54 protein-coding genes (2 of these 54 running past the window's edge) are annotated in these 57,671 nt (G+C 44.2%); 18 read left to right on the top strand and 36 right to left on the bottom strand.

Annotated elements, in window-relative coordinates; translation table 11 throughout:
* The 3 genes in view from QY309_18155 to QY309_18145 are tightly spaced (at most 1 nt apart) and all read left to right on the top strand, a layout consistent with a single transcriptional unit that may run on beyond the window.
* Positions 1-874, top strand: partial view of an ATP-binding cassette domain-containing protein gene (locus tag QY309_18155; protein WKZ59770.1) — the end only. Its footprint begins 1,304 nt before the window's first position; only the last 874 of its 2,178 coding nucleotides appear in the window; its start codon lies off the left edge, out of view; it ends in the stop codon at positions 872-874.
* A 1-nt stretch (position 875) separates the two neighbouring features.
* Positions 876-2,174 carry an HlyD family efflux transporter periplasmic adaptor subunit gene (locus QY309_18150; GenBank protein ID WKZ59769.1) on the top strand — a complete coding sequence of 433 codons (1,299 nt, stop codon included), beginning with the start codon at positions 876-878 and terminating at the stop codon, positions 2,172-2,174.
* Positions 2,161-3,615, top strand: a complete 1,455-nt coding sequence (locus QY309_18145) for a TolC family protein (GenBank protein ID WKZ59768.1) — start codon at positions 2,161-2,163, stop codon at positions 3,613-3,615. The genes QY309_18150 and QY309_18145 overlap by 14 nt, the downstream gene beginning before the upstream one ends.
* Before the next feature lie 2 nt (positions 3,616-3,617).
* Here the strand turns inward: QY309_18145 and QY309_18140 are convergent, their stop codons facing one another.
* Together QY309_18140 and QY309_18135 are read right to left on the bottom strand one after the other, a co-directional pair.
* Positions 3,618-4,355 carry a VIT1/CCC1 transporter family protein gene (locus tag QY309_18140; protein WKZ59767.1) on the bottom strand — a complete coding sequence of 246 codons (738 nt, stop codon included), beginning with the start codon at positions 4,353-4,355 and terminating at the stop codon, positions 3,618-3,620.
* A gap of 38 nt (positions 4,356-4,393) precedes the next feature.
* Entirely contained in the window at positions 4,394-5,854 is a 1,461-nt protein-coding gene (locus QY309_18135; GenBank protein WKZ59766.1) for an NAD(P)/FAD-dependent oxidoreductase, read from the bottom strand.
* A gap of 67 nt (positions 5,855-5,921) precedes the next feature.
* Between QY309_18135 and QY309_18130 the strand changes: the two genes are divergently transcribed.
* The 4 genes from QY309_18130 (at position 5,922) to QY309_18115 (ending at position 10,550) form a co-directional block, all read left to right on the top strand.
* Positions 5,922-6,461 (top strand): ATP-binding protein, encoded by a 540-nt coding sequence (locus tag QY309_18130; GenBank protein WKZ59765.1) that lies wholly within the window; start codon positions 5,922-5,924, stop codon positions 6,459-6,461.
* Between the two features lie 73 nt (positions 6,462-6,534).
* Positions 6,535-7,824 carry an aminotransferase class V-fold PLP-dependent enzyme gene (locus tag QY309_18125; protein ID WKZ59764.1) on the top strand — a complete coding sequence of 430 codons (1,290 nt, stop codon included), beginning with the start codon at positions 6,535-6,537 and terminating at the stop codon, positions 7,822-7,824.
* Between the two features lie 24 nt (positions 7,825-7,848).
* Positions 7,849-10,251, top strand: coding sequence for a penicillin acylase family protein (locus QY309_18120; protein WKZ59763.1), 2,403 nt, complete (start codon positions 7,849-7,851; stop codon positions 10,249-10,251).
* Positions 10,252-10,343: 92 nt separating this feature from the next.
* Entirely contained in the window at positions 10,344-10,550 is a 207-nt protein-coding gene (locus QY309_18115; GenBank protein WKZ59762.1) for a DUF2892 domain-containing protein, read from the top strand.
* A gap of 7 nt (positions 10,551-10,557) precedes the next feature.
* Here QY309_18115 and QY309_18110 read toward each other — a convergent pair whose 3' ends face one another.
* The 10 genes from QY309_18110 to QY309_18065 form a co-directional block, all read right to left on the bottom strand.
* The gene (locus QY309_18110; protein ID WKZ59761.1) at positions 10,558-11,148 is read right to left on the bottom strand and encodes a VTT domain-containing protein; all 591 of its coding nucleotides are present in this window, start codon (positions 11,146-11,148) and stop codon (positions 10,558-10,560) included.
* A gap of 3 nt (positions 11,149-11,151) precedes the next feature.
* Positions 11,152-12,321 carry a hypothetical protein gene (locus QY309_18105; GenBank protein WKZ59760.1) on the bottom strand — a complete coding sequence of 390 codons (1,170 nt, stop codon included), beginning with the start codon at positions 12,319-12,321 and terminating at the stop codon, positions 11,152-11,154.
* Complete coding sequence (locus QY309_18100) at positions 12,311-14,131, bottom strand: PAS domain S-box protein (protein ID WKZ59759.1); 1,821 nt, start codon at positions 14,129-14,131, stop codon at positions 12,311-12,313. Before QY309_18100 ends, QY309_18105 begins: the two co-directional genes overlap by 11 nt.
* A gap of 198 nt (positions 14,132-14,329) precedes the next feature.
* The gene (atpG, locus tag QY309_18095; protein ID WKZ59758.1) at positions 14,330-15,211 is read right to left on the bottom strand and encodes an ATP synthase F1 subunit gamma; all 882 of its coding nucleotides are present in this window, start codon (positions 15,209-15,211) and stop codon (positions 14,330-14,332) included.
* Between the two features lie 8 nt (positions 15,212-15,219).
* Positions 15,220-16,794 (bottom strand): F0F1 ATP synthase subunit alpha, encoded by a 1,575-nt coding sequence (gene atpA / locus QY309_18090; GenBank protein WKZ59757.1) that lies wholly within the window; start codon positions 16,792-16,794, stop codon positions 15,220-15,222.
* A 38-nt stretch (positions 16,795-16,832) separates the two neighbouring features.
* Entirely contained in the window at positions 16,833-17,393 is a 561-nt protein-coding gene (gene atpH / locus QY309_18085) for an ATP synthase F1 subunit delta (protein WKZ59756.1), read from the bottom strand.
* Between the two features lie 3 nt (positions 17,394-17,396).
* Positions 17,397-17,891, bottom strand: a complete 495-nt coding sequence (locus QY309_18080) for a F0F1 ATP synthase subunit B (GenBank protein ID WKZ59755.1) — start codon at positions 17,889-17,891, stop codon at positions 17,397-17,399.
* Between the two features lie 98 nt (positions 17,892-17,989).
* Positions 17,990-18,235, bottom strand: a complete 246-nt coding sequence (atpE, locus tag QY309_18075; GenBank protein ID WKZ59754.1) for an ATP synthase F0 subunit C — start codon at positions 18,233-18,235, stop codon at positions 17,990-17,992.
* A 26-nt stretch (positions 18,236-18,261) separates the two neighbouring features.
* Entirely contained in the window at positions 18,262-19,272 is a 1,011-nt protein-coding gene (gene atpB / locus QY309_18070) for a F0F1 ATP synthase subunit A (protein WKZ59753.1), read from the bottom strand.
* Positions 19,273-19,362: 90 nt separating this feature from the next.
* Entirely contained in the window at positions 19,363-19,584 is a 222-nt protein-coding gene (locus QY309_18065; protein ID WKZ59752.1) for a hypothetical protein, read from the bottom strand.
* 54 nt (positions 19,585-19,638) lie between these two features.
* On the opposite strand from QY309_18065, the gene QY309_18060 reads away from it, so the two are divergent.
* Positions 19,639-21,321 carry a D-aminoacylase gene (locus QY309_18060; GenBank protein WKZ59751.1) on the top strand — a complete coding sequence of 561 codons (1,683 nt, stop codon included), beginning with the start codon at positions 19,639-19,641 and terminating at the stop codon, positions 21,319-21,321.
* Positions 21,322-21,346: 25 nt separating this feature from the next.
* Here the strand turns inward: QY309_18060 and QY309_18055 are convergent, their stop codons facing one another.
* Genes QY309_18055 through QY309_18040 form a run of 4 tightly spaced genes read right to left on the bottom strand, consistent with a single transcriptional unit; the run spans position 21,347 to position 23,203 of the window.
* Positions 21,347-21,706, bottom strand: coding sequence for a hypothetical protein (locus QY309_18055; protein WKZ59750.1), 360 nt, complete (start codon positions 21,704-21,706; stop codon positions 21,347-21,349).
* Positions 21,703-21,939, bottom strand: coding sequence for an AtpZ/AtpI family protein (locus QY309_18050; protein WKZ59749.1), 237 nt, complete (start codon positions 21,937-21,939; stop codon positions 21,703-21,705). The genes QY309_18055 and QY309_18050 overlap by 4 nt, the downstream gene beginning before the upstream one ends.
* Complete coding sequence (locus QY309_18045; GenBank protein WKZ59748.1) at positions 21,887-22,327, bottom strand: polymer-forming cytoskeletal protein; 441 nt, start codon at positions 22,325-22,327, stop codon at positions 21,887-21,889. The genes QY309_18050 and QY309_18045 overlap by 53 nt, the downstream gene beginning before the upstream one ends.
* 12 nt (positions 22,328-22,339) lie before the next feature.
* Positions 22,340-23,203, bottom strand: a complete 864-nt coding sequence (locus QY309_18040; GenBank protein ID WKZ59747.1) for a M23 family metallopeptidase — start codon at positions 23,201-23,203, stop codon at positions 22,340-22,342.
* Between the two features lie 83 nt (positions 23,204-23,286).
* Here QY309_18040 and QY309_18035 point away from each other — a divergent pair, with 83 nt between their 5' ends.
* The 3 genes from QY309_18035 to uvrC are packed head-to-tail and all read left to right on the top strand — an operon-like array spanning position 23,287 to position 29,934.
* Positions 23,287-25,863, top strand: a complete 2,577-nt coding sequence (locus QY309_18035) for a tetratricopeptide repeat protein (protein WKZ59746.1) — start codon at positions 23,287-23,289, stop codon at positions 25,861-25,863.
* A 10-nt stretch (positions 25,864-25,873) separates the two neighbouring features.
* Positions 25,874-28,141 carry a transglycosylase domain-containing protein gene (locus QY309_18030; GenBank protein WKZ59745.1) on the top strand — a complete coding sequence of 756 codons (2,268 nt, stop codon included), beginning with the start codon at positions 25,874-25,876 and terminating at the stop codon, positions 28,139-28,141.
* A 5-nt stretch (positions 28,142-28,146) separates the two neighbouring features.
* Positions 28,147-29,934, top strand: coding sequence for an excinuclease ABC subunit UvrC (uvrC, locus tag QY309_18025; GenBank protein WKZ59744.1), 1,788 nt, complete (start codon positions 28,147-28,149; stop codon positions 29,932-29,934).
* A gap of 52 nt (positions 29,935-29,986) precedes the next feature.
* Here uvrC and gldN read toward each other — a convergent pair whose 3' ends face one another.
* The 7 genes from gldN to QY309_17990 all read right to left on the bottom strand — a co-directional run bounded on the left by gldN (position 29,987) and on the right by QY309_17990 (position 37,630).
* On the bottom strand, positions 29,987-30,892 hold the full coding sequence (gldN, locus tag QY309_18020; GenBank protein ID WKZ59743.1) for a gliding motility protein GldN: 906 nt from the start codon (positions 30,890-30,892) through the stop codon (positions 29,987-29,989).
* A 17-nt stretch (positions 30,893-30,909) separates the two neighbouring features.
* The gene (gene gldM / locus QY309_18015) at positions 30,910-32,499 is read right to left on the bottom strand and encodes a gliding motility protein GldM (GenBank protein ID WKZ59742.1); all 1,590 of its coding nucleotides are present in this window, start codon (positions 32,497-32,499) and stop codon (positions 30,910-30,912) included.
* Positions 32,500-32,562: 63 nt separating this feature from the next.
* A complete protein-coding gene (gene gldL, locus QY309_18010; protein ID WKZ59741.1) occupies positions 32,563-33,384 on the bottom strand; it encodes a gliding motility protein GldL in 822 nt (273 codons plus the stop codon).
* A gap of 63 nt (positions 33,385-33,447) precedes the next feature.
* Positions 33,448-34,536, bottom strand: coding sequence for an SUMF1/EgtB/PvdO family nonheme iron enzyme (locus QY309_18005; protein WKZ59740.1), 1,089 nt, complete (start codon positions 34,534-34,536; stop codon positions 33,448-33,450).
* Between the two features lie 119 nt (positions 34,537-34,655).
* On the bottom strand, positions 34,656-35,618 hold the full coding sequence (locus tag QY309_18000) for a type IX secretion system membrane protein PorP/SprF (protein WKZ59739.1): 963 nt from the start codon (positions 35,616-35,618) through the stop codon (positions 34,656-34,658).
* Positions 35,619-35,731: 113 nt separating this feature from the next.
* Positions 35,732-36,508 carry a uroporphyrinogen-III synthase gene (locus QY309_17995; GenBank protein ID WKZ59738.1) on the bottom strand — a complete coding sequence of 259 codons (777 nt, stop codon included), beginning with the start codon at positions 36,506-36,508 and terminating at the stop codon, positions 35,732-35,734.
* Between the two features lie 21 nt (positions 36,509-36,529).
* Positions 36,530-37,630, bottom strand: a complete 1,101-nt coding sequence (locus QY309_17990; GenBank protein WKZ59737.1) for a DUF4271 domain-containing protein — start codon at positions 37,628-37,630, stop codon at positions 36,530-36,532.
* 82 nt (positions 37,631-37,712) lie between these two features.
* Between QY309_17990 and hemW the strand changes: the two genes are divergently transcribed.
* Genes hemW through QY309_17975 form a run of 3 tightly spaced genes read left to right on the top strand, consistent with a single transcriptional unit; the run spans position 37,713 to position 39,990 of the window.
* A complete protein-coding gene (gene hemW / locus QY309_17985) occupies positions 37,713-38,846 on the top strand; it encodes a radical SAM family heme chaperone HemW (protein WKZ59736.1) in 1,134 nt (377 codons plus the stop codon).
* On the top strand, positions 38,843-39,598 hold the full coding sequence (locus QY309_17980) for a cyclase family protein (protein ID WKZ59735.1): 756 nt from the start codon (positions 38,843-38,845) through the stop codon (positions 39,596-39,598). Before hemW ends, QY309_17980 begins: the two co-directional genes overlap by 4 nt.
* A gap of 23 nt (positions 39,599-39,621) precedes the next feature.
* Complete coding sequence (locus QY309_17975; GenBank protein WKZ59734.1) at positions 39,622-39,990, top strand: hypothetical protein; 369 nt, start codon at positions 39,622-39,624, stop codon at positions 39,988-39,990.
* 4 nt (positions 39,991-39,994) lie between these two features.
* Here the strand turns inward: QY309_17975 and QY309_17970 are convergent, their stop codons facing one another.
* The 7 genes from QY309_17970 to QY309_17940 all read right to left on the bottom strand — a co-directional run bounded on the left by QY309_17970 (position 39,995) and on the right by QY309_17940 (position 47,310).
* On the bottom strand, positions 39,995-40,645 hold the full coding sequence (locus QY309_17970) for a caspase family protein (protein ID WKZ61723.1): 651 nt from the start codon (positions 40,643-40,645) through the stop codon (positions 39,995-39,997).
* Positions 40,646-40,754: 109 nt separating this feature from the next.
* On the bottom strand, positions 40,755-41,480 hold the full coding sequence (locus QY309_17965) for a response regulator (protein WKZ59733.1): 726 nt from the start codon (positions 41,478-41,480) through the stop codon (positions 40,755-40,757).
* A gap of 46 nt (positions 41,481-41,526) precedes the next feature.
* On the bottom strand, positions 41,527-42,576 hold the full coding sequence (locus QY309_17960) for a histidine kinase (GenBank protein ID WKZ59732.1): 1,050 nt from the start codon (positions 42,574-42,576) through the stop codon (positions 41,527-41,529).
* 67 nt (positions 42,577-42,643) lie between these two features.
* Entirely contained in the window at positions 42,644-42,892 is a 249-nt protein-coding gene (locus QY309_17955) for a hypothetical protein (GenBank protein WKZ59731.1), read from the bottom strand.
* A 23-nt stretch (positions 42,893-42,915) separates the two neighbouring features.
* Positions 42,916-45,765 carry an excinuclease ABC subunit UvrA gene (uvrA, locus tag QY309_17950; protein WKZ59730.1) on the bottom strand — a complete coding sequence of 950 codons (2,850 nt, stop codon included), beginning with the start codon at positions 45,763-45,765 and terminating at the stop codon, positions 42,916-42,918.
* A gap of 80 nt (positions 45,766-45,845) precedes the next feature.
* Positions 45,846-46,385 (bottom strand): Uma2 family endonuclease, encoded by a 540-nt coding sequence (locus tag QY309_17945; protein WKZ59729.1) that lies wholly within the window; start codon positions 46,383-46,385, stop codon positions 45,846-45,848.
* 31 nt (positions 46,386-46,416) lie between these two features.
* Positions 46,417-47,310, bottom strand: a complete 894-nt coding sequence (locus QY309_17940; GenBank protein ID WKZ59728.1) for an aldo/keto reductase — start codon at positions 47,308-47,310, stop codon at positions 46,417-46,419.
* 100 nt (positions 47,311-47,410) lie between these two features.
* Here QY309_17940 and gdhA point away from each other — a divergent pair, with 100 nt between their 5' ends.
* Positions 47,411-48,763, top strand: coding sequence for an NADP-specific glutamate dehydrogenase (gdhA, locus tag QY309_17935; protein ID WKZ59727.1), 1,353 nt, complete (start codon positions 47,411-47,413; stop codon positions 48,761-48,763).
* A 75-nt stretch (positions 48,764-48,838) separates the two neighbouring features.
* On the top strand, positions 48,839-49,159 hold the full coding sequence (locus tag QY309_17930; GenBank protein ID WKZ59726.1) for a heavy metal-binding domain-containing protein: 321 nt from the start codon (positions 48,839-48,841) through the stop codon (positions 49,157-49,159).
* Here the strand turns inward: QY309_17930 and QY309_17925 are convergent, their stop codons facing one another.
* Positions 49,160-50,107 carry a hypothetical protein gene (locus QY309_17925; GenBank protein ID WKZ59725.1) on the bottom strand — a complete coding sequence of 316 codons (948 nt, stop codon included), beginning with the start codon at positions 50,105-50,107 and terminating at the stop codon, positions 49,160-49,162.
* Positions 50,108-50,129: 22 nt separating this feature from the next.
* Between QY309_17925 and QY309_17920 the strand changes: the two genes are divergently transcribed.
* The gene (locus QY309_17920; protein WKZ59724.1) at positions 50,130-51,164 is read left to right on the top strand and encodes an RluA family pseudouridine synthase; all 1,035 of its coding nucleotides are present in this window, start codon (positions 50,130-50,132) and stop codon (positions 51,162-51,164) included.
* A gap of 105 nt (positions 51,165-51,269) precedes the next feature.
* Here the strand turns inward: QY309_17920 and QY309_17915 are convergent, their stop codons facing one another.
* Positions 51,270-51,473, bottom strand: a complete 204-nt coding sequence (locus QY309_17915) for a hypothetical protein (protein ID WKZ59723.1) — start codon at positions 51,471-51,473, stop codon at positions 51,270-51,272.
* A gap of 163 nt (positions 51,474-51,636) precedes the next feature.
* On the opposite strand from QY309_17915, the gene QY309_17910 reads away from it, so the two are divergent.
* A complete protein-coding gene (locus QY309_17910; protein WKZ59722.1) occupies positions 51,637-53,130 on the top strand; it encodes a CotH kinase family protein in 1,494 nt (497 codons plus the stop codon).
* On the opposite strand, the gene QY309_17905 is transcribed toward QY309_17910, so the two are convergent.
* The 4 genes from QY309_17905 to QY309_17890 all read right to left on the bottom strand — a co-directional run.
* Complete coding sequence (locus tag QY309_17905; protein ID WKZ59721.1) at positions 53,131-53,508, bottom strand: TerB family tellurite resistance protein; 378 nt, start codon at positions 53,506-53,508, stop codon at positions 53,131-53,133. It lies immediately after the preceding gene.
* Positions 53,493-53,753, bottom strand: a complete 261-nt coding sequence (locus tag QY309_17900) for a hypothetical protein (protein WKZ59720.1) — start codon at positions 53,751-53,753, stop codon at positions 53,493-53,495. The genes QY309_17905 and QY309_17900 overlap by 16 nt, the downstream gene beginning before the upstream one ends.
* A gap of 197 nt (positions 53,754-53,950) precedes the next feature.
* Positions 53,951-57,625: a CHAT domain-containing protein gene (locus QY309_17895; protein ID WKZ59719.1), complete on the bottom strand. Its 3,675-nt coding sequence runs from the start codon at positions 57,623-57,625 to the stop codon at positions 53,951-53,953.
* Between the two features lie 38 nt (positions 57,626-57,663).
* Positions 57,664-57,671: the final stretch of a RidA family protein gene (locus QY309_17890; protein WKZ59718.1), read on the bottom strand. The gene runs 427 nt beyond the window's last position; 8 of the gene's 435 nt are visible here — the last part of the coding sequence; its start codon lies off the right edge, out of view; the stop codon is at positions 57,664-57,666.

Below are 57,671 nucleotides of genomic sequence, written 5' to 3'. Positions count from 1 at the left end.
AGTCATCATCATTCTCCTGCTCACGTCTGTTGAAAAAATCATCATGTACATGGATGTGATTTACGATATGCTCACAGCCGTTGACAAAGTAGCGCAGGTTACCGATTTACCGCTGGAAAAAGTTGGTGGACTTGATTTCCCTCGCAGCACACAACCCAAAGGCTATACCATTGATGTTAAAAATCTGAAGTACAAATATCCGGATCAACCGAACTTCATGATTAAAGGAATTGACCTGCACATTAAGGGCGGTGAACATGTATGTATAGCAGGCCCGGGCGGCTCAGGTAAAACAACCTTAACCAATGTAATCTCGGGTATTTACTCAGACTTTGAAGGTGCCGTTACCATTAACGATTACTCCATACGCGATCTAGACCTCACGCACTTACGTGATAAAATCGGGAAGAATATTTCGCAGGAAGACCTGTTTGACGGTACCATTCTCGACAACATTACTGTTGGCAAGCCCATGGAAAGTGTTGAGGATGCCATTCGTGCGTTGCGTATGGTTGGCCTGTCCGATGAAATCAACAGCTTGCCGGAAGGACTCAACACCCACCTGACCAGTGGCGGAAAAAATCTTTCCAATACCACCGTACACAAATTAATTCTTGCGCGTTGCCTGGCAAAAAATCCGGAGTTGATCATTCTCAACGATTTCTTCAATGGCTTGAAACGCGATGCTAAAGTTGAATTGATCAACTGCCTGGTGAACAAACAATATCACTGGACGTTGCTTGCGGTTTCTAATGATCCCTTGATTATGGAAGCCTGCGATCGGGTAATCGTATTGAATGATGGGATAATTGAGGCAGAAGGAACATTCCATGAACTCATGAAAGACAATAAAATAAATCGTTACCTCGACTAGTATGCTAAACCTATCGCGAAATCGGGTGAATAAAATCATAGAGCAGGAAAAGCTCTATTCCCTCAGGGCAATTAAAACCCCGCGAGCCGGCAGAATTCTGGCGCGTTGGCTCGTGGTACTTGGGGTTATTTTTCTAATTATCCTGTTTGTACCCTGGCAGCAGAACGTTCGGGGTACGGGCAAGGTAACAGCCTTCGATCCAATAAACCGGCCACAAACCGTGCAGTCGGCCATAGCCGGGCGTATTCAACACTGGCATGTACGCGAAGGTGAGTACGTTGAGAAGGGTGACACCATCATTACGCTTAGTGAAATCAAGGATAAATATTTTGATCCCGAATTATTAACACGTCTTCAGGAACAAATCAATGCGAAAGAACAAAGCTTAGTGGCGAAAGAACAAAAAGCGGCAGCGTTACTCCGCCAGATCAATGCGTTGCGCGAAGCCATGCAAAACAAAATCAGTCAGGCCAAAGCAAAACTGGAAGCAGAAGAGGTACGGTTTAAGAACGCTGAAAACCAATTTCAGCGAAACACAAAACTGTTCGAGGCGGGTAACATTCCCTTAACCAAATACCAGGAGATTGAATACAAGTACCAGGGTGCTCAGGCTGATTTCACCAATGCAAAAATTGAATTGGATCGTGTGGAAGCAGAATACCTGGACAAAATCAGCAAAGCTGAATCAGACCGAAGCAACACGCAAGCTGAAATTTTTGATACGGCCGCTGATTTAGCCAAGCTGCGCAATGAGTTTGCCAACATGCGCATACGAAATGAGCAATACCAAATCATCGCTCCGCAAGATGGTGTAGTGGTGCGCGCCATGCTGGCGGGTATTGGCGAAACCATAAAAGAAGGTGAAGCCGTATGCATGATTATGCCCCTTACAGAAGAAGACCTTGCCGTGGAGTTATATGTGAAAGCCATGGATGTACCCCTGATTACGCGCGGTCGAAAAGTTCGGATTGAGTTTGATGGATGGCCCGCGCTGCAATTCTCAGGTTGGCCAAGTGTTTCGGTAGGAACTTTTGGTGGAGAAGTGAAAGTAATCGACTATGTAAATTCAAAACCGGGAGAGTTCCGCTTGCTCGTTATTCCCGATCGTTCCGATGATCCATGGCCATCGCAACTGCGTGTTGGCTCAGGCATAAAAGCGTGGGTGATGCTGGATGATGTGCCGGTGTGGTACGAAATCTGGCGACAGCTTAACGGCTTCCCGCCAAGCCTGTACGAGGCACCACTTGATAGTATCATCGAAAAGAAACCAGAAGAATCCAGAAACGATGAAGAAAAATAATTTTCTTTTCATACTACTTTTTGCTGGTATGGCTTCGCTTCGGGCGCAAAGCCTGACGGATTCTATATTCATACTACCCGATACCACACGTCCGTTCACCATTGAAAACTTTTATTACCTCGTGCTATCCCATCATCCCATCGCACGACAAACCGAATTACTAACGGATGTTGCCAAACAGGAAATACGCCTGGCACGTGGAAGCTTTGATCCGAAAATTGAAATTCAATACCTCAACAAAAATTTCAATGACACCGAGTACTACCAGATTTTTGATGGTGCCGTGAAATTTCCAACCGTATTCCCGATTGATCCCAAAGTGGGCGTGGAACGAAATGAAGGACAATTTCTGAACCCTGAACGATACATTTCAGATGCCTTCAATTACCGCCAGTTTTATGCGGGCATTTCGTTGCCGCTTGGGCGCGGATTAATTACGGATGAGCGAAGAACAGCATTGCGTCAAGCTGAACTTTTCAAAGATCTTACCGAAGCAGAACAAGTAAAACTGATCAATAAACTATTGCTGGATGCTGCCAAAGATTACTGGAACTGGTACCATGCCTATTACAATTTCCGATTGCTTCAGCGTGGCGTACTTGTGGCACAGGATATTTTTGACCGGACAAAAGTAAATGCGCAACTCGGTGAAGCTGCACCTATCGATACGGTGCAAGCTAAAATTACCTTACAACAACGATTGATTGAACAACAGGAGGCGATACTGAATTTTCAAAATTCAGGTATCGTGTTGAGCACTTACCTGTGGGATAGTTTGGGAAACCCGGCCATGCTTACACCGGATAGAGTACCTGTGCTTAATCGCGATATGCTGGTACTTTCTACTCAGGAACTGGAGCAACTTACAGAACAAGCCCGCATGAACCATCCGGAGTTGCGTAAACTTGCTGTAAAACTTTTACAACTTGAAAATGAACGGAGGCTTGCTGCTGAATTTTTAAAGCCCCGCCTGGATGTTAATTACAACTTGTTAAATCAGCCGTTTGATCCAAATTGGAATACCAATTTCAATTTAGGAGATAACTACAAATTCGGATTGGATTTCAGCATGCCGGTATTTCTGCGTAAAGAACGCTCCAAGCTGGCGTTAACGCGATTGAAAATTTCCGGAACAACATATGAGCGTGATCTCGCCCAACGCCAAATTGTAAACGACATCAATGCCACCCACAACGAACTGGTAAATACCGCGGCCATCATGAGCAATCAGCTTAGCATGGTTCAGAATTACGAGCGATTGCTTGAGGCTGAAATTTTGAATTTCGAAAGCGGAGAAAGTGATTTATTCAAAATCAACATCCAACAGGAGAAGCTTATCCAATCGCAAAGCAAGCTGGTGAAGCTGATGTCGGAGTACGAAAAACAAAAAGCTTTGTTATACTGGGCTGCGGGTGTACGCAACCTAGGGTTCACCAATTAGGGCTAAAGAATGGCGCGCTCCAGCAAATCGCCCAACGCGTAAGCTGTAAGCGCAGCGATTACACCCAGGCCAACTGTTTCGGCAATGCTACGCACATAGCCGGCTTGCGTAACAAAATTCTTGGCTGCGCCTATCAGCACAAATGCGATGAAAGTAAAAAGCGATGATACAAAGAAAGGACTCGCGTCAACTTTATTAAGTAACGTGGCCACATAGGAAACAAGCGGGACCGCCCCTGCAATTACAAAGGCCATAAAGGTGAACAGTCCCGATTTGAAAGGGGACTTATCTTCTTTCATCAAGCCCAGCTCATCGTGCATCATGGTTTGCAACCACACCTGTCGGTTGGCCGTGATGCGGTTCACCACCATTTCCAGTTCAGCACCTTCAAAACCCTTGGCCCGATAGATATCCTCAACTTCTTTGCGCTCTACATCGGGCATGTTATCAATCTCCCATTCCTCAACTTTCAAATGCTTATTGTAATTATCGACCTCAGATTTCTTGGAAAGAAATGCACCGATAGACATAGAAAGACCATCAGCAAGTAAGTTAGCCACACCCAGTATCAACACAATTTGAATGCTTAAGCCTGCACCGGCTGAACCCGCAACAACTGCAAACGTAGTCACGATTCCATCAATCGAGCCATAAACCATTTCCGGCAAATACTTTTCTGCTTTCTTAAACCAGGTGGATGTGCCGTGGTAATGATTTTCTTTGGATTCGTGTGTTGACATTACCGTTTAGACTGGTAAAAAAAATGCTAACTGATTTATCAGGGCGCCAATATAGCCTCAATAACTTCCATGGCTGCGCGCTCTCCGGATTTCAAGGCTCCACTCACCGTTCCAAACTCACCTGTATCATCCGTGGCTTCACCGGCAAAGAAAAGCTTATCGCCAACCGGAGCACCTAAATCTGTACGGTCTGCATTTGTTCCGCCCGGTAATGGATAGGAAACACCACCTTTAATTAATGGATCTTTTGTCCAATCCTTTATGGTGTACACAAGCGAATTGTCGGTTGTATCTCTTCGGATATTTTCTGTTGCCTTTCCATCAAACACCGCATCCATCTCACTTAATAATTGAAGCACAACCTGATCGCCCGTCAGGCCAGAAAATTGCTCAGCTTTTTCACCGTTAATGGTAATGGAAAGTGTGCGGTTAAGTTCACTTCTTCCAATGGCGTTATTCAGATAATCGGGACTTTCAGCACCACCAAAAAGTGCTGCAACATCTTCGCCATAAAAATTTCGTTTGAATTCCAGGATCACCCGCATGGAAGCATCCATACCAATACGACTCATAGCGCCTGTTTTGGATGAAGGCAAAGCAGGTGTAAACGAAATATCTCCGGCCTTCAAAACAGAAACCGGCACGGTCACAATTACTTTATCTACAGTTTCTGTTCCGCCCGCATGCGTGATCTCCACTTTTTCACCACCATAATTCACCGACTGCACTTTTGTATTGTATTGCACCGATGAAACAGCGCGTACATAACGCGACAACAACACATCCTGCAATGGATTTGTACTGGATGTAAATTCCTTCCCATCGTGTGTAACCTGGGCTAATGCTTCTGCCAATGCATTTGCTCCGATTCGGTTAGCTGATGATCCGTAAGTATTGCCCAACCACGAATTGATAATTGCATTCATGCGTGCAGCCACACCTGCGCCTTGCGCTGCCTGAAGAACCGTAGTGTTTGCTCCTCCGGTAAAAGAAGCAAAGCCTTCGCGAAAGTTTTTTGCGTTAACAAAATCGTTATCCAACAATGCTTCAGCTTCAGCTAACACAGCATTATCAATAAAAAAGGCATCGGCACTGGCCGAACGAAAATCGACCAACGGCACTTTCATCAAATCAATGATCTCTTTCCAACGTGACTCCGATCCGATTACCCGATCAGCACCCAACTCCAACGGAAAATCCGAATAAGGGAGCGCTGCCGGAAAAACAATTAACGATTCCGTGGGCACATCACTTCTTCGTAATGAACAAACACGGCCACCCAACCGGCTGGAAGCTTCGAATATTTTAACCTTAACGCCTTTGGAAATCAGGATATCGGCTGCCAATAATCCGGCTGCTCCTGCACCGATAATTCCAACCACACCATCGTATTGAATTTCAGGGCCGGGGCCATCCTCTTTACAAGATGAAAGCCAGGGCAGCGCAAGTCCTGCTGACAATCCAAATCCAATTTGTTTAATGGCCGTTCTGCGTTTCACCGTTTACTTAGTTTTCTGAAAGATAGCGAGGATTAGAGTTTTAAGAAAATATCCCCATTTTAGGCTCATGAATACGGTCGAGGCAGAAAAAGTAAAGCGCATTGCAATTGTTGGCCCGGAATGCACGGGCAAAACGGATCTGGCTATGGCCTTAGCCAGTCATTACCAAACCGTTTGGGTGCCTGAATATGCACGGAATTACATTGACCGGTTAGAGAGACCTTATATTGAAGGTGATTTACATACCATTGCACATTGGCAGCTGTTTACCGAAGATTCGCTTGCCCTAAAAGCAAATCGGGTACTCATTTGTGATACCGACCTTACTATCATTAAAGTATGGAGTGAACATAAATATGGTCGGGTTGATCCTAAAATTATAGCGCTGATGAAGGCTCGTACGTACGATCTGCACTTACTCACGTACGTTGATATTCCGTGGGAAGATGATCCGCAACGCGAACATCCGGATAAACGCGAGTACTTTTTCAACCTATACAAGCGTGAACTTGAACAGCAAGGCATACTTCCTGTTGAAATACGGGGAACGCGAGCGGAACGCGTAGACACAGCAATAACAGCTATAGATCGCATCTTGCAACCTTGAAATACCGCTCACCAAAACGCGGTTTTTCTTTTCAGGTCAAAGTGATAACTTCCTATCCTAAACCTGAACCACCATGACATCCCGCAGATCGTTCTTCCGTAAAACAGCCGGCATTGCCACCACATTCGCGCTTACACCCATCGCACAACAAGCGCTAGCCGAAGATATTTCCGATGCGTTGTTCTCCTTAAATAAATTGTCACCGCTGGATGCTGCCGGTGACGAAGAACTGTGGGCTCGCATGGCACAAGCGTATACTGTCTCGCCTACCATTTTGAATCTCAACAATGGTGGAGTTAGTCCGCAACCCAAAGTAGTGCAAGATGCCGTTGACCGATATTCCCACTTAAGCAACGAAGCGCCAACCTACTATATGTGGCAAATTTTGGATAAAGGTCGTGAGTCGGTACGCAGAAAACTCGCTGACCTGGCCGGCACATCACCCGAAGAGCTTGCCGTAAACCGAAATGCAACGGAAGCACTCGACACAGTAACCTGGGGTTTAACGCTTACCAAAGGTGATGAGATTGTGATGACGAAGCAGGATTACCCCAACATGATCCAGGCATGGAAGCAAAAGGAAATGCGCGATGGTATAAAAATCAAATGGATCAGTTTTGATTTGCCCGCAGAGGACGATGATGCGATTGTAAAAGGTTTTATTAACGCGACAACATCCAAAACAAAAATCTGGCACATCACCCACATGATTAACTGGACCGGCCAGATCATGCCTGTAAAAAAACTTTGTGATGAAGCCCGGAAAAGAAACATCATCTCCATTGTGGATGGTGCGCACACCTTTGCACACATGGCGTTCAGCATAAAAGATTTCAATCCGGATTACTATGGAACCAGTCTGCATAAATGGCTGAGTGCACCCTTTGGTACAGGTATGTTGTACGTGAAAAAAGAAAACATTGCCGGCTTATGGCCCCTCTTCCCAAACGACAAGCCCACCGACAGCAACATCCGTAAGTTTGAAACCCTGGGTACCCGCTCCTTTGCACCTGAGCAAGCCATTGGGCAGGCCATTGATTTTCACAACGGCATTGGAAGCAAACGTAAAGAAGAACGCCTGCGGTACTTAAAGAATTATTGGTGCGAAAAGGTGGTGAAGAATCCGCGCATAAAACTTCATGTTTCCATGAAACCGGAGTACGCCTGTGCATTGGGCACTTTCTCTGTTGATGGCATGGAGCCTGCTGATGTTATGAACAAACTCTTCAACGATCATCAAATTCACACCACTTCAATTGTCTGGGAAAACATCAGTTGCGTACGGGTAACCCCACACGTGTACACCACCACTAAAGACCTTGACCGGTTTGTTGAGGCTGTACTGAAGATTGCTTCATCCTGATTTTCATTAACAAAACTTTTTCTCATGATTCGGTATGTTCTTATTATCACCTCCTTCCTCCTTTGTTACTGCTCATCCAATCAGGAAAAACTCAAACAAACGGAACTTACCGTTTCCGGGCTAAAGCAGCCGGTTGAAATCATTCGCGATGAACATGGGGTTAACCACATCTTTGCTCAAAACCAACACGACCTTTTCTTTGCACAAGGTTATGCCGCAGCCAAAGACAGACTATTTCAATTTGAAATCTGGCGGAGGCAAGCGACCGGAACCGTAGCTGAAATTTTAGGAGAACGCGAAGTGAAACGCGATATCGGTGCACGACTTTTTAAATATCGTGGCGACCTGACCCAAGAACTAAACCACTATCACCCACAGGGCGAAGAAATTATTCAGGCATTTACTGATGGTGTAAATGCTTTTATCAAAGAAACAGAAAATAACCCTCAACTTCTTCCAATCGAATTTGAATTGCTTGGGATTAAACCCGGTTACTGGACACCCGATGTTGTCATATCACGGCACCAGGGTTTGGTGGGCAATGTTACCGATGAACTTGATATTGCACGCGCGATTGTTTTGCTGGGAGAAGAAAAAGTAAAAGAGCTTCGTGTGTTTGAACCTGGCGAGCCCGACCTCACATTCGATCCAGCTATTGATACTGCTGGTCTCTTTGAAAATATTTTAGAATTATACACTACCTACCGAAGACCGGTTTCCTTCAAGCCTGAAGATCTTATTGCTTACACCAATCCCTCCTCTATCGACTACAATTTTCTGGCGCAAGCCGATGAACAAGCATTGCTTGAGCTTACTAACTCTTCACAACACGTTATTGGTAGCAACAACTGGGTTGTCTCAGGAAAAAAATCCGTATCGGGTTATCCTCTACTGGCCAATGATCCGCATCGTGCATTGGCGGCTCCCTCGCTACGCTACATGGTTCATTTGCACGCACCGGGTTGGAATGTAGTAGGCGGTGGCGAGCCGACTATTCCCGGGATTTCTATCGGACATAATGAACACGGTGCCTGGGGACTTACTGTTTTTGAAGTGGATAGTGAAGACTTGGTTGTGTATGACCTCGACCCAAAAAATCTGCTTCGGTACAAATACAACGGATCGTGGGAAGAGATGAAAATCATTCCCGACACCATTCAGGTAAAAGATGCTGCGGATGTGTACGTCAACCATCAATACACCCGACATGGACCCGTAACATTTGTTGACACGAAACGGAATAAAGCGTATGCGGTGCGGTGTGCCTGGTTGGAACCGGGAGGTGCACCATACCTGGCAAGTCTGCGCATGGATGTTGCCAAAACCTGGGAAGAGTTTCGTGAGGCTTGTACGTTCAGTCATCTTCCGGGTGAAAATATGATTTGGGCAGATCAGCAAGGAAACATCGGCTGGCAAGTGGTAGGCATTGCACCTGTGCGTAAAAACTGGACTGGCCTGTTGCCCGTACCGGGAGATGGACGTTATGAATGGGACGGATACCTTCCCATCAAACAATTGCCCAATACACTAAATCCTGAAAAAGGCTTTTGGGCAACCGCAAATGAAAACCTGGTTTTAAGCAATTACCCGCATCGGAATGCAGTGGGTTGGGAATGGGCTGATAGCAGTCGGGCGAATAGAGTAAATGAAGTACTCGCATCAAAAGAAAAATTTACGGTTGATGACATGAAGCAACTTCAGGTGGATTACTTGTCGCTACCGGCACGCAACCTTATACCTTACTTGCAACAACTTGAATTTGAAAATGCAACATATGATAGTCTGAAAAACCTGTTACTGAATTGGGATTACGTTCTTTCATCTTCATCCATTGAAGCTGCAGTATATGTCGCCTGGGAAAGAGAAATTATTCGTGAGGCTTATACGCGTTTTGTGCCTGCACATGCCAGAGATGCTATTCGTTATGTACCGTTAAGACGAATACAGGAGTGGTTAAAAAGTAACCGTACTGAATTTGGGGGCACTAATTCATTTCTCAAAAACTCTTTTCAAAAAGCTGTGGATAATCTAAAAGAAAAGTTAGGTAGTGATATTACTAATTGGCAGTATGGCCAACCTGAATATCATCACGTGTTGATCAAGCATCCGTTGAGCAATGCGGTCAATGACTCCCTTCGGGAACTGTTGAATTGCGGACCCTTGCCTCGTGGCGGAAATGGATTTACTCCCGGCATGACGGGCAATGGTGATAATCAAACCAGTGGAGCATCATTTCGAATGGTTGCGGATTTATCTAACCTGAATGAAACCTGGTTCACCAACGCCCCCGGGCAAAGTGGTGATGTACACAGTTCGTTCTACAAAAACTTATTTGAACCCTGGGCCCTTGATGAACACTTCAATGTGTTTTTTACCAAGCGCTCCATTGAAAAAGTCGCGCATGAACGCATTGTGCTTAAACCTTAAAAATCCAGTGGATGATTTTTGTCAGGTGTGACTTTAATCACAACATATTTTAAGGAAAGGCTATAGGTTTAAGTAATTAAACCTCTAATGCTATGAAAAAGAACATGGGTAAAACCGACAAATTAATTCGGGTAACACTGGGGCTGATTTTTATTGCCCTGTATTTTGCCGGAACCGTTACTGGAACATTGGGCATTGTACTGCTTATTTTAGGAGCGGTGTTCATCCTAACCAGTGCCATGAGTTTTTGTCCACTCTATACGTTGGTGGGCATAAACACGTGTGCAGTAAAGAAATAATGTTTGATTAAGCGCCAAACCAATTCGGGAAGCTCCACACCATCCAGCCATAAACAGCAAACCGAAGTATACGGGATATACAAACAAGCAAAAAGGTTTTGAAAGGAAGCCTTACCGAGCCCGCAAGCATGCACATGGCTGAAAACGGAACCGGTGTAATGGCACCTACCAAAACCAGGTACATGCCATATTTGCGCAAGCTGTATTCATATTGAACCAGATACCGTTCGCGTATTCTTTTAAAGAATGCTGTTTTGGTAAAGGTTATTCCGATGTAGTACCCAAGTACACCTGCTCCATAGGAAATTACCGCCAGAATGGAAAGGTTAATGATATATTGCGAAAGATCGCCCTGATGTTGCCAGAGGATCATAAAAAATTCCGGAGGAATAATACCGAAAACAATCTCTGAGGCTGTAAAAATTGAAAACAATAAAAGCTCCTTTCCAGCTAATGTTTTCATGTGTTGCGACAGCGTTTCTTCGATGTAGCCTTCCAGCAAAATATACGCTGTAATAATCACGGCAAACCAAAGCAACCCCTTCAGCAGGTTACGCATCAAAAATCCCGATGGCGTTTCGTTGTCTTGTTGTTCCATACCTTATCCAACTATCGGCATACGTTTAAAGGGTTTCGACTCATCAAATAACTTCCGATACGTAGCATGTCGTTTAACCACCGGTGCATTAATTTGTTCTACAACCCGTATCATTTTAGGATTGAAGTCTCCAATCCAATTCATTTCGTATTGCTGGTAAGCAAATCCCTTTGCGTGAGCCATTTTTCTGAATGTCTCAATAATGGCTCCGTCAACACCTTTTCCCTGATGTTCGGGCACAACGCCAAATAAAAGTCCAAATGCCTTTTTATTCGTTTTGCGAAACGAATGCCATACAAACTTCAATTTACCCAGCACATCCAGCTTACCATTTACGTGTTTAAATATCTGGTTTACTTCCGGTAACGATAAGAAGAACGCTATCGGCTCACCCTTATAGTATCCAAACCACAATAACTTCTCATCCATAATCGGCTTCATCTGCTTAACCAAATGACGCGCCTGTGCTTCGGTTAGTTCAGGTATTTCACCACGCTTTGCCCAGGCACGATTATACACATCTTTAATTTTTGTCGGCAATGTATCCCACTGTGATTTAGGTAAATAACTGAATGCGTAATCCGGGTTTTGTTCCACCAGCTTGGCCTTTTCATACAAGCGGTCATCCAATGGGCCTTCAATTGGGCGGCCAAAGGTTAGCTGATAGAAATAAACCTGGAAACCATAGGCTTCAAAAAACTCCTTGTAATAAGGGAAATTATAATTGCATTGATAATTGGGTTCGCGGTCATATCCTTCAATTAACAATCCCCACCACCGGTCGCGGTTGCCGAAATTAATGGGGCCATCCATAGCCTCCATGCCGCGATCCTGCAACCATTTTTTAGCTGTATCGAACAACGTAAATGCAGCTTGTTGATTTTGAATGCACTCAAAGAAACCGAATCCACCGGTAGGCTGATCGTTTCCTTTATTAACTGTTTTTTGATTGATGAAAGCTGCAATTCGCCCGATTGTTTCACCAGAATCGCTTTGTAAAATCCAACGCACGCATTCACCGTGTTGAAAAGTCTTGTTCTTCTCCCGATCAAAAACTGCCTCGACATCTTTATCCAACGGCCTGATCCAGCATGGCTCATTTTTGTAAAGCCTTACCGGCAGCATCAGAAATTCACGCTGATGTTCTATGCTTGTAACCTCACTAATTTTCATGCTTCTGGTATTCCGCTTGCTTCAATTGGGCTCGTTGATCCGGAAGTTGAATGATAAACGTTGTACCCGCTCCAGGTTTACTCACTACGTCAATTATACCATTTAATTTCTCTACTGCATTCTTAACAATATATAACCCAATACCCGATCCATCGGATTGCTCAGTGGCACGATAAAACATTTCAAATATTCTGCCGAGGTTCTCCTCACTGATTCCAATACCATTATCAGCAAAAACAATTCTCACTCCCTCACCATCGGCTGACGAAATCTCTACATGAACCTGCGGTTGGCCCGAATCCGTTTGTCTGTACTTGATCGCATTGGAAACCAGGTTTCTGAAAATCTCACCAATGCGCCAGGGATCGCTGTAAAATTCGCCTTGCTGTATGGAAATATCAAATTGAACATCTGCCGCGCCATCGAGGTAATTTAAATCGGTGATGGTGCGCGATAAAATATTTTTAAAATCAATCTGGTCAATTTTTACTTCCAGCTTTAAATTTTTGGAGTGGCTAAGCACATCGCTGATGAAGTGATCCAGGTCTGCTACTTTCTCTCCGATAATGCGAATGTATTCGTGCAGATCATCGGTATTGCCCGGAAGTTTTGAAAGATTAACGAGACCCAGGATGGATGATAAAGGCGCACGCAGGTCATGAGAAACCTTATACACGAAATTATCCAACTCCGTGTTTCTCGTCTTTAATTCTTCTTCTAATTGTTTATGACTGGTGATGTCGACATACACGCCATAAATTCCAATGGCCTGTTCATCAATCATAATGGGCATACCGTAAAGAATTACATCTACGCGATTTCCATCTTTTCGCTTGCGGAAGGTCTCCAACTGAATAACCCGCTTAGAAGCAATAAGGTTATTCAAATCAATCCCTTCTATCTGCAACTCGGATGGTACGATAAAATCATTCAGGTTTTTACCCTTGACTTCATGCATGTCGTACCCGAAAATAGATGAGAAGCCCGGGTTTATCATCTCCACGCGCCCATTCACATCCAACATGACCACGGCAATCGGAACATTGTTGAACAATTGCGTAAATAATGTTTCGTTCTTTCGGATTTCTTCCGCTACACGCTTTTGATCGGTAATGTCGCGAACAATAATCTGAACACCAGGTTGGCCTTTAAAATTAAAAGGCATGGCAGAAGTTTCTACAAAAATAATCTCACCATTTGCGCGTATAAATTTCTCTTCAGCAGCAGGAAGTGTTTCACCCGCCAGTACGCGCTTCATGCGCTCAACCACAAGGGGTTTGCTGTCGGGGTGAACAAATTCCATCACATTTCGTCCAATCAATTCACCTTGCTTCACCCGCATAAGGCTGTGCGCGTATGCATTGGCCATTACGAGCTCCCCGTTTATGTGAATGCCAATGCCCAAAGGCAAATGTTCAACGAGTGATTGAAAACGCAACTCGTGTTCTTGCTCCTGAAGTTTTCGTTCGGTGATGTCAATCATGATTCCCTTGCGCATAATGCCATCCGCAAAGGGAGCTGGATTTGAACGGGTTTCAATCCACCGGATTTTTCCATTCACCAGTATTCTACCTTCCCAATTCCACGCACCGTGGGTGTCGTGACTTTGTTGTAAAGTCTCTTCAAAACCAGAACTGTCATCAGGTAAAATTATCTTCCGGAAAACCGTAGAATCCTTAAGGAAAACATCCGCATCAATGCCTAAAATTTCTTTGCAATTTTCACTGATATACTGAAACGAACGGCTTCCATCCTTGCGGATGATGTATTCATAAACTACACCGGGCAGGTCCTGAAACAACTGCTGCATATCAGATGATAACGATAATAGGTTTGGCAGAGGGCCTTTTTAGGGTTAGTTCAGATTTTAGCGTGTGCAAGATAGATTTTAGCTGAAATTATCCAAAGGTTAACACCGTTCAGAATTGGTAAACTCTTGGTAAAACCAACAAAAAACCCATCCTCAAGGTGAAGATGGGTCTTGATAATGATGATAAATCTGGCTCGCCTAAGAAGCCTTAAGGGCCTCGGCACCGCCAACAATTTCAAGAATTTCCTTGGTGATGGCCGCCTGACGTGTTCGGTTGTAGGTCAACCGCAACTCTTTCAGTAATTCTCCGGCATTTTCAGTTGCTTTATCCATGGCTGTCATACGTGCACCATTTTCTGCTGCGTTGGAATCTAACACCGCCTTAAATAATTGCACTTTCAACGACTTTGGTATCAAACCGGTAACAATCTCTTCACGATCTGGCTGGTAGATATAATCCACTTCAGCTGTTTTTTCTTCACTTTCAGGCATCACTACAGGCAAGTACTGCTCTGTGCGCAACACTTGTGTGGCCACATTCTTAAACTCGTTGTATACAATTTCAACCTTATCGTACGTGCCCTTTTTAAATGCATCCATGATGTACTCTGATGCATCGGCCACACGATCAAAGGTAAGGGAAGCAATAACTCCTGTATAATTTTTAACGATCGGGAATTTACGCTTGCCGAAGTAGTCCTCAGCTTTCTTGCCAATCGACATTACCGTTACATTCCCCTGACGATTTTGTTGCTCGTACTTTTCGCTGATCAGGCGCAGCACACCTTTAAACACGTTGGTGTTAAATGAACCGCACAATCCGCGATCAGAACTTACCGCAACAATAAGAATCTTCTTTTCTTGACGCACCGCACTAAACCAGTTATCGGCACCATCACTTTGTGCTGAAGAAAGGTTACGAAGAATGTAGGCCAGTTTGTGTGCGAACGGACGCATCTGCAAAATCCGATCTTGCGACCTACGTAATTTTGCGGCTGCCACCATTTTCATGGCCTTGGTGATCTGCTGGGTAGAGACCACCGAAGTAATGCGATTCTTAACTTCCTTTAAACTCGGCATTGTTCTGCTTAATATTTCGAGGCTAAATCAAGAGCTACTTTTTTGATGGTTTCCACATCCGCGTCTTCGAACTTACCGGCACGTAAGTTATCCAACACCTGCTGATGAGCAGAGCGCATCAAGGCAAGAAAATCTGCCTCAAACTCACGCACCTTGTTAACCGGCACACGGTCAATAAAGCCACGGGTAGATGCGGTGATGATCGCAACCTGTTCCTCTACCGGAACCGGTGCATACTGATCCTGCTTCAATACCTCGGTGTTTCTGCGACCACGTTCAATTGTCAGTTTAGTTGCCGCATCAAGGTCGGAACCGAATTTGGCAAATGCTTCCAATTCACGGAACTGTGCCTGATCAAGTTTTAACGTACCGGCCACCTTCTTCATGGATTTGATCTGAGCTGCACCACCTACACGCGATACCGAAATACCCACGTTAATAGCCGGACGGATACCGGAGTTAAACAAGTTTGTTTCAAGGAATATCTGACCATCGGTAATGGAAATTACGTTGGTCGGGATGTAAGCCGATACGTCACCAGCCTGTGTTTCGATAATCGGAAGTGCCGTAAGTGAACCACCACCTTTAACCAAATGCTTGATGGAGTTAGGCAAGTCGTTCATGTTCTTCGCAATCTCATCGTTGTTGATGATTTTGGCCGCACGCTCCAATAAGCGAGAGTGCAGGTAGAATACGTCACCGGGATACGCTTCACGTCCGGGAGGTCTTCTCAACAGCAGGGATACTTCGCGGTAAGAAACAGCCTGCTTGGAAAGGTCATCATAAATAACCAATGCCGGACGACCCGTATCGCGGAAGAATTCACCGATAGCTGCACCGGTAAACGGAGCAAAGAACTGCATCGGAGCTGGATCAGATGCCGTTGCTGATACAATTACCGTATAGGAAAGTGCACCTGCTTTTTCCAATTCAGCGGCCACGTTGGCAACCGTTGATCCCTTCTGGCCAATCGCTACGTAAATACAATAAACTGGCTGGCCTTTTTCAAAAAATTCTCTCTGGTTGATAATCGTGTCAATCGCCACAGCAGTTTTACCTGTCTGACGATCGCCAATGATCAATTCACGCTGACCACGACCAATCGGAATCATGGAGTCAATCGCTTTGATACCGGTTTGCAATGGTTCGTTTACAGGCTGACGGTAGATAACACCCGGAGCTTTGCGCTCCAAAGGCATCTCATACAGCTCGCCACTCAACGGGCCTTTTCCATCAACAGGTTCGCCAAGTGTGTTAACCACACGACCAACCATGCCATCACCCACCATAACAGAGGCAATCTTACCGGTACGTTTTACGGTATCACCTTCGTGCACACCCTTTGAGTCGCCAAACAATACGGCACCCACGTTGTCTTCTTCCAGGTTCAATACCATGGCGCGAAGACCATTTTCAAATTCAAGCAACTCACCGGCTTGTGCCTGCGTGAGGCCATAGATGCGGGCTACCCCGTCACCTACTGACAATACGGTACCAACTTCTTCCAGTTCAACATCCGTACGGGATTGCGAAAGTTGTTCACGCAATATTGCGGATACTTCTTCAGGTCTGATTTCTGCCATGATATCTTCTTGTTTCTTTGTCGTTAATTTATTGTCGATCAAAATCCCTTCACATAAGGGTTCTGACTGAATTTAGTTTTCAATGCTTTTAATTTATTCTTGATGGAAGCATCCACCTGGCGATCGCCCACCGTCAGCACAAAACCACCAATCATGTCGGCATCTACTTTTTCCACCAACTCAATTTGCTTTTTCTTACTGATCTGCTGAACAATCCCTTCAATCTCTTTGCGCAAAGCAGCATCAACCGGGAAAGGGGTTACCAATTGTGCAGTACCAATGCCCTTGTACACATTATAGGCGTTGTGAAACTCACGTGCAATGGATGGTAACAACGGCTCACGGTTTTTACGGGTGATGATATCGAAGAAAGCCATGGTAAGTGCATGAACTTTACCCGCAAAAACTTTTTGGAGCACATCCCGCTTTTTATCATGACGGATAACCGGGCTGCGCAGCATCAAAGCAAACGCGCGGTTCTCGTTACACACCTTGGTGAATAGCAGCATGTCGTTGTGCACATGGTCTAACACCTGTTGTTCTTCGGCAAGGCCCAACAAGGATTTTACGTATCGCGATGCTACCCGTGATTCAGCCATGCTTTAGTTTACCTTTATATCTTTAATGAATTCTTCCACCAGCTCTTTCTGAGCCTTATCCGTTGAGAGGTTTTTCTTCATTAAACGCTCTGCAACCTGAAGCGAAAACATGGCTACTTGCGTGCGCACATCTTTCATGGCTGCCTGCTTCTCAATTTGAATGGCTGCACGGGCATCATCAATAATTTTGTCAGCTGCCTTTTTTGCATCCAGTTGTGCCTCCTCTTTCATACGGTTAGTTGCCTCGCGTGCTTCTTTCAGCATCTTATCGCGTTCTTCGCGTGCTTCTTTCAGCAACTTTTCATTATCGGCCTGCAGGCGCGTCATCTCAGCACGAGCTTTCTCAGCCGTATCCAACGCATTTTGGATGGATTGTTCGCGCTCCTTCAAAGAGCTCAAAATTGGCTTCCAGGCAAGCTTTGATAACAACAAAACTAAAAGCAGGAAAACTATTGCCTGCCAAACAATAAGACCTGTACCGGGTGTTAAAAGATCCATAGGATTTTATTTTAGTCCTGCCAAGCAGGTAATCATTAAATCAATTTAAAGAGCTTGTCTCAGCCAATTGCATCGACAAGCTCTTTGAGATTCAGACATTATCCCAATGTCCAGATCAGAAGACAAATAACCAGCGCAAACAAAGCAGCAACCTCGATAAGAGCCGCGATGATCAGCATGGCGCCTTGAATTTTACCGGCAGCCTCAGGCTGACGGGCCATACCTTCCATTGCAGAGCCACCGATTTTACCGATACCGATTCCAGCGCCAATTGCAGCCAGACCAGCACCAATTCCAGCGCCCATGATTGCGTAGCTGATGTCTAATAAAAGTGATAACAACATATATTTATTGATTTAAGTGAAACACGTTAATGATGATCATGATCGGCCGTAGCCATTCCAATATAAACTGAGGTAAACAAGGTGAATACGTATGCTTGTATACCTGCAACTAAAATCTCAATCAGGTTAATAAACAGAACTATCAAGCTTGAAATAAACCCTACTGTAACACTCTGAAAAATAAACGCCAGACTGATAAGGCTCAGCAATACAATGTGACCAGCCGTAATCGCCACGAACAAACGAATCATCAGGGAGAACGGCTTGGTGAATATCCCTACGATCTCAACCGGCAAAATCACAATGCGAAGCGGAAGCGGAACACCGGGTGTCCAGAAGATGTGACTCCAGTATGCCTTGTTGCCACTCACGTTGGTAATAATGAACGTGAACACCGCAAGCGTCATCGTCACAGCAATATTCCCCGTCATGTTACCGGCACCAGGCAACAAGCCCAACAGGTTACCGAAAAGAATGAAGAAGAACAGCGTTAACAGGTAAGGCAAATATTTTTCGTAGTGATGGCCGATGTTTGGCTTCACAATTTCATCGCGAACAAAAACAATGATTGGCTCAAAGAACGACTGAAGACCTTTTGGCGCCTTGCCCGCATTTTGCTTTGCCCCTTTCGCAGCGGCCAACAACAATACCATCAACAATGCAGCATTGATAAACAGCATCGCCACGTTTTTGGTGATGGAAATATCGAACACGGAATTTCCATTCAAATAGATGTGACCATGATCAAGCGTGTAGCCATTGTAGGCCACTACATTGTGGTGGTCATCATAAAAATTCTTTGAGGAAAAAATATCCAGTCCGCGTTCAGATGAGTACACGATTACCGGCAGGTAAAGGGTGCCGTAATGCCCATCCCAAAAGTGCCAGATGTGGTCGTCCATTACGTGGTGAAGAATCACCTCGCTGGCGTTAAACTCGCCCCCTTCAGAAGCATCGGCTGCAAACGAAAAAACAGAAGAAAACAGCAGCGCAAGAACGAGGGAAAACCGGGTGAGTTTGTGGTAAAAAACGCTCATTTGGGCCAGATTAGGGGTTTTAAAATCCGACCGCAAAGGTATTAATTAAACTATGAGAAAGAAATCTTTTGAATTTTTTCTTGGCCGTTTTCACCGGCTGATCTGCCGCCACAAAAAGCCTACTTCCAGTGCCGTAAACACGGCATAAACCGCTATGAAAAACACCACATTTTCTAAGGCTCCGGGGCGGTCTTCCCAAATGATTACAGCCAGGTATGACCGAATGCCAAAAGTTTTATGGCGATGGGTATTGACTATGTTAAACTTGAAGCCGCTTTGAGTTAAAGTACGACCGAAAACAATAATTAACATTGTGCTTTTGCCTGCTGATTACTAACTATACTGAGCGAGCCTAACCCTCAACCTATGAAAAAACTCTCCATCTTAGTTGCCGCTTTATTACTCCTCAATGCCTGTCAACAGCAAAAATTTGATGTTGTTATCCGTGGGGGTACCGTGTTTGATGGATCGGGAAAACCCGGTATGGTAACAGATGTAGGCATTAATGCTGATACCATCGCTGCTATTGGCGACCTGGCAAAAGCCACAGGCAAAATTGAGATCAACGCTGAAGGGCTGGCGGTTTCCCCTGGCTTCATCAATGTGTTAAGCTGGGCTACGAAATCATTGATTATTGATGGAAAATCTCAGTCGGATATTCGCCAGGGCGTTACGCTGGAAGTGTTCGGGGAAGGTTGGAGCATGGGGCCGCTGAATGACCAGATGAAAGCCAATATGCTTACCGATATGGAACATGATCCGGACTGGAAGTTTAATCTGGACTGGACCACATTAGGCGAATATCTTGAATCGCTTGAGCGAAGGGGTGTAACTCCCAACGTTGCATCATTTGTAGGGGCTACCACCATTCGCATACATGAGTTGGGTTATGCCAACCGGTTGCCCAATACAGAAGAAATGGAACGCATGAAAGCATTGGTAAAACAAGCCATGGAGGAAGGTGCGTTAGGTGTGGGGTCATCACTCATTTATGCACCCGCAAATTATTCATCAACCAAGGAGTTAGTTGAATTATGCAAAGTAGCCGGAGCGTACGGGGGCATGTACATTACCCACATGCGCAGTGAGGGTAACAACATTTTCAACGCTGTAGATGAAACCATACAAATTGCCCGTGAAGGTAAACTACCCGCAGAAATCTACCACTTGAAAATGGCCGGACAGGAAAACTGGTGGAAGCTGGATTCTGTACTCACTATGATAAATAACGCCAATAAAGAAGGTTTAAAAATAACAGCCGACATGTATACCTATACCGCTGGAGCAACCGGGCTTGATGCCTCAATGCCTCCCTGGGTGCAGGAAGGCGGAATAAAGGAATGGGTTAAACGGCTGCAAGATCCGAAAATACGCAAGCGTGTATTAGATGAAATGCGCAAACCTTCCGATGCGTGGGAAAATCTGTTGTTGATGGCCGGTGGAGCAGAACGTGTTCTGCTGTTGGGCTTTGCCAACGATTCACTCAAGCAGTTCATCGGCAAAACACTGGCCGAGGTGTCAGCTCTTTACGGGAAGAGCCCGGAAGAAACTGCCATGGACCTGGTGATTGCCGATAGCACACGTGTTAGTACAGCTTATTTTATGATGAGTGAGGAAAATGTTAAACGGCAAATTGCTTTACCATACCTCAGCTTTGGTTCTGATGCGGGCTCATTAGCGACTGAAGGGGTGTTTATTAAATCAAGCACCCATCCGCGTGCGTATGGAAACTTTGCGCGCTTGTTGGGCAAATACGTGCGCGATGAAAAAGTAATTCCGATGGAAGAAGCCATTCGTAAACTCACTTCGTTGCCGGCCTCTAACCTTAAAATAAAAAAGCGTGGCTCATTAACTCCCGGTTATTATGCCGATGTAGTCGTGTTCGATCCGCAAACCATTCAGGATCATGCCACATTTGAGCAACCACATCAATACAGCACAGGCGTGATGCATGTGTTCGTAAACGGCATACAGGTATTAAAAGACGGAGCGCACACAGGCGCAAAACCTGGGCGTGTTGTACGCGGACCCGGATGGAAAGAACAGTAATACATTCAGAATAAAATCCGAAACCTCATCTGCTGATCTGCCGCCACAAAAAGCCCACTTCGAGTGCCGTAAACACGGCATAGACCGCAATGAAAAACACAACGTTCTCCAAAGCTCCGGGGCGGTCTTCCCAAATGATTAAGGCCAGGTATGCACCGTATGCCAAAAGTTTTATGGCGATGCTGGCCAGGTAAAAATGAACGAAAAAATCGGGCCTGTCTTTGTGAATGCGCAGCAGGTAAAAATACAGTCCGATGGTACTGGCTGTAAGCAGTACCAGACTCTGAAAAAAAAATGAAGGAAGTGCAGAAAACGATTGGCTCACGCCCACGATGATCACAACCACCAACCCCATCGTAACCAAAAAACCTGTCAGGTTGCTCACGACTTATCAATAGACTTATACAACTGGTACATCATCCCTGCAAAGGCAACGAACACAAACACAATCAAAAATATGGGGTACTTTAATTTCAACCAGCCATCAAGCAAATAGCCAAACCACGCAAACAACCCAATGGTAACCAAAAGCTGCAGGGCAAGGCTACTATACTTCAGGTAGCTGTTAGATGGTTTTGGCTTCTGTTCCGGTGAGGGATCGCGATGCTCCGAAGCCATTGTTTTCACCTATCTTGATTTCCTTAATGGTGGCGCCCATTTTACAGCTTCCATTAAAGGACGCACCCGGCTCAACCACCAACTTACCGGTAACGATATCACCGTGAATCACGGCTGTTGCTTTCAATACTAACAACTCTGCAATTTCAATTTTACCCTTCACTTCACCTTCAATGTCGGCATTTTGTGCGGTGATGTTGCCTTGTACTTGTGAAGAAGAGCCCAGGGCCACTTTTGATTTTGATTTTACATGACCTGTTACTTTTCCTTCAATGCGTATGTTGCCATACGTTTCAATATTACCTTCCAGAAAGGTTCCCTTTCCAATGTTGTTGCTGGAATTGCTGATTTCTTCGGCCACTCGTTTTTCTTCTTTTGAAGTAAACATGTTTTTGTCTGGTTAAAATGTTACAAACTCTTCCGGATTAAGCGGGTTGCCGCTGTACCACAACTCAAAGTGCAGGTGTGGGCCATCCGTCATTTCTCCGCTATTGCCAACTATAGAAACGATTTCTCCGCCATTGACAAAAGTACCAACTTTTTTATAGAGTTGGGCATTGTGCTTATAGACCGAGATCAGGTTGCCTTTATGCTGAATCATCATCACATACCCGGAGTCCTGTGTCCAGGAAGCAAAAATTACTGTTCCATCTGCGATGTTCTTTACTGGTTCATTGGTTTTGGCCACAATATCCACCCCATAATGACCCTGCTGTGCGTCATAGTGACCGGAAATAAATCCCGTAAGGGGCGAAAAGAAGAACGTTTCCTGCAGTTCACGGTACTTCACACTGGCCAGGGTGATCAAGGCCAAGTCTGATTTTTCAAACTCTTTGCGGAATGATGAATCCGAGGGCGCAAGCTTAAGTTCATCTGGTTTCACAAGCGGTTGCCCTTCACTGCTTAAAATTTTAGCAGGGTCATTGAAATCACTGGTATCACCACTCAGCACCCTTTGAATACCTAAGATGAACTGATCCTTGCGGTCAACCTCCAGGTAAAGGGAGTCTACTTTTTGATCCAGTTCAATCAACTGCTTGTTCATCTGCATCTGTGCAAAGCGCGGATCGAACCACTTCGCCAATATGGTTTGTGCCAGAAAGAGGCTGATCGCGAAGATGACCGCGAAGATGATCACTGAAAAAAGGATTACCTTCGAATAGGTAAAACCCATGCTGGTTTTCTCGGCAAAGTTCTCCTCATTCCGGATTACCAGCTGGTATCGGTTGGTTAACCAGTTAGAAATGGTCTTTTTTGGCTTCAAATCGCGATTTTAACCCACAAAAGTAGATAATCTGGGCGTAATTAATATGGAATATTCGTTTTTTGCGTTTCTTAACCGTTGAAGTGTCTGCCTTGAAAATCCGGTACGTCTATATCCTTTTTGGTGCCCTCGTGGTAGCCTGCTCACCACAATCGAATACCATCACGAGTAAGGCATTCCATAACACAACGGCACATTACAACGGGTATTATTATGCGCTGGAAGAAATCACAAAAATTGAGGGCACCATCCGTAAAAATCATAAAGACGACTATAACCGGGTTTTGAAGCTTTTCCCTCCGCTTGATTCTGTATTGGCCAAGAGTTACGACAAAGAAATTCAGGAAGCCATTAAGATGGCCTCCATCGCCATACAACGGCATCCCAACAGCAAATGGGTAGATGACAGTTATGTGCTGGTAGGCAAGGGAAGGTTATACAGTTTTGATTGGGGTAATGCCATCCAGACATTCAAGTTTGTAAACACAAAAGGGAAAGAACTGCACACCCGGCATGAAGCGTTGATCTGGTTGGCAAGAACGTTTACCGAACACGGTGAATTCAATAATGCAGAAGCCACTTTTGATTTTCTGCAAAAAGAAAAACTAAACAAAACCAATCTCAAAAAACTCTATCTTGAAAAAGCACATTACTACCAGGTGCGTGGTGATGATGACAACTTTGTTAAGAACTTAACAGAAGCCGTGCCGCTTTTAAAAAAGAAAGACAGGCCAGGACGCATCTACTTTATTCTCGGGCAGGTTTATCAGCAACTTGGATTTGAAGCAGAGGCCTACAATTATTTCCGCAAATGCCTGGACACACATCCGGAATACGAGGTTGATTTTTACGCACGTTTGTACATGGCGCAGGTAGCTGAGATATCCAAAAGCCGTAGCATCGCCAATGCCCGCAAGTCGTTTAAAAAATTATTGAAGGATAGTAAGAACAAAGAGTTCAGAGACAAGATCTATTATGAAATGGGTGTGTTTGAACGCAAGCAAAAAAACATTAAAGAAGCGCTGGAAACATTTGAGCTGGCTCTACGTGAAGGAAACAACGCCCAGATTGATGGTGAAGCGTATTTACAAATGGGTGAAATCTATTACGACACGTTAAAAAATTACGAATTCGCAAAACTCTATTACGATAGTGCGGTTGCAAACCTGAGCAAAGACCACGAAGACTTTGCTGCCGTAAAAACCCGTCAGGAAATTCTTGCCGAGTTTGTTACACACTTGAATACCATAACCTGGCAAGACAGCCTGATGGTAATGGCTAAGATGGATTCGGCCTCATTAATGCAACACATTACTGCTGTACTGGAAAGCAAAAAGAAGCCGGAAGAAAAAACGCGCAAGAAAAAGAAACGTAACCGCATTGATATCGCACAGGTAAATTCAAGCCTGAACACAGCAACCGGTTTGGAAGGTACAGACTGGTATTTCGGAAATCCTTCGGCACTTGCTTTAGGTCAGCAGGAATTTAAACGAATATGGGGAGCGATACCACTGGAAGATAACTGGCGGAGATCATCGCGTGCCTTGCCTGCATCGCAGCGCACCAATACCGTGGCTGCAACAGATGGAAAGGCAAAAGATGAAGCAGCGCCAAGTGAAGAAGCTACCAAAACCGATCCGGTACTTGAGGAGTTTCAACGAATCAACAAAGAATTGCCCAAAACTCCGGAACAAGTTGCTGAAGCGCTCTCCAAAATTGAAGATGCCTATTTCCTCTTGGGTGATATCTATTATTTCAAACTGCAGGAGAAAGAAAATGCGGTTGGTACATATGAAACACTGCTCACACGTTTTCCTGAAACGGATTATCGCCCGGAGGTACTTTACAAGCTTTACCTCATGCACAAAGAATCCGATCCGGGTCGGGCAGATCGGTACGCTCAAGAGTTAAAAGCGAACTTTCCCGAAAGCACATTCGCAAAGATTTTAATCAACCCCGACTACCTGCTTGAATCCAGCCAGGTAATGGAGAAACAAAAGGCGTTGTACAAAATTGCTTATGAACAATTTGAAGTTTACCAACTGGATTCAACCCTTACCATACTGAATGAAGCCCTTGCCCTGGAGAAAACGACCTTCACCCCCAACCTGGAGTTGTTGAAAATTCTTGCCATGGGCAAAACGGAAGAAATTGCACGGTACCAATACCGACTCGAGGAATTCATAAAACAATATCCTGAAACAGAAATAACTGCCTATGCACAAAAACTGCTCAAAGCTTCACGCGACTTTGAGTTGAAGCGTGAAAAAGAAAAAGGAATCAAATACATCCCCTCCTTCGATGAGCCCCATTACTTTGTTATCATCTACCAAACCAAAGGTAAATTGGAAGACGTTGCCTCCAAGGCATTGGATGGATTTAACCAGGCGAACTTTTCCACGTCAAAACTGAAGGTAAGCAACCTGATCTTCGATGAAAACAACTCCATTACATTCGTTTCGGGGCTTAACGCCATGAATGACGCTCAGCAATACTACCGTACGTTTATCGAAAAGCAACCAACCCTGAACACCTTAAAACCGCATAAATTCGATACTTTTGTGATTACGAAAAATAACTTCGATATTTTTTACAGGACTAAAGGCTTGCATGAGTACCTCCAATTCTTTGAAAAAAACTATATCCCAAAAAATCCGTAGCCTGTTAGGCATGAACCATCCCTGGTTCAAGCGGATCGTTCGCGCCATCTGGATACTTTTCTTTTGCTTCATTATCGGTTTCCCGATTTACATCTATTCCGTGTCCATCGATTTGTTTGGCCTTTTCGGGGGAATGCCCAGTTTAAAATCAATCGAAAATCCGGAGAACGATTTGTCATCCGAGCTCATCTCTGCCGATGGTGTTTCGCTAGGCCGCTACTTTCGGTACAACCGCGCACAGGTTTCGTATGATGATCTTTCTGATGACCTGGTGAATACGTTACTCCTTTCGGAAGATCACCGATTTTATGACCACTCGGGTATGGATTTCATTGCTTACCTGCGTGTATTGAAAGGACTGCTTACCTTCAGTCCGGCTGGTGGCGGAAGTACCATCACCCAACAGTTGGCTAAAAACCTGTACACCCAAAATCCGGATATGGGCCTTGATGGTACCATCGGAAAACTGGGTCGCTACCCCAGGCGGATTGTACAGAAAACAAAAGAGTGGATCATTGCTTTCCACCTGGAAAAAAATTTCACCAAAGAAGAAATCATTGCCATGTACCTGAACACAGCCGAGTTTGGTAGCAATGCTTATGGCATTCAGGTAGCGGCTGAAACTTACTTTGGAAGAACGCCTGATAGTTTGAACGTGCAAGAGTCGGCTGTATTGGTTGGTATGTTGCAAGCCATCACACGCTTTAATCCGGTGCTCAATCCAGAAAATTCACTGGTGAAACGAAACGAAGTGTTGTACAAATTGTATAAACATGGCTACATCCCAACACGCGAAGCGTACGATTCCATTAAAGCGCTTCCCATTGTGTTGCAGTACCGCGTTCAAAATCAAAATGAAGGATTGGCCACTTATTTCAGAAGTGTTATTTCACAGGATTTGATGGCGTGGTGCAAAGAACGGAACATCGACTTATGGGAGTCTGGTTTAAAAATTTATACCACCATTGACAGTCGTTTACAACAGTATGCCGAGGAAGCAGTAGCAGAGCACATGAAATTTCTTCAGGGGGATTTTGATGTACATTGGCAAGGAAAAAATCCATGGCTGGATGAAGACGGAAAAGAGATCCGAAATTTTTTACAGATGCGGATTAAACAAACCGATGCGTACAAAAATCTGGTTGCACGCTACGGTGAAAAATCCGATTCGGTAAAAATCATGCTGAACCTGAAAAAGCCCATGCGCATTTTTACCTGGAATGGTGAACGGGATACCTTATTCAGTTCCATGGATTCACTGAACTATTATAAGCGATTCCTGCATACCGGCTTAATTGCCATAGATGCCAATACCGGTGCAATTAAAGCATGGGTGGGTGGCATTGATCACAAATACTTTAAGTTCGATCACGTACGTCAGGGCAAACGACAACCCGGTTCAACCTTTAAACCATTTGTGTATGGTGCGGCATTGGAGTTAGGTTACAATCCTTGCCTGGAGAAATTTGATATTTCACCGGTATTTAATGTACCAGGAACAACATGGTATCCTCCCAATTCAGATGGCACACGAGGCAGTGGAGAGAAAATGACACTTCGTCAAGCAATGGCAAGATCCGTCAACTCCATTACAGCACAAGTAATGAAAGAGATTAAAGAACAAACCGTTGTCAATTTTGCACACCGCGTTGGTGTCTCAAGTCAGTTGGATGCTGTGCCTTCTCTTTGTCTTGGTGTAAGCGATGTGTCGCTCTATGAAATGGCCGGTGCGTATGCCACATTTGTGAATAGTGGTATTTACACAGAGCCGTATTATATAAGTCGCATTGAAGATAAAAATGGTAACGTAATTGAAAACTTTGTGCCTAAAACACGTGAAGCCATCAGTGAACAAACGGCTTTCAAAATGATTTACATGTTACAAGGTGGTGTAGAGGAAGAAGGCGGAACTTCACGCGGGCTGAACAAAGAATTAAAAATCGATAATGAACTTGGGGGTAAAACTGGAACAACCAACAATGCCTCAGATGGATGGTATATGGGCGTTACACCCAACCTGGTAGCCGGAGTTTGGGTTGGAGGCGATGAGCGCAGCATACATTACAGAACCTGGAGTATGGGGCAAGGCACACGCACAGCCCGCCCGATTTGGGAAAAGTTTATGTTGAAGGTGTACGCAGACCAGACCGTTGAATACAAAAAGGGATTTTTCCGAAGACCCCGAACCGGGCTTGACATCACCCTGGATTGTGCCCAATACCCCGGAGCCGATTCAACCCAGGTGGTTGATGACCGCCAATGGGATGATTTCAATTAATCAGCATGTTGTTTGATGAGCTAAAAGATTATGCTCTTCTGCTTCCGGATTCACCCGGTGTTTACCGCTTTTACAATGCACAGCACGAACTCATATATGTAGGCAAGGCGAAAAGTCTGAAGAAACGGGTTAGCTCCTACTTTAATAAAAGCAGCGGACTAAACCGTAAAACACTAAAACTTGTTTCAGAAATTAACCACATCGAATACACGGTGGCCAACACTGAATTCGATGCGTTGTTGCTGGAAAATAATTTCATTAAACAGAATCAGCCGAAGTACAACATCCTGTTAAAGGATGATAAAACATTTCCATACCTCTGCATTCTCAACGAACGCTTTCCAAGAATCATATCTACGCGAAAATATTTACCTGAACAAGGTGAGTACTTTGGCCCTTATGCCAGCGTAACGGCTATGAAAAGTGTGCTAGAGTTGGTAAGGAAACTATATACCATTCGCACGTGCACGCTTGCACTTACCGCAGCTAACATTGAACAGAAAAAATTTAAAGTTTGTCTTGAATTTCATATCGGCAATTGTAAAGGCCCTTGTGAAAATTTACAAAGCGAATCCGACTACCTCGAAGATATTGACCAGGCCCGCCACATCCTGAAAGGAAACCTGAGCAAGGTAGAGCAATACTTTCAGCGCCACATGCAAGCAGCTGCCGAAAGTCTCTCATTTGAGCAAGCTCAAAAATTTAAAGACAAACTTAATCTACTCGATCGGTTCCAAAGCAAATCGCTGGTGGTGAACCGAAACCTTACCGACATTGATGTGGTGTCAATCGCCAGCAAAAATGATTATGCCTACATCAACTACATGCAGGTTAAAGAGGGAGCGATTGTGTTCTCGAAAACATTGGAAGTGAAGAAAAAACTCGATGAACCCGATGAAGAATTACTTTCCTATGCACTGGTTTCACTGCGTGAACAAACAAATTCATTGCATCGTGAGATTATCAGCAACCTTCCCATTGTACTGATCTCTGAAGAAATCATAAACACCATCCCTAAAATAGGTGACAAGAAAAAACTTCTTTCTCTCTCGCTGAAAAATGCACTGGAGATGCAAAAGGAGCGCGAATTGGTTCGGGGTGAGAAAAAATCACGACAAGCAGAGGTTATCCAAATTTTACAAAAAGATTTGCACCTTCAGCACCCGCCCATGATTATTGAATGTTTTGATAATTCAAATTTTCAAGGCAGCTACCCGGTTGCATCCATGGTACGTTTTGTGAACGGAAAGCCAGATAAAAAAAATTACCGGCACTTCAACATCAAAACCGTTACCGGGCCTAACGATTTTGAGTCGATGAAAGAGATTGTAGGCAGGCGGTACAGAAAAATTCTGGACGAAGGAAGTGAGTTGCCTGATCTTATCCTCGTGGATGGAGGAAAAGGTCAACTCAGCAGCGCGTGCGAGTCGCTGAAAGAACTAAATCTATACGGCAAATTGCCCATTGCCGGAATTGCCAAAAGGCTTGAGGAAATCTATTATCCGGAAGATCCGCTTCCCTTACACATCAATAAAAAATCACCCGGATTATTGCTGCTTCAACAAATACGGGACGAGGCCCATCGCTTCGCCATTACGTTTCATCGCAAAAAGAGAAACAAATCAACCCTGAAAACAGAGCTGGACAGCCTGGAAGGCATTGGTGAAAAGACCATTACCAAATTACTTAGGCACTTCAAATCCACAAAAAAAATAAAAGAAGCAAGCCAGGAAGAACTCGAAGAACTGGTAGGCAAAGCACGGGCAATAAAGATCAAGCAACAAGCCCGGTAAACAAAAAACCCTGAGGCTATCAGGGTTTCATGTTATGTTTCTAAGAACTCGATTAGAACTCCCACAGGTTGTGTTCCTTCTCCATGAGCATCATTTCAGCCCACTCACGTGCCCATACGCTCTCATAATAAGGACGACCGTTGTTTCTGTAGGTATCTGCAATGGTTTCGTCATCCGGGTTTTCAATCTTGTATACCGATCCCTTGAAGAAGCGAAGCAAGAAAGCATCAGCAAAGTTTTTATTCTCTGCTGTGTTTTGTCTGTTAAACCAGTATGCCTTTTCAGGGTTGTTACGGAAAACCTTTTCGATATCCTTGTACTTAAACCAACCGAGTGATTTATAGGTTGAAGTATTGATATCGAAGGCCTGCATTTCAATGGCCTGAATATCGTAATACAAGCGTGAACGTCTCTTATCAAAGATAACATCTTCCATCAGATTCAGTACATTGACATCACGCGCCAAGTATGTCAATCCTTGACCTTGTGTTGTAACGAGCCACTCTTGGTTTGGAGATTGACTTGGGTTCGTACCCGTATCCTGGTTTATTTGAAGTTCATAGTTCTTTCCGTTAAAAGAAATAATATCACCTTGAAAATACGTGCTTGCCGGATCCCAAGCAGGGAATGTTTGACCTTGCTGAGATATGAGGTTAGCCAGAAATTCGTCCTTAGTGTACTTGCTGCTTTCGTTCAATGAATCATTTTTATAAACAGAGACGATTTCCCCACTCTTTACAGCATCCATTATCAACCTGGTAATCTCCCCGCCATTGGCAAAGAAACCTTTGTTTTGTTTCTCATTTAAGTCCAAGACTCTCCACACACGCAACTTGTACAGTTGCTCATAACGCGGTATCGGATTCAACGAGTTGGGATTGTACTGGACCTCTTCCGGTTGTGCTACAACCAGTAAAGGCGAAGTCAATACCAACAGGAGAAGAAAACGTTTTAACATACTAGTCATAAGTTCTTTTATTGAATAGGGATAGTCACAAGATCCTGACTAGAAACAGTAACCTGTTCCTGGCCACCACTATAGGTCATGCGAACAATGTTCTTTGGTTCAATGATAATCCGGTCGCCAGGTCTCATCAAAGCACGCCATGCACTTAGATCAATCAATTCACTGGTAAGGGTTAGTTCCTGGACACGTGCTGTTCCACGGGCAAGAATTACCGACATGTTGCGTATTCGGAAATTGGCGTCTTTAGGAACTTCACTCTTGAAGTTCTCATCGGCATCAGCGTTTACACGCAATCCAGCTAAAGAACCAGCTTTAAATCCATTCTTCAGATCAATTGGTCTGCCGTTGTTATCTTTAGCTATTACGCGTGGACGAGGCACTGGCTTCACATCAAATACTTCAGTACCAATAAAGGTACCCGCATTGTTTACTGAAACCTCCACTCTTCTTTGGTTAGGAACGATAATTACGTTTCCAACTTTAGGTCCTTTAGTAAGCTGTGCGCCCTTAGCAGAGAAGCTAGGGTTATAGCTTGTGCCCAGAGTAGGCACTTCAATGTTTACATCGTTACCACAACCCATGTATAGGCGAGGGGCTGTACCCGTTGTAACACGAATGGTTGGTTTTACAACTTCGTATTCAATGGTAGCGGGGTATTCCTCATCATTTAATTTGATAACCGCTTCGTAAGTCTTTTTGGCTCTGCCGTTTGCATCGTAGCTACCGCCAGATGCAGTAAATTTCACCTTACCCATTTTGATGCCTGTAACCGGATCTAATTCAACGGGAATAGGATTTCCATTAAATGTCATCTCAGGGCTCAGTGCAGAAGAAGAGGCGGAGATAAACATGTCAGCTTCATAGGTTGCACCAGCAGCAACTACAGATGCCTTTGGGCGTACCATAGGAATAATGTTTTCAAAAGCAACCCGTGCAGCACCCGCTTTCTCGGCCAGTTTACGCAATGCTACTGACTCGTATTCCAACACTTCGGTTTGAATCTGAGAAACGGAAGCAAGCGCAGCAATTACAGGTGTGTTTTCAAAGGTAAAAGTCAGGAAGTCTTTGCGAACGTGATCATCATCAGCTGCAAAAATTGGAATGTCTTTAGGCGCTTTTGCTAAGGTCTCAAAATTCTCGCCTGTTAACGCATTCAGTTCCTTTACATAATTATTTAAAGTTTCTTCAAACTCCTTTCCCCACTTCTGTTTCTTATCAATCATCATGGTAGCTACTTTGGAGCTGTGATCGTTGATGATCTTCTCATTCACGGTTTCGCTACCAGAGGTTTTAAGCATTTCTTGCTTCAGTCCATCAATCCATTGTGTGGTTGAAGCCGAAAGTTCGCGGACCTTTTGAGCCTTTTGAACTGCGTCTTTGATTTCAGCCTTTTCACTTTTTCCACCTTCCTTCAAAATAGAAGCCAATTGACTCTCATTGTTCTTCTTGGTATCCTCAATCAGTTGGCCAAGTGTCTCGTTAATAATGGCAAACTTCTCAAGCACAGCATTACTCACCTGAAGGGCCAGAAGTGCGGTTAGTACCAGGTACATCATACCGATCATCTTCTGCCGCGGGGTTTCTTTTTTACCTGCCATTTTTCTTTGGTTTTATGCGTACTAAAATTTCTTAAACCTATCTACAAACGTTGTCCTGATTTATTAATTGCCTCCACCTTTCATAGCAGTGAGCATGCTGCCATATACTTTGTTGAGAGCAGTCAGGTTATCTGATAGTTTTCCAAGTTCTGTAGTGAATTTCGTAGTGTTTTCACCCACTTTGGAAAGACCTGACATAGCACCAGTAAGGCTTTCGTAGAACTTGTTCATATTTTTCACGTGGCTATCCGCATCCTTCAACTCCATTTCGTAAACTGAGTTCAGAGCAGCCAGGTTTTTGGTTACTTTTTGTACCTGTGAGTGATACTCACCTGCATCTTTTGATGCATTGGCCATAGCACCAACTGCATCAATAGCAGTTTTGTATGACGTGTTCATATCAGCTAAAGCCTTAGAAGCTGTCTTCACGTTAGTAGCATATTCGTTGGTAGCTACTGCCGCATTGGAGAGGTTATTCATTTGCTTGGCCGAATCAGCCAGGTTAGTCAGGCCTTTGCCGAGGTTATCCAGCAGGTTTTGATCAACCTTTGCTGTCTTCAGCATCTCATCAATTTTCAAAATAGGCGAATCGGAAGAACCGCCAGCTTTACGCACAGTTGGTGCAGCAATGGTTCCTTCATAGTCTTCAGCCAATTCAGGGTATACTTTTGTCCAGTCTGTTTCTTTTGCGGGTGGTTCAAACGCACTTAAAAAGAAGATGGCTGCTTCTGTAAGCAGACCAACCATAAGCATTTCGTCTGCACCGGTAAAGTGTAGGATTTTAAAAAGTGCACCAACAATAACAACCGCAGCACCAATACCATAGACTTTGGGCATTATGGTTTTAAAGAGTAGTTCAGCAAATCCGCCTTTTTTCTTGCTCATTGTAGTATGGGTTTAAGTTTTGATGAGTCTGTTTTATTAAAAATAAGTTAGAGTTTTCAATTATTAAAATTCACGACCAGACGAACGGCCCAGGTGTGTTAATGCACAACGGAAACCAATATACGCACGGGTTGAATCTTTAAATTCATAGGTACGGGTACCTGTTTCCAGGTAATAGGCTACATCTTTCCAAGAGCCACCACGAACCACTTTTTTAGGAGCAATGCGCGCATTGTAGCGTGAATCTTCGGGGTTGGTACGTGGGTCGATGTATTGTGGGTTCAAATCCCAAACGGTAGGAACTGAGGCTGGGTTGAAATCATCCAAACACCACTCGGCTACGTTACCGGCCATATCATACAGGCCGTAGTCGTTCGGGAAGTAGGCCATTATTGGTGATGTGTATGCGAATCCATCGTCATAAAAGTTACCACGGCCAGGTTTAAAGTTAGCCAGCATACAACCTTTTGAGTTACGAATATACGGGTTACCCCAAGGGTACTTAGCCAAGTCACGGCCACCGCGGGCTGCATATTCCCACTCCGCTTCAGAAGGAAGGCGGAAGTTTGGCATGGGGAAGTCACCGATACTCTTGCGGTAATCATTCAGGTAGGCTGTACGCCAATCTGAAAAGAACACGGCTGCATCCCAACTAACACCCACTACCGGGTAATCGTCATAGGCTGGGTGCCAGAAATAATAATCTTGAATCGGATCACCCATGTGGTGCGCAAAATCTCTTACCCATGCGGTTGTATCCGGATAATAGTTGTCGCGGAAAGTTTGTGCATCAATGGTTTCAAAACCTTCGATGCTGCCGTTGTCTACTAAATAAAAGTTGGTGAACTGACGGTACTCATTATTCGTGATTTCGGTATCGTCCATAAAGAAAGAACCAATCGTTACCTGCTTGTTATAGTTGATTTGAGTTGAAGCAGGGTCTTCATCGGCCTGACCCATGTGGAAAGTTCCTGCCGGAACGGGCACCATACCGTATGGAATAGTCATTATAAAGCCTTCACGGCCTGGTACTCCAACCAATTCACCTTGGTCGCCCCCGCGGCCACCACCGCCAATACCCAATAGTCCACAGGCGCTGGCAGCGATCCCTGCAACGAGCAACAAAAGTTTAGAAGACACTGACTTGTTCATATTTCAATTACTGTTTTGCCAAATGTATAAAGACCCGAAAATAGCGCTTAAAGCTATAATTTTTAAAAAACGTCTACCAAATTCTACAAAATCCGCCTAAAACCAAAATAATTTACCGTCTAATGCCTGTATCGGGGGGTTCGAACGATCTTTTTAACGCCACCCGCAATTACCGGCAATTCATACGACAGCATGACCTCGTGCGAGAAGTTCTCCTTCGCTGCTCTATCCTTCACCACAAAGTCAATTGAGTACCCCAGCCGTAGCGACTTGTCCTTTAAGAATGCATAGCCTAAGAGGAGATTAGCCGCCTCGGATGATCTAAACGCCAAACCAGCCCACATCGTATTACGCAGGGTACCGATTACAGCAAGATCTACTGAAGTTTCGTTAAAATCTGTTTTTACCAAGACAGTCGGATTAATCTGGAGGTCGAAATTCACATCGTAGAAATATCCGGCTGTGATGTTCATATGGTTTTCAAGGGCATTGCGCGCTGACCTGCCGAAGCTAAATTCAGATTGCAGCAAGTGATTAAAACCAATGCCCGCGTAAAGTTTCTCGTTACGGAACATAACGCCAACGCCAAGGTCGGGCTTGATCTGTGAATCCTTGCCTACCTGGTCTTGCAACCACGGATCATCAGGATCGATGGCCCGGTACTTATCAAAATCAATGGTTTGAGAATACATCCCCAACTTAATACCAAAGCTTAGTTTGTTACTCTCCTTTATACCCAGGTGGTAAGCATACATGGCTTGTGCCTCCAGGTTATTCTGAGGGCCAAGTCTGTCGTTGAGCACATAAACACCGAAGCCGCTCTTTAACTTATGGATGGGTGTTGAAAATGTAAGAATCTGACTGGTGGGTGCCATGCCATCATTAAATGTTGACTGATATCCCAGCCACTGGCTGCGGTGAATAACGGTAGCACGGGTTATGCCATCTTCACCAGCCGCTGCGGGCGTCAGGTAAAGCGGGTTGAACATGTACTGCGTAAACTGTGCGTCCTGTTGGGCAAATACAGTAGAGCTACTCGCAAGCAGAAGGCAAAAAATTATATATAAACCTTTCCTGAGCATCAAAGAATAAACATGCAAGGTTAAAGTAAATGCTTTTTTACGATACTGTCAACGTGCATGTAATTAAAGTGTAATAAAAATCAACGAAATGTAAATTCCAATAAATGAATCAGTTATTTAGCTCCGTTGGCCTTCTTAATATAGAGTTCAATTGCCCCGGTCATGGAGGGCGCGTTGGGTAGCGGGGCCTCAATATCCAAAATCAACCCGGCATCGCGAACCGCCTTGGCCGTTGTAGGTCCAAACGCTGCAATACGGGTATTATTTTGGATAAAATCCGGGAAGTTTACATATAAAGAGTTAATACCAGAAGGGCTGAAGAAGGCCAGGATATCGTAATACACTTCCTTCAGATCGGAAAGGTCACTGGCCACGGTGTTATAGATGATCGCTTCTGTAAAGGTGAACCCATTCTCGCTTAAAAAATCCGGGATATCACTTTTGCGGATGTCGGAGCATGGAAACAGGTACTTTTCGTTTTTGTGCTTCTTTAATATCTCCAGTAAATCCTGTGTGGTTTTAAGGCCGGTGAAAATCTTACGCTTGCGAATCACGATGTACTTCTGCAGGTAGTTGGATGTCTGCTCCGAGATGCAGAAATATTTCATATCGGCCGGCATTTCTACTTTAAGCTCGGCACAGATCTGAAAAAAATGATCAACGGCATTGCGGCTGGTAAAAATTATGGCGGTGTGATCCAGAATATCAATTTTCTGTTTCCTGAATTCTTTGGCGGGCACCGGATCAACCTGAATAAACGGACGAAAATCTATCTTCAGATTATATTTTTCTGCCAGTTTAAAATAAGGAGAATTAGAATCGGTGGGTGCCTCTTGCGTTACGAGAATGCTCTTCACTTTACGCATCCTGTCGTTCACTTTTTCACTCATATCAACTTGTACTGGATTCACCTACTCGTAAAGTACTTTTATCGTTACCAGAAAAGGTATTACTTCCGTGGCACAAAGGTAGGAAAATAAATGAAACACCGAGAAGTTTACGCGCCTAAGCAATTTCAAAAAAATGAGTATACTCCAGCCGATCAAAAACCAAAGTAATGCAGCATAAAAAACTGCTGTCCAGCTTGCACTTGCTCCCCGAATCAGGTATCCGCCCGCCACAAAAATTACAACTAAGAATCCGATCAGGAGCGTAACCCGAACGAAGGCAATAAAGTGAAAGCCTGACTGATCGCGAATATCAAACAACACAGCAAAAAATCTGATAACAAGTGCTTTGACGAATAGTGCTGTCAGTACAAATGTGGTCGTGTACAACCATCGCAACATCATCATACCAAAGTTTTCTTCTTTCAGCAACCGCAAGAGTGTGTAGGGGTCTTCCATTTGATGCGCAGTAACCATTAATCCATATGCAATCAGCATGGAGGCAAATAGATAAAATAAAATATTGGCACTACTCGCTACCCGAGTGAATTGCCCTTCATCACTTTCACGCATGGCAAAAAGTCTGGAAACAGAAAAGTAATAGAATGTTAACCTGGGGTTAAGCCGCAAGATCAACACAAAAAATGCCAGCAGCACCACACCGGCCACTACAATAAAGTTTTTAACATGCGTTTTTGCGCGCACCAGCGGAGCAATATTAGTTGCAGCCTCGGCACCTAAGCTTGTTTGCACGTGGGTAGTTAAGTTTTGGGATGAAATTCCTTGATCAGCATGCACTGCGAGCCAAATCGGACCAGGATTAGTTTTGTTTAAACTATCAACTGCAAGATTCAAAGATGTTGCTTTGTCAATCCATAACTTTCCCTGGATAAATAAACTGAATGTATTGATGGATGCTATGTTTAACGTGTCTCCTTTAAAATGATCCGGTTCAAACCGAATATAAATTGTGTGCACACCTTCATCACCAGCCGTAAATGGTCTGTATGCATTATCGTCAAACACCTGCCACTCAGACTGCAGATTTTTTTTTACAAACCGATGCTGGGCCTCAAGCCCAGTGGTTATGCCAACCACTATCAACAAAAGGAAAAAGCGACTCATGGATCGTCAAAAATATCAGAAACGATCCGCATTGCGAAACCCATTCGGCAAGCCGATGCATAACCATTAGCTTTGCACTGTAATGGCAGGCATTTACATACATATCCCCTTCTGTAAGCAGGCTTGCTACTACTGCGATTTCCATTTCTCAACCAACCAAACGCTGCGTGCCGAAATGGTCATGGCTATTGCCAGAGAAATCGGCATTCAAAAAGACTACCTTGGTCACGAACTCGTTAACACGATTTACTTTGGAGGAGGAACTCCATCTGTATTATCACCTGACGAAATTCACAGGTTGCTGCAAACCATTAATGAACTTCACCCCGTTGCACCTGATGCGGAGATTACCCTGGAGGCAAATCCGGATGATCTTCATGGGGATTATCTTCGGGCCATACGTCAAGCCGGAGTAAACCGGTTAAGTATTGGCATACAAACCTTCCACGATGATTTGTTGCGGTACATGAACCGCGCGCACGACCGCACTATTGCATTAAAAACGTTTGAGGCCGCCCGTCATGCAGGTTTTGCAAACATCAGCCTGGACTTGATTTACAGCATACCCGGCCAGGATGATAACCGTTGGAAAGCTGATATTGAGCAAGCCCTGCTGCTTGAGCCTCAACACATCAGTTGCTATTCTCTTACTATCGAACCTCAAACCGTTTTTGGAAAGTGGGCAACAACTGGCAAATTAAGAACAATACCTGATGATCTGGCCGCCAACCAGTTTGAAATACTTATGGACCGGTTGCAGCTGGCAGGTTACGAACATTATGAAATTTCGAATTTCGCTTTGCCAGGATTTTATTCGCGCCACAACAGCAGTTATTGGAGGCAAGAGAATTACCTGGGTGTAGGGCCGAGTGCACATTCTTTCAACCAGGTGTCGCGCCAATTTAATGTCCGCAACAATCATCACTATTTAAAAGGCATTACACAGGGAACTATTCCCGCTGAAAAGGAAATCCTCACTATCGAAAATAAAATCAATGAATTTATTCTTACCACACTGCGCACACAATGGGGCACTGATTTAACGACATTGAAACACAAATACGGGTATGATCTTGCTGAGCAAAATAGTGCGTATCTTCAGGAACTCATGCAACAAAAATTAATTGTAGTAGAGAATGAAGTAATTACATTAACCCGCAGTGGAAAACTTTTAGCCGATAAGATTGCATCAGACCTTTTTATAGTAAGTTCATGACTATTCAACTCGCCTTCAACAAAAAAAACTATTCAGCTAACCTAAATGAGCCGTTGGATATTTCTATTCCACTTCGGGAAGGAAACAATAATCCTTCTTGCTATTGGGCTGAAGCGGTGAAGTTTGAAACAATCGAATCTGGTGATTTTATCGGAAGCGTGGCGAAAGGTGGCTCGGTCAATTACCAAAAACTAACCATTACCCCGCACGGAAACGGAACGCATACGGAATGTTATGGACACATCACGGCTAATCGTGCAGTAATTAATGAAACCCTGAAGCAGCATCATTTTTTTTCTGAACTGATTACTGTCGAGCCCGTTAAACTTAATGATGGTGATCAGGTCATCACACGTGAAGCGCTTCAACAAAAAATCAAGCATAAAACAGCAGGGCTGATTGTACGCACCCTTCCCAATACATCCGAGAAAAAATTAAGGCAATACTCTGGCACAAATCCCCCCTATCTGCAGGCCGATGCAGTGTCGTTTTTAGTTGACCGGGGCATTGAACACCTGGTGCTTGATTTACCCAGCGTGGATAAAGAAGTGGATGGGGGAAAACTGGCAGGTCACCGGGCATTTTGGAAGTTTCCCGAACAGGTGCGAACAGGTTGCAGCATAACTGAACTTGCCTTTATTGAAAATACAATACCTGACGGGCTTTACCTGATGAACCTGCAAGTAATAAACCTGGAAATGGATGCGAGTCCATCGCGCCCCATGCTGTATAAGCTCACAGAAGTTTTGTAATTTTCCGGCTGTATCCCTCTTGCATGAAGACCCCCGAAGAAAAACGCGTGTATATGTTGCTCAAGTCAGTGATATTCCACTATCACGGGCTGGACGAGGAGGAAAAGCAAGACCTTGACAAAACGGCCCGCGAACTGGATGCACTGGAAGAATATAAATGGGCACAAGAATTCATTGCACAAGACTACCTGACTTCGTTTGAACGTGCCCGCGATTTTCTGAACGACATCATTGCCGATTATCCGAAAGACAAACGCACAGAATTAATCAACATGGTATGGCAGGCCAATAACCTGAAAGGCTATGTTACCGAAATGGAGGCCACCGCCATGCTTAAACTTGCCAAAGACTGGAATGTGCAGAAGGAGCTGATTGATCTTGTGCTCCGTTAAGACTTTATTTCAGATAAAAAACCCCCTTTAAACGCGCCTCTTCCCAAGGCCGCTGCTTACCTCCCGAAAGTTGTTCAACGCTGTTTCGTGTATTCATGAAGATATCTTCAATCCGTTGCGAAATATTCAATTGCTTAACCAACTCTCCGGTATAAAGTCCATTAGCTCCATCACCATCTGACGCTACTGATCCTGGATCTGTTGCATAAGCAATAAGGGTTCCGCTAGGCGCACTTACCCGAGCCAATCCTGCTCCTCCACGTTTCCCCGTTGGGAATGGATTATTCCGACAGGCATCAAGAATGATCATGTTTAATCCCTCATCGTTGGCAAACTCCATTGTATTTAAAATTCCAGTCAGTGGAATACATTTCTGCTTTACATCCAAGTGTGATTGAACATCCGCATCAACCGGAATAAGGTAATTCACACCATCAACTTCAATTCCATGACCTGCATAGAAAAACATCGAAACATCAACATCCTGAATTCGATCACCAAAAGCATAGACAGCATTTTTCATTTCCTCATATGTTCCGTTCTCAACCGTCATCACCTCAAAGCCAAGTCTTTTCAATGTGGCCGTCATCGCTTGTGCATCATTAAGTGTGTTTCTAAGTTTCCCTTCCGATTTATAATCTCCGTTACCAACTATTTTTTGTGACCAAGTCCAATAAAATAATTTTCAGAAAAAATACGGGAGCAATCTCAGATCAGAATATTGAGATGCTATTGGTTGATGACATTTGTGTTTTATTTCAAACTTACAAACTCATCATATCCTTAAACTTAGCGGCTTGTCTGCGGCTTACTTCAACCTTATCTCCGCCTTTTAATTTCACCATCAACCCACCATTAAACCAGGGTTCAATGCCTTCCACCCAGCTTAAGTTAATGATGTGCTTGCGGCTGGCGCGAAAGAACGCGCGCTCATCCAGTTTTTCGTCCAATGCATTTAATGATTTATGAATCATCGGACGATTGGTATCGAAATACACCTTTATATAATTACCATCCGACTCGAACAGGCGTATGTTTGAAAGGCTTACAAACCAACACCGTTCTCCATCCTTTACAAACACCTGATCGTTCAAGCCTAACTTCTTATCTCCTTCCCCACGGGCCACATTGACTTTGTTTCGCTCACGCTCCATAATTTTGGAAACGGTTTCGGAAAGTCGCTCAGCCTGTATGGGCTTTAACAAATAATCCAACGCACTCACCTCAAAAGCTTTCAATGCAAATTCATCGTATGCCGTAGTGAACACCACCATGGGAACTGAGTCCAACTCTTCGAGTAATTGAAAGCCTGTTTTGCCCGGCATCTGAATATCCAGAAAAAGTAAATCAGGATTAAGTTCGTTTACCATGGTAATGGCTTCATCCGCGTTGGCAGCTTCACCCACCACCTCAATAGAAGGGTGATCTTCCAATAATTTCATCAATTCTTTTCGCGCCAGGCGCTCATCGTCCACAATAAGGGCTTTCATAGGTTTATGTTAAACGTTACGCGGGTCTTTACCATGCTCTTTACGGCTACGTAGTTACTAAGGTTTGCGGAATAACTATCTCCGTAAGTACAAAATTATTATTTTCATTGACCATTCTAAATGATGCCTGGTCGCCATATAGAAGCTTCAGGCGTTGTATGGTATTGGCAATGCCAATTCCCTTGTTTTTCCTAACTCCATTTAGCAGTTGTCCGCTGTTGCGGATTTGAATTTTCAACCGATTATTCTCCACCGTGGTCTTTACATGAATTACCCCACCGGCTGTAAGTTTGGAAATTCCATGCTTCACTCCGTTCTCTACCAGTGTTTGAATCATTAGTGGTGGTACCCGGAAATTGGCTGATTGCGGATGAATGTTAAAATCTGTTTTCAACCTTTCCTCAAACCGCACACTCTCCAGACTCAGGTAATCTTTCACAATTTTGAGTTCATCTTCAAACTTGGTGAGTCCCTTTTTTTCAAAGGTTAGTGAGTTCCGTAAGATATTGGAAAGCTGGTTGATGGCTTGCTTTGATTTCTGCGGATTCTCATCCACTAATGCACGAATACTATTCAACGCATTGAAAATAAAATGCGGATTAAGTTGTGATTTGAGGTTGTTCAACTCAATGGATGTCATGTACGCTTCGTACTTCAAGGATTTATTGTATTGCTCAATAAAATGATACGTGAAATAAAACGTGGCCCACAAAAAGAAGAACAACATGTAAATGGCCGAGAGTCCGGCAATCTGATCGGGTGAAAAGGCGGTTTCAATTACGGTGGCTCTTCCGGTTATCAAACTTATCGGTATACGAAAAACATATACCATTAACCCCATCAATCCGGAAGCCAGCAACACCCTTGGAATTAATTTCGGCACGCGCAGGCGAAGCCAGTTTCTCCGTTTTACATACAGACGGAACACGTGTGTGGCCAGAAAAAACAACGCAGCCTCTGAAATAAAAAAAGCCGTTCGATTAAAACTGATGACCTGACCAGAAGCCAGTATGCTAAACACAATCTGAATGCCAGCATACGCACCCCATACGCTTAGTTGCAGGATCCAGTAAAGTCGTTTTTTATTGTCGACCATGGCGGTTAGCATAGTCAAAAGTAAAGCCTGCGCTATACCCTTGACAGGTTTTTTATATCAGTGGATTTTAGAAAAATTTATACCGTAATAAGTAGAAAAATAAGATTCCGGAGGCGATAATCAGACCCCAGGTTATCATAACCAACGCTTTTTTATAGGCAAACAGCCGCGGCTCGTTGACCAATGCATTCACAATAAAAGCCGATCCGGCACAGAGGTAAAGTGAAAACTCCAACATATCGTTCAGGTAAAACTGGTACCCGCCAACAGCCAGAAAAATTGATCCGAATAAATATTGTCGTGTTTGTGCGTTCATGTGCAGCGATAACGTGTGTAAAGTTAATTTAATTCAGCCTTTAAAAATTTACCGGTATAGCTGGCCGGATTTTTTGATACCGTCTCGGGTGTGCCCATCGCCACAATTCTTCCCCCTTGATCGCCTCCTTCCGGCCCCAGATCAACCACATAATCGGCTGCTTTAATGATATCCAGGTTGTGCTCAATAACCAGAACGGTGTTGCCTTTATCAACCAGCTTTTGCAGTACGTCCAGCAAGTGCGCAATATCCTGAAAGTGTAAGCCGGTGGTTGGCTCATCCAGAATGTAAAATGTTTTTCCGGTATCGCGTTTTGAAAGTTCGGTGGCTAGTTTCACCCGTTGTGCTTCACCTCCGGATAACGTGGTGGCATGCTGACCAAGTGAAATATAACCCAGCCCAACATCATGCAGGGTTTTGATCTTGCGTAAAATCTTCGGTTGGTTTTCAAAAAATGTAACCGCTTCTTCCACGGTCATGTCCAGCACATCCGAAATGGATTTTCCTTTAAAGCGAACTTCCAAGGTTTCGCGGTTGTAGCGCTTGCCCTTACAGGTTTCACAATGCACATACACATCGGGCAAAAACTCCATTTCAATCAGGCGCAGGCCGGCACCTTCACAGGTTTCACATCTTCCGCCTTTTACATTGAATGAAAATCGCCCCGGTTTATACCCACGGATTTTTGCTTCCGGCAATTGGGCAAACAAATCGCGAATGTCAGTAAACACACCGGTGTAGGTGGCCGGGTTGGATCGTGGCGTTCTTCCAATAGGCGATTGATCCACCTCAATCACCTTGTCGATGTGCTCAAGGCCCTCTACTTTTTTAAAGGGCAAGGGCTCTCTTCGAGAATTGAAGAAATGCTGATTCAAAATCGGGTAAAGCGTATCGTGAATCAAAGTCGATTTTCCGCTACCCGAAACGCCTGTAATACACGTAAACGTTCCCAACGGAATACTCAGGTCGACCGTTTTCAGATTATTGCCGCTAGCTCCTTTTAAGGATAAATTATCTCCTGATCCCGTGCGCCTTTCTTTATTATAGGGAATAGCGACCGTGCCCTTTAAATAGGCTGATGTTGTACTCTTCGATTTCAAAAATGTAGCAGGATCACCTTGCGCCACCACCTGCCCGCCATGCCGCCCGGCCCCAGGCCCGATATCAATGATGTAATCGGATTCGAGCATCATGTCCTTATCGTGCTCCACTACAATTACCGAGTTGCCCAGGTTGCGTAAATCTTTTAATGCTTTGATCAGTTTCACATTGTCGCGTGCGTGCAGGCCAATGCTTGGTTCATCCAAAATATACAGCACGCCTACCAACTGTGTACCGATTTGCGTGGCCAACCGAATGCGTTGCGCTTCACCTCCACTAAGTGTTCGAAGGGGTCGGTTTAAATGCAGGTAGTCCAACCCAACATCCAACAAAAAGCCAATGCGCTTACGAATTTCTTTCAATACCTCCGTGGCAATGATTCGCTGCTTTTCATTGAGTCGTTTTTCCAGTCCGGCAAACCACTTGTTCAAATGGTCGATATCCAACTCAGCCAGTTCGGCAATATTTTTATCGGCTATTTTAAAATGAAGCGATTCCTTCTTTAAGCGTGTGCCGTTACATTCAGCACAGGTTTTTACTACAGTAAAATCTTCCACCCAACGTTTAATCGCCTCCGAGCCTTCATCGCGTTGCTTTTGCAAAAAATTTACAATGCCTTCAAAGCGCGTGTTCCACTCTGTTCCCGGATATTTCACAGATGGTACCGCTACGGGTACATCATCACCATACAACAACACCTGCAGCACATCTTTTGGAATATCCTTTATGGGTGTACTCAGCGTAAGCCTATACCGCTTCAGTATGGCTTCTACTTTTTTAAATATCCAGATGTCGCGGTATTCACCCAATGGTAAAATTCCTCCCCGGCTGATGCTCAATTTTTTATCTGGTATAACCGATTCTTCTGTGATCTCTTCCACCTGTCCCAAGCCGTTGCAAACCGGGCATGCGCCATAGGGTGAGTTAAATGAAAACGTATTGGGGGCAGGCTCATCATACGAAAGACCGGTAACCGGATCCATCAAAAATTTCGAGAAGTGATGCACCTTCTGCTTCTCATCCAACACCATCATTACACCCTTCCCTTCTTTAAGCGATCGGTTAATAGACTGCCCGATACGAACACGATCTTTATCATCGGCAACAATGCGGTCGATCACAATTTCAATGTCGTGAATCTTATACCGATCTACCTGCATCTTCGCGGTGATGTCCTGAACTTCACCATCCACACGTACTTTGGTAAATCCTTGTTTCCGGATTTGCTGAAACAGTTCGCGGTAATGCCCCTTACGCCCTTTCACTACCGGTGCCAGCAAAATCAATTTGTTTGCTTTAAATTTTTGCAGGATGGTGTCCAGAATCTGATCTTCTGATTGGCGAATCATTTTCTCTCCGCTCAAATACGAGTAAGCTTCTCCTGCACGCGCAAACAACAGGCGCATGAAGTCGTATATCTCCGTAACCGTACCAACTGTTGACCGCGGGTTACGCGAAGTAGTTTTTTGTTCAATGGAGATTACCGGGCTCAGGCCGTTTATCTTGTCTACATCGGGTCGCTCCAGGTTGCCCAGGAAGCTACGGGCGTAAGCCGAAAAACTTTCCATGTACCTGCGCTGCCCTTCGGCATAAATCGTATCAAAAGCCAATGATGATTTTCCGCTTCCGCTGATTCCGGTAATTACCACCAGTTTGTTACGGGGAAATGAGAGGGTAACATTTTTCAGGTTGTGCTCACGCGCCCCAACAATTTCAATGAAGTCGTACCCGGTGGAATCCTGAATGTTTTTTTGCGCTGTAGCCCTGGCCATGAATCAGTCGAAGAAGGATACAAAAGTGTATCGGTCAATGTTACCGAACAACAGAAAATACGGGAGAACGGTTTTTTCGTTTAGAAATTTATTTCGATACCCAGCAGCGGGGATGAGAACGTTCCGGTTTCTCCGGTTAGCGAAGCAAAGACTCCATCTTTTAATGTATAGCCTTCCGTGGTCTTGGTTTCGGGGTCAACCATCCAATATTCCTTTACGCCAAAACGTTCGTACAGTGCTTTCTTCTTCACCCGGTCATGATCTTTGTTTCCGTGGGAGAGAATTTCGATAAGCATATCGGGAACTCCGTGAATATGGCCCTTAGGGTTTATGATTGATCTGCTTTTGCTTAGCACAACAACAATATCCGGCTGAACAGCATTTTGCTCCTCGTCAAGGTACACATCAAACGGAGCGATAAAAATTTCTCCAATTCCCGTGTCTTCAATCCTCTCGGAAAGTCTCCTGAAAATTTTTTGAAGGGTCTTCTGATGAATGGCTAGCGGTGATGGGGACATAACAAGTTGATTATCGATCAATTCCGCCAACGTTCCTTCGGGTAGAGATTTATAAACCTCCATCATGGTTCTGGGCGGACTATCAATCAGTGGTTTCATCATACCAAAGATACAATTAATCGATCAAATGAGTTCAGGCCACGTCATTACCTGTAACAACTTTAAGCATCTCAAACCAATCCTGCCTATCCAGCTTAATATTAATTGCGTCAGCGCCTTCTTGTATTCGATCAGGATTAGTGGTGCCCAGTATCGGCAAAATACCCGATGGATGACGAAGTAGCCACGCCAGCAAAAGCTGACTAACACTGCACGTGTATTGTGTGGCCATTTTTTCCAAAGGCATATTTACCGCATCATCTCCACCTGAAGAAGAGAAAAATTTTCCCCCGCCCAAAGGCGACCACGCCATTGGTGAAACGTGGTGTTTCATAAGCACGTCAACCGTACCATCAAACAATGCCTGATGTTGAAACAACGAAAGCTCAACCTGATTGGTAACAAGCGGATCATGCACATACGATTGAAGCATTTCAAATTGCGTGGGTGTAAAGTTAGAAACTCCAAAATGCAACACCTTTCCATTTTGTTTTAATAAGCCAAAAGCTTCCGCAACTTCCTCAGGGTGCATCAACGGATCAGGACGGTGCAACAGTAACAAGTCGAGGTAATCCGTATGCAAATTTTTTAATGACTGCTCAACTGAATTAATGATATGTCTTCTTGATGTATCATAATGCTTAACATGATGCTCCGGACGCTTTTCAGACAGTAACTTAATGCCACATTTTGTAACCAATTGAATTTTTTTTCGCAGGGATGAATTTCCCTTCAGCACCACTCCGAATTGTTCTTCACAGGAATAGTCACCATAAATATCAGCATGATCAAACGTGGTAATGCCAGCATCAACGGATTGATGAATCAATCTTTCAATAGCTGATGTTGATAATTCCTTCCAACGCCAAACACCTGTAATCATCCGCGAAAACTCCGGGCCATCCGGATGTAACTTCTTTTTCTCCATACCTCAAATTACATACTTTCAACTGGCCTAAAAAACAGCTTACAGAAAACGTTTGCAATCGCGCTACTTCTATTAACTTGGCAGAAAAAAGCACCTAACCATGCACCTCGAAATACTTGATCGCATCCAACAGCGAAATCCCAATGAACCAGAGTTCTTACAGGCAGCAGAAGAAGTAATCATCTCCATCTGGCCTGCCCTTGAAAAACACAAAGACCTGCAAAGACTAAAAATCCTAGAGCGCATTCTTGAACCCGAGCGTATGATCTCCTTTCGGGTAACCTGGCTTGACGATAAAGGAGAAATTCAGGTAAACCGGGGTTATCGCGTTCAAATGAACAGCGCCATTGGTCCATACAAAGGCGGACTTCGTTTTCACCCTTCCGTTACGCCTAGTGTGTTGAAGTTTCTTGCCTTTGAACAAATTTTCAAAAATGCACTTACCGGTATCCCCATGGGGGGTGGCAAAGGTGGTTCCGATTTCGATCCGAAAGGAAAATCAGATCATGAGGTGATGAAATTTTGCCAGGCTTTTATGAGTGAACTGTATCGCCATATTAGTCATAGGCTTGATGTACCTGCGGGCGATATCGGTGTGGGCACACGTGAAATTGGTTACCTGTTTGGCGCTTATAAAAAATTCAAAAATGAATTTTCGGGTGTGCTTACCGGTAAAGGCATTGGCTGGGGAGGGAGTTTGATTCGTCCGGAGGCAACAGGCTACGGCCTGATCTATTTTGCTGAAAACATGTTGCAAACCAAGGGCGATTCGATCAAAGGAAAAATCTGCCTGGTTTCCGGATCGGGAAATGTGGCACAATACGCCATTGAAAAAATCAACAAGATGGGTGGTAAGGTTATTACGGCATCCGATTCAAACGGCTACATTGTTGACGAAGCCGGTATCACAAAAGAGAAGCTTGAGTTTTTAAAAGATCTAAAAAACAACAAGCGCGGTCGCATTAAAGAATATGCCGATAAATATAAAAGTGCCGTGTATCATGATCTTGATGAAACCGCTGATCACAACCCATTGTGGAATATAAAAGCCGATTGTGCTTTCCCTTGCGCCACACAAAATGAAATAAATGAAGCGGATGCCAGCAACCTGATTAAAAATGGCGTGCGGCTGGTTGGTGAAGGCGCCAACATGCCGGTGACTATTGAAGGCATTAATGTGCTACTTGATAACGGTGTTATGTATTCACCCGGCAAAGCATCAAATGCAGGTGGCGTAGCCACATCCGGATTGGAAATGACCCAGAACTATATGGGTACCTTCTGGAGCAAAGAAGAGGTTGATGCCCGTTTACAAGGCATCATGAAAAACATTCACGATACGTGCCTGGCCGCAGCCAACGAATATGGTAAACCGGGCAACTACATGGTGGGCGCCAACATTGCCGGCTTTTTAAAAGTGGCCAATGCCATGAAAGCACAGGGCATCATTTAATAGCCAAGAATATTCACTTCTTTTGATCACAACCTTGCGTCCGGATTGCGCGTTTAAAAATCAAACAAAACAGGTATGCTCATTACAACCACCAACGCCATTGAAGGAAAACGCATTGTTGAATATTACGGTTTGGTTTCCGGTGAAACCATTATCGGTGCCAACCTGGTAAAAGATTTGTTTGCCAATATTACTGACATTGTTGGCGGACGATCAGGCGTTTATGAACGCACGCTTCGTGAAGCAAAAGACACGGCTTTAGATGAAATGACACAAGAGGCTATGCGCAAGGGAGCCAATGCAATTATTGGCGTTGATCTCGATTATGAAACGTTGGGATCAGGCGGCAGTATGCTCATGGTTACGGCTTGCGGTACAGCCGTGCGCATTGAGTAGTTATTTCTTTTTGCTTCTCGGATAAAACATCAACGTGGGCTTTACACCTTTTGCCTGTTCACTTAACGTGTAGTATCCCGAACCATCAATCGCAAACGCAACACTTTCACCTTGTGGTTCTTCATGGTAGGGTAATACTTCCGGTTTCTTTTGGAGTACTTCCTTTACAGGCTGGTTCGCGTTACGTTGCCAATAATAAATCTGTTTGTAGTCTTTAATCAGAATCTCTGTGCCATCAGCCGACCAGTCTGCTGCAACAATCAAGGTAAAGGGCATGGCTTCAAGAACTTTCTCGGCTACCATCATTTCGGTTGTGGATTGCGGATAAGGCAACCGGTAAAGATTGATAGCCGCCTCACGTTTGGAAAAGATGTATAAATCTTTCGTGTCCGGATCAATCATTAATGCTTCTGTATCGCGCTCGCCATCCGGCAACGTAAACCGAATGGAGTCTACCTCCTCAATTGAAATGGTGGTGTCACCTGTAAACTGAGGTTCTTTTATTCGATAGATTACTTTGTGTGAATATTGAGCCAGGTTATCCCCAATTTCCCCAATGTATATGTACGTGTTATCGGGTTGCGGACCTGCACCAAGGGTAATATCCTCCCAATCACGATTGGTGGCGCCCTTTAACCAAACAGTTACCTGATATCTTCCCAGTGAGTCGATTAAAAAAATTCTGGCTTTATCACCACTGTCGTTGTGTGTCCAGAGCATGCCGGGATTCGTGCGACTGGCTACCAATCCGGAAGCCTCATCGATTACCGGATTATCAAGCACTCCTTGCACCTTACCATAATGAAAAAATTCATCTTGATAGGATGTTGACCTTTTACAACCTGTTTGCACCAAGGCTACTATCAGCAATAACAATACAAACCGCATAAACAGCAAGGAAACAGGTTTTTTCCATTTGCAAAAACCTTTTAAAGAAAACTTCCACACGTTTTCTTCTACTTTTGCGAAGATGAATCATGAACCTGAACAACCAGACGACCAGGACGAAGAACTGCTCTTTGAACACCACCGCATTGTGGCTGATCCGGGGCAAAGTCTTATACGCATTGATAAATTCCTGAACGACCGATTGGCCAACGTTTCGCGTTCAAAAATTCAAAAAGGGATTGACGATGGATTCGTAACTGTTAACGACAAGCCCATTAAATCGAACTACAAGGTACATCCCAACGATGTTATTGTCATTTCATTACCAGAGCCACCCCGCGATACCGATATTATTCCGGAAAACATTCCGCTGAACATCGTGTATGAAGATGATGCCCTGCTTGTGATCAATAAATCTCCGGGCATGGTGGTGCATCCGGCTTATCAAAACTGGAACGGCACATTGGTAAATGCCCTGGCCTATCATTTCAAAAACTTGCCCCAACTTCCGGGCAATGAAGGGAAACCCGGATTGGTTCATCGTATAGATAAAGATACCTCCGGTTTACTGGTGATAGCCAAAACCGAAAAAGCCATGACGGCTTTGGCCAAACAGTTTTTTGATCACAGCATTGAACGCACCTATCACGCCATTGTTTGGGGTGTGCCTGAGCCTGCTGCTGGAACAATCAATGTAAACCTTGGTCGCAGTCTGAAAGACAGGCGCATTACTGCACCGTTTCCAAATGGTGATTTTGGTCGCCACGCCATTACGCATTATAACTTGTTAAAAGATTTGCGCTACGTTTCGTTGGTAGAATGTAAACTTGAAACCGGGCGCACACACCAGATACGGGCGCACATGAAATACATCGGCCACCCACTTTTTAACGATGTCACTTACGGTGGCGATCAGATTTTAAAAGGCACCGTGTTTACCAAGTATCGTCAGTTTGTGGACAACTGTTTCAAACTGATTCCACGCCAGGCACTGCACGCCAAAACCCTGGGCTTCGTTCATCCCGATACTAAACAGTTCATGCAATTCGATTCAGAGCTACCCGATGATTTTAAAGCTGTGCTTGAAAAATGGGAGAACTACGTTCAACACAATTAACCTTCCTTGAAAGAAGACGTTTGTTGAGATCAGGAATCAGTAAAGTGTATAAGGCTACTTCAAACACGAAACGTGTCTGTTATTTAAGGAAGGAGTGACAATCGCCTAAGCCTGAAGCTTCAGGCTACGATCAGTTTTGAGCGCCTTGCGAATCTCCTTCATGGCCTCGCGTTTAAAGCGCTTGTACTGATTTTCATCCTGCGAAGTAACCAGCATATTTTTAATGTACGCCAGTACTTTTTCAGACTGCGATTGATCCAGGGCATCCAGCTTCTCCAAAATCTGGAGTTTTTGCGTTGCTGTAGTCATGGTATTAGTGGTTGTTACTGTAAAGATAACGTTTTAACGAGAGAAAAGTTTACTGTAACCCGTTGATAATGAAAAAGTAATGTACCGATAACCTGTGGAAAACAGATCATTTGACCAGCTTTGGCTTCGGCAAAAACAGGCAATTTTTACCGATATTGGCCAAATGAAACGGCTGGCCCTCCTTCTCCTATTTATTCATCCCGCCCTTTGGGCACAGCTAATAAACCCCAGCATTGATGCGGTTTACCGCCCTGACGAACTAGCCATTATCCGGCTTACCATGGCGCCAACAGACAAAGCCTTTTTGCTCCATCCGGATAATGTAGAAAGCGAGGTTTACCTGGAAGCAACTTTTCATATGGTCAACTCACAGTTGGATACAATTCTTGAAAAGAAAGTGGGCATCCGTTTGCGTGGTAACACCTCACGGTATCATGAAAAGAAACCATTCAAAATCGACTTTCGGGAATTTGGGGGTAAAAAGTTTTTCGACTACAAAAAATTCAACCTCAAGCCCAACGTTAATGACCCCTCGCATTTTCGTGAACCTCTTTCACTACTGTGTTTTCGCGAAATGGATATTCCGGCTGCACGTACTTTTCCTTTGCAACTGTACATCAACGATGAATACATGGGTGTGTACACTAATGTTGAACAGATCGATGATGAATTTTTAAACGACCGATACGGACACGAAGAAGGATTCCTGTATAAATGCAGTTTTGGTGCTACGTTGATGAATGATGGTCAGGTTTTTAATGAATCGGTATTTGAATCGGAAATCAATGAAGAGGATGACACCCGCGCAGAACTCAATCATTTTGTGCATGTGCTTAACACTACATCAACCGCAAGCTTTGCCACCGAGATTGTAAAAGTTTTTAATGTTGACAAATACTTGCGTCAATTGGCTGTAGAAGCATTGATCGGCCACTGGGATGGGTATAGTTACAACATGAACAACTACTACCTGTTTTATAACGGAGAAGAAAAGCGGTTTGAATATTTTCCATACGATGCCGACAATACTTGGGGCATTGATTGGGTAAACCGTGATTGGGCCACCCGGGATTTAAATGCCTGGGCAAGAACAGAACTTCCGATGCCCTTAACAAAACGAATTCTTAATGTGCCTGCATTCAAACAACAGTATGTGCATTACCTGGCTGAGGTTTTGGAGAAAGTTTTTAACGAAGAATTTATTCTGCCAAAGCTTGAAGCTTACAAAATTCTGCTTACTGATGCCGTGCAGGAAGATTCCTATTTCAATAAATCGTTCGGTTTTACGCACACCCACTTTCTTCAATCCTTCACCATCGGAATGGGAGACAATCACGTCAAGTATGGTCTTGCTGAATTTTTAGATGTCAGAACCCGCCATGCGATTCAACAAATACCGGAGTTAAGCGGGAACGATGAGTTAACCGTTTCGGTGCATCCAAATCCTTCAAACCAACCTGAGCTTTACTACTTTACACCCTCAGGCCTCGTAAAGCAAGTGCGTGTTTATTCTTCTACCGGTACCACGTTGGGAATATCCGCTGAGCGCATGCCCGATGATCGCATACGCATAACCCTACCCGATCATGCTCCAGGTGGTTTGTATTTTGTTCATGTAGACGAAAAGGTGTTTCGTTGGATGTATGCCGCGAAATGATCAGGAGGCCATCCGCGCAACGAGCATCACATCATCAAAATCGATTTGAGTAGTGCGTAACGCATAAAACAACAAGCGAACTTCACGCATATTCATATCATCATCGGCAAGCGCCATACGGTACAGGTGAGCAAATACCTGTAGTTTTTCTTCGTCTGAGCAATCCTCCAGCAATTTCATTCCATGCTCGTAAACATTTTTAGTGGCACTGCTGAGTATTCTTGCTTCAAATGCATGAAATACGGCATCCGAAATGTTCTCTTCCCTGCGGATGGTTTCCAACACCTGGCGTTCACGTTCATCCACTACCCCGTCAGCATTTACCAGCACATGTATCAAATGAAGCAGGGCTAACTTATAGGTCAATGTTGTTTCCATTTGCTTTGCATTTCTTGTTCAGCCGAGGCGCGCATAACCTGCACACGCTTGATGTTCTCTTTTAAAATTTTTACCGCCTTGTTTTCTTCGGTTTGCAACCGAAGTTGTACATCATCCTGAAAAATAATTCTACCGTAGTACGTGCGCTGGATCGTCTCTACACAATACAGGGTAGGATCAGTCAGCACGGCAGGTAGGCTATCCTCTTGTCTGCTAGTAAATAAGTTCAACACGTTCCATCCCATAATCAAGGCTTTACTGCCTTATCTAATATCGGAAAAGGCTCTATCACAGTTTTTTGGATTTTTAATAAGGAAAGTAAAAAAACCGTATTTCCTGACTGAATTGGGGGTTTTTAGAAATCCAGGGTAGTATAATTCTACTATGAAAATGGTAGTTTTTTACCATCATGAACTGAAGTGAAATACGCTTAACTTTTCTGTTAATTTCCGCTGGTCAACACAAAAGCTCCCCAATAATAAGGCTCCGGATAAACCTGCTTTAAACCAATCATTGCCTTTCGAAATGACTCATTCACATGGCCGGTTGAAACCAGGGATTCATAGAAGGAAGTCATAAATTTCATGGTGGCTTCATCATCTACCTTCCACAATGAAGTAATCATGTGCTCAACACCTGCACGCTGTAGCGATCGTTTCAAACCGTATAATCCTTCACCGGGTACTACCTCACCTAATCCCGTTTCGCAAGCTGATAGCACGACAAGCTTTGTACGAAATAAATTCATGTCTTGTATCTCAGCTGCGGTAACAATACCAGAAGGGCTTAACTTAAATTTATTACCAGTATCGTGTTCTTGCGCATGAGCCAACACTAAACCGGAACCGGACAAGGTTTCATAAATGTTTTGATATGACGATGCAGATCCCGGCTGATCAATCCAAAATCCATGGGTTGCAAGATGAAGTACATCTACCTGATTTTTCTCAAACAAAGCTTGCTTGGTTGCCCCTTCCCCGGTTAACAAATTAACGTTAACATGCTTCTGCTCCAGTAAAGTGGTGATGGCTTGCGCTTCCTTTTGCGTTCCCGGTAACGGGGTGATGGGTTGTTCAGTAAAAAACTCTCGTGAGGAGCGAACCGTATCAGCACCTGAACTAACCGATGGACCGTAGACAGGATTACCCAACACAGTTGCCGACTTAATGGTTAATGGCTGATGCAAGGTTAGCTGAGCTAGTGTTGGAATGGTTTCGATTTCAATCTCCTCCATCAGGTAACGCTGTGTTAGCGGGTTAAATAACGTACCCATGTTAATCAGGTGAAAAACCCCATCGGGCGCCCAATACACCTTGCGAACATCTTTCAACACGTTCAAGACAGGCTCCCAGTACACCGAATACGAAGTTTCATCTGTTATTTTATACTGAATGGAATTTTTATACAATTTGTATTGGCGCCCTTCCATGTGCGTTCCCTCTGCAGGAAAAGGAATCAATTGAACCGAAGAGGGAGTGACCACGAGGGCGGCATAACGTGGCTGATCGGAATAATAACCTGATCCGTTTTCGGTAAACCGAATGATTTCAACAGCCGCTTCTTCGGCTTTTAATTTACTCTGGATTGAGTCAACTGGTGGAATATAGTCGTACACCATACTTGAGGTATCGCGGGCCAGGCGAATAAGCTCTTGTTCGGTTTTCAGAATTTCAGCCTTTAGCAAAGCCATTCCCTTTCGGTCGGGTTCATTTGCTACATACAGCTTATTCAAATACTCCCGAAGCAACTGCCATTTAACGTTCAACTCCTGAACGCGCTGATTTTCCGAGCGGTACACATCATACAGCAAACGAAAATTTCCACGCAATACAAATGCATGATTGAAAAGTGCCTGCTGGTAGCAAGCTTCCACCACTTCAGTTAGTTTATCGGTTTCACCGCTTTGCTGGTAGACTAACGCTACACGTAAAAAGCGACTGAAATCTTCCTGCATTTTTTGCGAATAATAAAGTTGCGCTTCTTCGGAAAACCCGAGCCGGAAGGCAATTGCCTTTAGATTTTCTATCGTAAATAAATTATGATAGAGGGTCAATGATTCATCGTATTTACCGTCACGTCCTAACAGAAAAGCCAACTCCTTCAGCCATTCATTTGCCACAAAATATTGTTGTTGTGACTCCAGTTGCTTGTATTGATTCCAGTACAGGTTAACGTAAACATCACTTCCCAAAAAGCCAACCTTTTGCGCTACTTCCTTATTGCTAATCATGTCAAGGTAAACCATGAGGTTATCCTGCCGCAATTTTTCCAATGCCTTTACCAATGCATCAGCCAGTTTTTCATCGCGCGTACCATTTCTTTTTGCGTTCAGTAAAGCCACATTGTTACCACGAAGCAGGCCAACCTCATTGTTCTGCTTTTTTTGATTTCGCAGTGCGTTTACATGTTCATCACTTAACGCATACAGCGAGTCAGCTTTTTCAAATGCGCCCATAGCCTCGTAAAACATGCCAACACCTTTCCAGAAATCTTCAGGTGCAAACTGATAACTACAAGCAAATGCCAACGCGGCTTCTGCTATAGCCTCTTCACCAGCCGCATATAATCCAGACTGTGCATAGTACTGGAGCCTGGCCTTACTGAAAGCCAACATGTCGTTCTGCTCACTTAATGCGTTACCGAGATAAGCAAAGTGTGTATACAGCATGGTATCGGCAGCCAACAACTCCCATACAGGCTTTACAAGTTTAAGATGCCTGCCGGCATTCGAAGCAACTTTATCTGCTGATTCAAAATCAATAATGCGAATGAAATGCTCCAAAGTCGGAACAGTATAATCTGCCCAAATCACCGGGAGGTTTGTGAGATTATCATGTTGAAACCGGTCATCTTCGGAATAAAATCCGCCCTTTTCCATCTCATTCTCAAGCCACAAACTATCGGGAAGAATTTTTTGAGTGAGTGCTCCGTAACCTGATTCTATGAGGTCTTCCATTTTCATGGCTTCGCCTAGCCTAAAGTTTAATGCTTCACGATCAACGGGCACGTTATACGCATCAGCCCAGCGAATAATACCCGAGTACAAGTTGGCAACCACACCAGGAGCCACAAACAATAATGTGCTGGCCTTCTGGCTACCAGCCAATGCAAAAGCTGAATCCGTATACTGAAGTGCCGCATCCGGCTGTTTATGTTGAATGGCCTTGAGTGCCGATGCAGTCAGCTTATAAAATTTCTGCGCCTCCGTATAAAGCTCATCAATATTCAGTTCTTCCAGTTGTTTGTCTGTCAACTGAAATTCACCATAGGTAAGAAAAGGATATTGCTTTCTGCGTAACGCATTCAAGGTTGTTACATCGCGAATTACTTTCAGCGGAATCGTAAATGTCTGATCCGGAATGGTTCGGTAACCTTCAGTAAAATAGGCGGATGTCATACGCACCACCATGAAGTTGAAGATCGAGAAATCAAGATCGGTATAAACGGATTCCTCCCAGATAAATTTGTTTGATGCCTCCAACAGTGAATCCGGTGGATAGAATGTTTGAATCACTTCAACCTTTCCGTTCTGCTTCTTTGCCAACCCTATTTCCCATTGACTATTGAATTCTCCTAACGATTGGGCACAACAGCTAAGATTAAGGTCAACTTCAATGTGAACCGATTTTTCTTCACTGAATTCAGAAGTTTTAACATGTGACAGCCACGCTTCTTTGACGCTGATGGTAACATCCAACAGGTTGAGCTTTTTCCGAACCGTATTACTTTTTACGGCCCACTTATTCTGGTCGTTAGCCTCATAGAAAATAAACAGGTAATAGGTTCCGGGTTTCAGTTTATGCCGAACAGGGGTTTCGGTATAATTGAAATCCGGCAGTGTGCACGCAGAATCAAGAACAAGTTGATCACCTGCATCCGGGATGGTGTCGGTTGAGGCAATGATTTTCAGCTTGCCGGGTATGGAAGTATTAAACTGATACGGATCAGCCTGCACGGTAAAGGTCAGCCGAATAGGCTGGCTGCTCAGTTGAATGAGCTCATCCTTCCCATCGTATCCCGATGAAACTTCGAGTTTGTAATTTGATTTTTCCTGGGCATGAACAAGCGTAGAGATCAACAAGAAGCCAGTTGTCAGAACACGAAAGAAAAAAGTCATGGTTAAAAATAGCGCTATAAGCGTAAAGCTGAAAAAGATTATTCTT

It is taken from the genome of Cyclobacteriaceae bacterium, from assembly GCA_030584025.1.
GTDB lineage: Bacteria > Bacteroidota > Bacteroidia > Cytophagales > Cyclobacteriaceae > UBA2336.
This window is presented reverse-complemented; position numbering and strand designations above follow the sequence as displayed.

What these genes read in the sequence shown, in the direction of transcription:
- QY309_18150 (WKZ59769.1), top strand. Translation starts at nt 876, where the DNA reads ATGCTAAACCTATCGCGAAATCGGGTGAATAAAATCATAGAGCAGGAA.
- QY309_18145 (WKZ59768.1), top strand. Translation starts at nt 2,161, where the DNA reads ATGAAGAAAAATAATTTTCTTTTCATACTACTTTTTGCTGGTATGGCT.
- QY309_18140 (WKZ59767.1), bottom strand. Translation starts at nt 4,355, where the DNA reads ATGTCAACACACGAATCCAAAGAAAATCATTACCACGGCACATCCACC.
- QY309_18130 (WKZ59765.1), top strand. Translation starts at nt 5,922, where the DNA reads ATGAATACGGTCGAGGCAGAAAAAGTAAAGCGCATTGCAATTGTTGGC.
- QY309_18125 (WKZ59764.1), top strand. Translation starts at nt 6,535, where the DNA reads ATGACATCCCGCAGATCGTTCTTCCGTAAAACAGCCGGCATTGCCACC.
- QY309_18120 (WKZ59763.1), top strand. Translation starts at nt 7,849, where the DNA reads ATGATTCGGTATGTTCTTATTATCACCTCCTTCCTCCTTTGTTACTGC.
- QY309_18115 (WKZ59762.1), top strand. Translation starts at nt 10,344, where the DNA reads ATGAAAAAGAACATGGGTAAAACCGACAAATTAATTCGGGTAACACTG.
- QY309_18110 (WKZ59761.1), bottom strand. Translation starts at nt 11,148, where the DNA reads ATGGAACAACAAGACAACGAAACGCCATCGGGATTTTTGATGCGTAAC.
- QY309_18105 (WKZ59760.1), bottom strand. Translation starts at nt 12,321, where the DNA reads ATGAAAATTAGTGAGGTTACAAGCATAGAACATCAGCGTGAATTTCTG.
- QY309_18100 (WKZ59759.1), bottom strand. Translation starts at nt 14,131, where the DNA reads ATGCAGCAGTTGTTTCAGGACCTGCCCGGTGTAGTTTATGAATACATC.
- atpG (WKZ59758.1), bottom strand. Translation starts at nt 15,211, where the DNA reads ATGCCGAGTTTAAAGGAAGTTAAGAATCGCATTACTTCGGTGGTCTCT.
- atpA (WKZ59757.1), bottom strand. Translation starts at nt 16,794, where the DNA reads ATGGCAGAAATCAGACCTGAAGAAGTATCCGCAATATTGCGTGAACAA.
- atpH (WKZ59756.1), bottom strand. Translation starts at nt 17,393, where the DNA reads ATGGCTGAATCACGGGTAGCATCGCGATACGTAAAATCCTTGTTGGGC.
- QY309_18080 (WKZ59755.1), bottom strand. Translation starts at nt 17,891, where the DNA reads ATGGATCTTTTAACACCCGGTACAGGTCTTATTGTTTGGCAGGCAATA.
- atpE (WKZ59754.1), bottom strand. Translation starts at nt 18,235, where the DNA reads ATGTTGTTATCACTTTTATTAGACATCAGCTACGCAATCATGGGCGCT.
- atpB (WKZ59753.1), bottom strand. Translation starts at nt 19,272, where the DNA reads ATGAGCGTTTTTTACCACAAACTCACCCGGTTTTCCCTCGTTCTTGCG.
- QY309_18065 (WKZ59752.1), bottom strand. Translation starts at nt 19,584, where the DNA reads ATGTTAATTATTGTTTTCGGTCGTACTTTAACTCAAAGCGGCTTCAAG.
- QY309_18060 (WKZ59751.1), top strand. Translation starts at nt 19,639, where the DNA reads ATGAAAAAACTCTCCATCTTAGTTGCCGCTTTATTACTCCTCAATGCC.
- QY309_18050 (WKZ59749.1), bottom strand. Translation starts at nt 21,939, where the DNA reads ATGGCTTCGGAGCATCGCGATCCCTCACCGGAACAGAAGCCAAAACCA.
- QY309_18045 (WKZ59748.1), bottom strand. Translation starts at nt 22,327, where the DNA reads ATGTTTACTTCAAAAGAAGAAAAACGAGTGGCCGAAGAAATCAGCAAT.
- QY309_18030 (WKZ59745.1), top strand. Translation starts at nt 25,874, where the DNA reads ATGAACCATCCCTGGTTCAAGCGGATCGTTCGCGCCATCTGGATACTT.
- uvrC (WKZ59744.1), top strand. Translation starts at nt 28,147, where the DNA reads ATGTTGTTTGATGAGCTAAAAGATTATGCTCTTCTGCTTCCGGATTCA.
- gldN (WKZ59743.1), bottom strand. Translation starts at nt 30,892, where the DNA reads ATGTTAAAACGTTTTCTTCTCCTGTTGGTATTGACTTCGCCTTTACTG.
- gldM (WKZ59742.1), bottom strand. Translation starts at nt 32,499, where the DNA reads ATGGCAGGTAAAAAAGAAACCCCGCGGCAGAAGATGATCGGTATGATG.
- gldL (WKZ59741.1), bottom strand. Translation starts at nt 33,384, where the DNA reads ATGAGCAAGAAAAAAGGCGGATTTGCTGAACTACTCTTTAAAACCATA.
- QY309_18005 (WKZ59740.1), bottom strand. Translation starts at nt 34,536, where the DNA reads ATGAACAAGTCAGTGTCTTCTAAACTTTTGTTGCTCGTTGCAGGGATC.
- QY309_18000 (WKZ59739.1), bottom strand. Translation starts at nt 35,618, where the DNA reads ATGCTCAGGAAAGGTTTATATATAATTTTTTGCCTTCTGCTTGCGAGT.
- QY309_17995 (WKZ59738.1), bottom strand. Translation starts at nt 36,508, where the DNA reads ATGAGTGAAAAAGTGAACGACAGGATGCGTAAAGTGAAGAGCATTCTC.
- QY309_17990 (WKZ59737.1), bottom strand. Translation starts at nt 37,630, where the DNA reads ATGAGTCGCTTTTTCCTTTTGTTGATAGTGGTTGGCATAACCACTGGG.
- hemW (WKZ59736.1), top strand. Translation starts at nt 37,713, where the DNA reads ATGGCAGGCATTTACATACATATCCCCTTCTGTAAGCAGGCTTGCTAC.
- QY309_17980 (WKZ59735.1), top strand. Translation starts at nt 38,843, where the DNA reads ATGACTATTCAACTCGCCTTCAACAAAAAAAACTATTCAGCTAACCTA.
- QY309_17975 (WKZ59734.1), top strand. Translation starts at nt 39,622, where the DNA reads ATGAAGACCCCCGAAGAAAAACGCGTGTATATGTTGCTCAAGTCAGTG.
- QY309_17965 (WKZ59733.1), bottom strand. Translation starts at nt 41,480, where the DNA reads ATGAAAGCCCTTATTGTGGACGATGAGCGCCTGGCGCGAAAAGAATTG.
- QY309_17960 (WKZ59732.1), bottom strand. Translation starts at nt 42,576, where the DNA reads ATGGTCGACAATAAAAAACGACTTTACTGGATCCTGCAACTAAGCGTA.
- QY309_17955 (WKZ59731.1), bottom strand. Translation starts at nt 42,892, where the DNA reads ATGAACGCACAAACACGACAATATTTATTCGGATCAATTTTTCTGGCT.
- uvrA (WKZ59730.1), bottom strand. Translation starts at nt 45,765, where the DNA reads ATGGCCAGGGCTACAGCGCAAAAAAACATTCAGGATTCCACCGGGTAC.
- QY309_17945 (WKZ59729.1), bottom strand. Translation starts at nt 46,385, where the DNA reads ATGATGAAACCACTGATTGATAGTCCGCCCAGAACCATGATGGAGGTT.
- QY309_17940 (WKZ59728.1), bottom strand. Translation starts at nt 47,310, where the DNA reads ATGGAGAAAAAGAAGTTACATCCGGATGGCCCGGAGTTTTCGCGGATG.
- gdhA (WKZ59727.1), top strand. Translation starts at nt 47,411, where the DNA reads ATGCACCTCGAAATACTTGATCGCATCCAACAGCGAAATCCCAATGAA.
- QY309_17930 (WKZ59726.1), top strand. Translation starts at nt 48,839, where the DNA reads ATGCTCATTACAACCACCAACGCCATTGAAGGAAAACGCATTGTTGAA.
- QY309_17920 (WKZ59724.1), top strand. Translation starts at nt 50,130, where the DNA reads ATGAATCATGAACCTGAACAACCAGACGACCAGGACGAAGAACTGCTC.
- QY309_17915 (WKZ59723.1), bottom strand. Translation starts at nt 51,473, where the DNA reads ATGACTACAGCAACGCAAAAACTCCAGATTTTGGAGAAGCTGGATGCC.
- QY309_17910 (WKZ59722.1), top strand. Translation starts at nt 51,637, where the DNA reads ATGAAACGGCTGGCCCTCCTTCTCCTATTTATTCATCCCGCCCTTTGG.
- QY309_17905 (WKZ59721.1), bottom strand. Translation starts at nt 53,508, where the DNA reads ATGGAAACAACATTGACCTATAAGTTAGCCCTGCTTCATTTGATACAT.
- QY309_17900 (WKZ59720.1), bottom strand. Translation starts at nt 53,753, where the DNA reads ATGGGATGGAACGTGTTGAACTTATTTACTAGCAGACAAGAGGATAGC.
- QY309_17895 (WKZ59719.1), bottom strand. Translation starts at nt 57,625, where the DNA reads ATGACTTTTTTCTTTCGTGTTCTGACAACTGGCTTCTTGTTGATCTCT.